Consider the following 57671-nt stretch of genomic DNA (forward strand, 5'->3'; position numbering starts at 1 on the left):
CCGTCGAGTATACTTTTTTGCCTTCGTGCCGAGGAATTTAGGGCGATTGAGTTACGGAGTTGACAGATACGTTCATATCAGGGAATGGCTGTGGGCTCCAGCCGCTATGAAAGCTTTACAACGATTAATAATACAAAAATTAAACTAAATATAATCAATTTAAAAAAAGCATTTACTACTGATATATCCATAAAATTAAAGATTGATTTGGTTATTATATTCGTATATAATTCAATAAATAAATTATAAACTCATATTACATTATAGGGAGATCTGATCTATCATGCAGAATCAGACATTACAAGCAGCATTTCGTAAAGTTAAGATTACACCAGAAGAACCAGCGCCTTTACAGGGCTATGATCCAAACGTGCATGTTGCCTATCCCGAGAAAGATATAATGGATAATTTATTCGCGCGTGTTCTAGTACTGGACGATGGAGAAAAGCGTCATGTCCTTGTTAGCGTGGACTCCTGTTTGACTAACGAAGTAACGTTTCAAGCTGCGGATCCTAATGGTGAGTTGTGGAAACACCGCCACATTCTTCAGACTTTTCCTGAGGGAACCCGTGCGAAGTGGGGGCAAACTGCAGGAGCGGCAGAGTCAGATGTTTCCGTACATGCAACCCATACACACAGTGCACCTGAGCATTTCAGTGAAAAATATACGCTTCGTATTGACCGTGCTATTCAAGAAGCTATAGAACATCTTCAACCGGTTCGAATTCGTGCCGCTTCTGGAGAATGCAGTATTTCCGTTAACCGCCGTCCTAGTCTGCAGCATAATGATAGGTTGCCGATCGACAACGCTTTGAAAATTATCGTATTTGAAACTTATGACGGCCAACCGGTTGGGGGAGTTGTGAACTGTGCGGTTCACCCCACTCTGCTGATGAATCCTCTGAATCGGGTTTCAACGGAGTTTGTCGGGCTTGCGATGAATGAATGGGAAGATGAAGTGGGAGCTGGCTTTGTATCGCTCTTCATTCAAGGATTCCTGGGTGATGTAGGTCCTATCCACCATTACCGGACAGAAACTTACGATACGTATCCATGGGTTAAGAAAATGGGCCATGAATTATATCTGGCAATCACGCAAGTTTCAGAGAACCTGCAGGACATTGCTGAGCTCCCGTTAATAAGCCTAGAGAAGAAGGTAAGTCTTCCTACGAAGCATGGGTATTTCAAACCTTTTATAGATGTAACTTTGCATGGCGTCCGAATAGGTGAGGTTCTTATTGTTTCCGTATCTGCAGAGGTGTTTAATGGGTATATTGGTTTAATTGAACCGCATTCTCAGGCTGCATTTACCTTGTTTTCAGGTGTTGCTAATGGGTACTCCGGTTATCTGCCGACCCCTGAAGCTTTTGAAGATGGGCTAGGTGGTTACGAAATGAACACTACCCCATTTAAGCTGGAATCCTGTGATTTGTTTATTCAATCTGCAGTTGAACTGGTACAAGGCTTAGACTTCAATACATCATCTTACCCAGCGGCCCATTTTCATCGATAATATCCTGAATGCTATATACCGATATCGGAAAATACGGAAATTGGTACACATAAGCCGTTATTTCATATACAGCAAAATAGATGACTAAAGCTTTGTCTGCGATGTAATAATCCTGATCCGGACGAATCCCGGTGAATGGGACAAGCAGCGGGATATCCCGCTCTTTAATTTGCGCCGCGACGATCTCCGATAACCGTTTGACATAATCAGCACCCGGCTTAAACAGGCCGGAAAGAGCATACGATTTGCCGGTCTGGGAATCAAACGTTAGCGATTTCTGCAAAACCAGCCCATGCGCTCCTCCCGAAAACGCATAATTATACAAGGATAAGCTGAGAATTTGCCGTTGGTTTGTCTTTAGCTCGTAGTAGCCGCTGGATTCGGTCTGCGGATTTTGCCCGTATCCCTGATCCTTGATCAATTGATGAACTTGTTCCACGATTACGCGATTGATATGGGATCCACCTGGTGGCATCGGGGCTTTGATAACCGGATACAGCACATTTAATTTGGGTGCAGTAATCCGGTAGGTAGCAATCGATAAAGGCAGTTGAATACCGTCCACTTGCGATCAACTCCGTTTTTTATCCACATCTTATGCCTTTTACTGGGCTTTTGTGCCGCCTCAGCTATTCCTAAGCTTGATGATTCGGTCATAGCCTTTGTCCATTTCCTCCGTAATGTGGTTGGACACAAGCACAATGCTTCCTCGTGCTACATCCACCAGCATTTCAAGCAACCTTCTACGCTGCCGAATATCCAGATTTTCAAATGGTTCATCTAAAAACAGAAAAGCAGGCGCTCCGAGTAAGGCCTGGGCAACCATCGCCAGGCGCTGCTGGCCGACCGACAGCTGCCCCAGCTTCTCATCAACAATCGCTTTTATATGAAAGACATCACCCATTTGCTGCAGAACGGCACTGATGGCGTCGTTGTCCAAACATTTCAAATCAGCGATATATTTCAAATAATCACGAACCGACAAGTGCTCGTAGATAGAAATTTGCTGTGGCACATAGCCTGTATGCTGCCTGGCCTCAAAGGAAGAGAGTGGGATGCCATGGATTTCATAGCGGATTTCCCCCGAGCTTGGCTGCCATACTTGGGAGAGCATTTGGATCAAAACACTTTTGCCTGAACCATTCGGTCCGATTAATCCAGTTAATCCAGGAAAAAGCTTGATGTCCATCGGGCCGAACTCTCGTCCAAGCATCCCCCTGCCCGCAGCTGTCCTTGCCTTCACCCCGTCCAAGGTTACCCTCATCTTAAGGTCATCCCCCCTGCTGCGTTCAGCTTACGTATTTTGTAACAGAGAATTGCCACAAGCACAGCAATCACAACAATTCCGCCAGTCTTGCTTTCCATCCAGTATACATTCGTTCTCCCGCTAAATATATACAAGTAACCAAGCTGCTCATTCATCCAAAGCTGGATGGACCAGACGGCAACCGATCCAAACACACCAACAAACAATCCAAAGTACAGCATGAGCACTAGTGCTAACAAGCATGTGAATCCTAGAGGAACCAGCCAGCTAATTACAAAACCGCCAATCTCAGCAGTAAAACCTGTGAGCAGCAAGGAAATTCCGATTCCCAAAAATGTGTTGTATGCAATGACCAACGTCAATCTCCCAAAAATCAGGATCATCGGCGTGACCGGAAATGACATCTCCAGAATAAACATCGAAGTGCCAAAGGAACGGAAAGCAAAGCAAACGCTTAAAGCAGCAAGCAGTGGCGCCGTAAAAATAAAAGGGCGAATCGCAGACTGATCAGCAGCAACCACTTCAAACAGCATTCCCAGCAAAACCACAGCTAAGGAAGCAAGCCAGAAAGCTCCTTTAAACAATGCCATTTGCGACCCAACCATCTGTAATACGAGCCGCAATCTCCCTGCTTTTTTTACCGGTGCCTGTATAGACGTGGACTCCCAGCGCTGAACCAATTCAGCTGAAAAGCTTGCCGTATCTTTTGTTGAAGGCACTTCAACCGTGTAAACGTCCAAAAAATGGAGCAGTTCCGTCTGTTCCGACTCTAACAGCTCTGCTTCTGACAACTCAACTCCCGGCCGCCCTTCCTCCAAGCCGATAGCCGGCATTGTCTGCGATTTTCCCTTCCCCTTTTCCTTTTCCTTTTTTTTGTCCTTCATTCCGATGCCCTCCTTTCTTCATCCTGTGCAATTTCATCTCTCCCGATGAAGCGGTTTAACTGCTTAATTCCGTCGTACAGCCTTGTTTTCACAGTGCTTAATGGAATATCAAGAACGCTTGATATTTCATCCAGCTTAAGTTCCTGGTAAAAGCGCAATATGATTAAATGCCTGCGTTCAGGAGTCAATTGATTCAATGCGTGGATAACCATTTCCCTGTCAGCTTGTTTTTCATAAATTTGAGACACATTATCCGCTGCATACATCTGGCTTAAATCCTCGTTACTTACCGGTTCTTCACGGTTTGAAGCTTTGCGCCAATAGTCGCGGCACAGATTCGTTGCAATTTTATATATCCATGGTTTAAAAGTTGTCGGAAGCCGCCCCTGCCGCACAGATTCCATAACACGTAAAAAGCATTCCTGAGTCAAATCATCCGCCAGAAGACGAGATTGAAGCATGCGGTATAAATAAGTGCGAATCGCCGCGTGATATCGGAAGGCCAGGGTTTCCAATGCGGATGTATGACCCCTGCTTAATTCCTGGATCAATTCCTCATCGTTCATCGAAATCCTCCCAAATAACTATTTTTTTATAAAATATGATCTTCTGGAAAACAGAAAACCGCCACCCAACAAAGCTAATAAAGAAAGTAAAAGCAGCATATTCCGGTTCCAAACGAGATCAGGATTGTCCGAAGCCATTCCCGCAAACAAATAGAGCTTACGGCTCAGTGCACCGTTCGATATCGTCTCTACAACCCAATAAAATAAGGGTACGCCAAGTCCTGCAGCAAAGCTTCTGCCAATTAAAGTGGCGAGCATCGCCAGGTTGCCCAGCCATAGCGCTGGAGGGAGCACATCATAGGTGAAGTCTAAGAACGGGATCGGTATTTGTCCCAAATGGATCAGGATAACTCCTGCCGCATATAAGAGCACCAACAGTCCCATCCCGAGCGACCATCTATAAAGCAGTAGTGACCAGCTTCGAAAGGGAAGCGCCATAACCCAGAGAGCAACGCCTGGTTCTAATTCTTCTGCAAATAGTTGTGACATAATGAAGATCGCGACGAGCGGAAAGCTATACTCGTATATGGCCTGAACATGAAACAGCTGTGTCTTTGTGACAATTTCCATATTTTCCATAAAATTAATCACAAGTACTTGAATTACTGCAATGCCTGCAGCTGCCCAGATAAGTGAAGAGTTGATCAATTTTAAATTCAATAGCATCCTGTTCATGGTTATTTCCCCTCATTCTGCAGGAATGCAGGGATATCGACGTCCGTTTCAGGAGCACTGCTTAAGTGATCATACAAACTTCTAAGTATCCGTTCAACATGTGCATTCTCATTTTCAGTAATAAACGTAAGTATGTTTCTCAGATTCAATTCCACTTTTTTCGCCTCCGTCTCTGCCTCCGCAGTTGCCACCTTTTCTAAAGGGCTGGCTTCCTCCGATAAGTGATAAGCATCTGTGTGCTCTTTCTTCAAAAAATAAGCGGATAAGGCCGTAGTAAACAAGCGATCATTGGCAGGGCTCAGTGGAGTCGAAAAGAGCTGTGCGGATTTAATCCAATAGGACATCATCATGTCCACCGTTTCTTGAGTATCATACAAGCCCCCAAATATATAAGCTGGAACGCTTATATATCCTCCTTTCGACATGTGGATACCGCGTTCGCCCGAGTTGATCCAGTCCTCGGGAATGAGTGGTTCGTCCGAGTTGGTCCGGGCTGGCGAAATTTGTGGCTGGTTCATCTTAATCCAGTCCAATGGAATGAGTGTGTTCGATTCAGCCAGATTTGGCATAGTAAACAGTTCATAAAACATCAGTTTGCTATGATGAAAAAATAAAACGATTTGACGCCCATGGACATCTTCAACCAGTTCATTAACAATGGCCTTGGTCCTCAGACCACCGGATTCCAGTGCTATCTCTTTCAGTGCTCCGCCCCATAAACTAAATCCAGCTGAATCAACAGATTCGAAATGTACAATCTGCTGCTTGCCTTCCGTAGACCTTTGCACCATTGCGAAATTACTAAACAGCTTGGCCGTTATTGGATAAGTCACGTTGACGCCTTTCGGTCCTATTCCCTCATCAGCTAGTATTGGATACCAGCCATAATCCGCAGGAAGATGAATATTGTAGCGGTCAGCGAAATGAACCGGAAGCATGATTCCATCGTCCGAGTTCCGATAATCCTGAACATTTCCTTCATATAATACTGTAATATTGGCTTGCTGTTCCCCATAAGGCACAAAATCAATAGCCAGTATCTCCCCATCCCGCTTGAAAGGCACAACTATTTCTCCAGCTTTAACAGCCTCCACTTCAAATAGCGGATTCAGTATCAGCCGTAAAGGCGCATCCTTGGAAACAAGTGTATTTGCAAATGAGATGCTTGCCTGGATCCGCAGTCTGCCATTACTTAATGGAGACATCTCTAAATTGTACAAAGTGCCAGGAACCGCCTCTTCAGCTAGATGGCTGTTCACAAGCTTGTTGGCTGGAGCTGATATAGCCGCAATGCTCATTGGCTTTACCTCACCGGCTTCCATCTGACCCGTTTTCAACATCAAATGGGATGAAAGAAAAATAATCGCTCCAAGTAAGCCTATACTAGCTGCCGCTGCATGCATTCGAAAGCCCGGCTCTTTTCTTTTAAACCCAGTCCAACAAATAAATAAAGCAAACAAAAAAATGGTAATGAACATATAAAAACCACGGTGCATCCAAAACGAAAGCTCGCGGGAAAATCCCCATAAATCATCGAAATAGCCCATAGACTTATAATCAAACAAAAGAAAATTGGGAACCAGCCTGATGGGCAGCGGCAAACTAGGTACAATAAGCAGCATGCCGCCATAAAAATGCAGGAAAAAAAGCAGAAATCCTACAAAATAACCAAACCGGTTCCTCAATATTCCCCCTAACAGCCAGCCGAGAGTCAAAGCATATAACATAGGAATCAGGGATGACAGTAAAAATATGGCGGGGTACATGCTAGCTTCAGAAAATCTTGCAACGCGTGCCCAACTGAACAGGAAGACAGGTACAAGAGAAAATACAGCAAAAGGTAAAGCTAAAACGATGAATTTGGCCGACCAGCGGCGCATAGACAAGTAGGGTAAGCTGCCCAGCCAGCGTTCCGCGCCCGATGCCTGATCTCTTCTTGCTCCATACACACCGGAGAGGACAGCAAGAATCGTCAATGCCCCCAAAAACATAAATTCGAACTGATGCAAATATAAGCTAAAATTTTCTGTCCATGTATTGACGGAATGGACCAGCCAGGCATGCGCAGCTCCTACTATGGAAAGAACCCAGATATACGCCCCTCGCACGGAGAGTCTCCATTCTGTATGTAAATGCCCAAGCCACTCACGCATGATCGTCACTCCCCGTAAGCAGGATATAAGCATCTTCCAAGCCAGGCTTAGCACTTACAAAGCCTGGATCGGGTCTGCTGTCGGATACCATACGAATTTCATACCCTGCGAATGTTTTTCGTCGGCTCACAATCCGGCTGCTGCCTGCAAACAGCCGGTATTCACCTGCTTCCATCATCCCGACCCATACTTTATCTTCGACCCTGCCCATTAATTCCTCTATAGAACCCTGAAATACGATCCTTCCACGATCCATGATAGCCAGCGCTCTGCAGCTCGTTTCGATATCCGCTACAATATGTGTGGATAACAGAATCGTCCGTTCCAGACCGAGCTCCTCGAGTAAATCACGAAAGCGGATTCGTTCTTCCGGATCAAGTCCGGCAGTAGGCTCATCCACAATCATGACCTTGGGATCGCCGATAAGTGCTTGAGCAATCCCGATCCGCTGTTTCATTCCGCCGGAATACGTTTTTATTCTTAGCTTTGCCTTATCAGCAAGGTTTACCTTGTCCAGCATTTCATGAACAACAAGGCGCCGCTTCTTGGAGTCCTTCACTCCTTTCAACAAAGCTATGTAATTCAGAAACTCCTCCCCCGTCAACTTGTCGTAAAGTCCCAAAGTCTGGGGCAAATACCCGATGATTTGCCGGATCTGATGATCATCTTTACCCAGGCGGTAATTATCATAGTCCACTTGTCCGCTGGTTGGGCCGAGCACCGTGGCCAGAATCTGCATCAAGGTACTTTTACCTGCTCCATTGGGACCAAGCAGCCCAAACATCCCCACTCCTATAGTAAGATTAATTTGATTTAGCGCAGTTTTTCCATCTCTATACTGCTTCTTTAATGCTTGAATGCTTATTTCCACTTCGATCACCGCCATCTTCATATTCATTTCTAATTATTACGACGGGCTGCCAGCCAAAAAGTTTGGTGTCCGGGAAAAAGAAAATTGGTTATTACAGAAGCATCATGCTTCTGTAATAACCAATTCATGAACGCGATGAAAGCTATTAAGCCTTCTTCCACTATGTGCCTGCCTCACTCGTTAAAATAATCATTTAAGCCCTGAGCAACAGACTTTGCTGCCTTTTGCTGATAGGACTTCGTCCTGATAATAGATTCATCAGCCGGGTTGGACAAGAAGCCCAGCTCCACCAAGACCGATGGCCTTGAGTTGTTTCTTAGAACATGATAATCACCAAAAGAGATGCCATTGCTTTTCAAATCGGACATTTTGCCCAATCGGCCTTCGATCTTACGGGCTAACCGCATGTCCTTTTCCTCAGAATAATAGAAGGTCAATGTTCCAGAGACGGGAACCGTCGCAGAATTGTAGTGCACGCTGACAAAAGCATCCGCTTTATTCATTTCGCTGATCTGAACACGATTCGCAAGAGAAACCGCCTTGCTTTTTTCATTCCGTGTTAATATCACTTTGGCTCCAAGAGCTCGCAGCTCCTCAGCCAGATAAAGCGATGTGGACATGTTGAGATTTCTTTCTTCCGTTTCGTGGCTGACGCCTACGGTGCCAGGATCGCCTTCACCATGCCCCGGATCAATCACAATCACTTTCCCTTTGATCCCAGAACCGGAATTGACGGCTTTCTCAGGGACATCTTTGGGCGCTTCCGCGATTTCTACCTTGTCATCACCGACTTCTATGTAGCTGCTATGTACCCAGCCCTGCTCTTCTGCTTTCGCGCGGACTTGAACCTGCAACCATTCCCCTTGCTTGTTTGCGATGTCGACTTTCGTTCCCATGGACAGCAAGGTGATCACCTTATGTTCCTGGCTCGGGCCTGTTCTCAAACGCAAAGCGTCTGCAGTAACCTTTCCGGTATTTGCCGATTTCTTCGATACCGTTTGAGACTTTGTAGAAGTATCTGTTGACTTTTTCGGTGAGGCTTCAGATGACTTGGATTTTGAGACGGTAAGATTGCTTGAACTGCTTTTTATCAAATATTGGCCAGCTACCCAGCCTTCCAATTTTCCAGAGCGGATCCGAATCCAGCCATAGGACTCTTCATAGGCCCGCACTGTCTCCCCTTTTTTCAGAAAACCGACCACCTTGCCCTGAACGGACCCATCATCACGAACACTTAGTGTGTCGGCCGATACTACAGCATTCTCATAGTCTGCGGCTTGTGCCACAAATCCATATAACAGGGTCACCAGCAATACAAATCCGCTTAGCATCCCTGCCCTAGAAAGAAACTTCAACATGTATTCACCTTCATTCCCTTAGTTATACTACCTTTAGTATAACTAGAATTATAGAATTCAAAAGGAGCTTTCTTCCTATTTTTGCATATCAAGCGACACTTTTTCGACAAGCTTTCGACAAAACAACCATCATCAATTGGATATTTCCAGTCCTCTTCAGAAAAAATTCAGAATAATCCCCACTTTATCTGCAGAATTTCCAGCTAAGATAAGAACCATGATAATAGGGAGGAAAACCAAATGATACTAAATATAAAATCACTGATTTCGGAAAAGTTCTTGTTTTTATCCCGTTTTTTCCATACTCCGGGACAAATCGGAAGTGTAACGCCCAGCTCAAGGTTTCTTGCCCGGAAAATGGTCGAATCCGTTCCATGGAACCAAGTGTACCACATTGCCGAGCTTGGTGCAGGAACAGGAGCTATAACCAAATACATTCAAACAGCTAAAAGAAGAAATACAAAGGTTCTGCTTTTTGAAAAAGATCCTATACTTCGAAATAAATTAGCAAATGAATATGCAAATCCAGACCTTGCATGTTACGAGGATTGCCGCGAGCTTTATGCTGCCCTGTGTCATGAAAACATCGAGCATCTGGATTGTATCATAAGCGGGTTGCCTTTTTTTAATTTCCCTCAAGTGATCAGAGATCAGTTGATCGAACAAATTATTATATCACTTAAGCCGGATGGATTATTTATCGCTTTTCAATATTCACAGCAGATGAGAAATCAGCTCAGCGAGCATTTTATTATTGAAAAAATCAAATTCGTTCCAATGAACCTTCCACCCGCATTCGTGTATGTGTGCCGAAAAAAAGCGGTACCTGTATGAATAGAAAGACGCTCACCCCCTATATACCCTTGTTATGGATACTTGTCATACCGGTCCTAAACATTTTTTATGGCATACTGAACCAAGGCGGCGATAATGTCAGTAATTTGGCAACCCCGCTGGATACGATCATTCCTTTTGCACCTGCTTTTATAATTCCATACTTGATGTGGTATCCCTTTATTTTTGGTATGCTTATTGTGATTTTCTTTAGAAATCGAAGCTCATATTACCGGGTGCTGCTTACATTGAACCTAGGCCTGATCGTATGCTATGTGATTTATTATTATTTTCAAACGACCGTCACTCGCCCGCCAATTACTGATCAAGGCCTTCTGCATTCGCTTGTGAATTTGGTCTACCAAACAGATGGTCCTTATAATTGCTTTCCCAGCATTCATGTTCTGACAAGTTATTTAATCGTAAAAGGAACCGCAAATGCCCCAAATTTATCGAAAGCAGCGCGATGGTTCATAGTCTTGATTTCTTGGTCCATCATTGTTTCAACAGTTTTTGTGAAGCAGCATGTATGGCTGGACGCTGCCGGTGCCATCGTGCTGACAGAAATCCTGTATTTCGCCTGCGGCCTGTGGTTTCGTTCGCAAGTTGATCATCGTTCTAGAATTCGGGGATCTGGTTTATAATTGCAGCATGTTATTTTATTGGGGAGGATTCAAGCAGATGAGTGTGACCATATTAGTTGCTGATGATGATAGAGAAATTCGCGATGTGATCCACATCTACCTCCGAAATGAGGGGTATCAGGTTGTGGAAGCGGAAGATGGACTACAAGCTCTGGACATTCTGCAGCACGAAAAAATTCATTTAATTATTTTGGATATAATGATGCCTAATTTGGATGGCATTCAGGCCTGCCTTAAAATCAGAGAGGAATCGAGCATCCCCATTATTATGCTTTCAGCCAAAGAGGAATATCTCGATAAAATCACAGGACTTTCCACGGGTGCCGATGATTATGTAACTAAACCGTTTAATTCGCTTGAGCTAATCGCCAGGGTGAAAGCGCAGCTCAGACGACAAAGCTTTAACAGCCACATTCCTGCTCCCAGCTCTACTGAAATATGCATTGACGATCTTGTAATTAATAAAGATAAGCATACGGTTACCGTGCGTGGCAAGGATGTGCCTCTTACCCCAATTGAATTTTCTATATTGGCATTGCTAGCGTCTCACCGTGGCCAAGTGTTTAGCATTGACCGAATTTATCAAGGTGTATGGAAGGACCAAACTGCCTATTACTCTGAAAATACAGTGATGGTTCATATCCGCAATATCCGTGAGAAAATTGAAATGATACCAAGAGAGCCACAATATTTGAAAACCGTGTGGGGAGTGGGATATAAGATTGAGAAATAGCATCTGGACCTTCCTGAAAGGCACCAAAAGCTTGCGCGGCCAAATGCTATGGGCCTTTGTGTTAAGTCTGATTATTACCATTGCCGTAACCAGTGTCTTGGGACCTTATCTCATAATAGCCCCTGATCTTCTTGTGCAAAAAATCTTTGCTCTCGGTTCGTTTGTGTTTTTGTTCATCTTATCCTTTTTCTTATTAACAAGACCTATTATCAGATATTTCAAAGCGATCACCGATGGGTTGAAATTAATTGCCGAAGGGAATTTGAAATTCCGGCTTCCGCTTTCACGGCAGGATGAGCTAGGAGTTGTCGCGCAAAACATCAATATCATGGCAGAACGACTACAGCAGCAGCTGGAGCGGGAACGTAAATTGGAAGAATCCAAAATGGAGTTAATTACTTATGTTTCTCATGATTTGAGAACTCCGTTAACCAGTATCATTGGCTATCTGGATTTACTTAAAACCCAAGCCTTTCAGAGCGAACAAGAGCAAACGCGCTACATCGACAATGCGTATAATAAAACCCAACAATTAAAAAAGCTCATTGATGATCTGTTCGAATATACCAGGCTGACAAATGGCGATGTTCGTTTATCCATTCAAGAAGTCGAGTTCAACAGCTTGCTGGAGCAAATGCTGACTGAATTCGAGCCCGTTGCTAAAGAGCAGGAAATCTCCATCCGCAAAAAACTGAATGCCAGACCCATCCTGCTTCACGTCGATATTGAAAAAATGGTCAGAGCCATTGATAACTTATTTATGAATGCGCTGAAATTTTCCAATAGGCCTGGGGAGATTACCGTACAGCTTACAGCCAAACAAAAGCAAGTTACCTTGTCTATCGAAAACCTGGGCAAACCCATTTCCAAAGAGCAGGAAGCACAATTATTTGAACGGTTTTATAAAATGGAGCCCTCCAGACACGATAAACATCTACCGTCCGGTTCCGGTCTAGGACTCTCCATCACCAAAAATATTGTTGAGCTGCACAATGGGCAAATTTGGCTTGAGCACAATGAAGGACATTATAAGTTCTACATTGAAATCCCTTTTTCAAAAAAGAAACCAGTACATTGAAAGACGCCTTTCTTGGGCTTCCTTTGAGGAGCGTGTTCGGGATTTTGGTGCGTTGCGGAGGGAAGGGATGTGGGCTCCAGCCGCTGTTAAAGATTTGTTCCCTTGAATGGAATGGATGTGGAGGTTGGAACAAATCTTTAAATGCAGACGCTAACGCTCTTCCTCCCACATCCCTTCCCTCTCTCAGCTACAAAGTTCAAAACAAGTCAATCTCAAACGGACATCCAGCAGGCGTCTGTTTGACCGAAAGGGATAGTGATGACAGGGCAAATCGTGGCTTCGATTCTGATTTCATGTTGGAAATCATGACATTATATCTTTCTACTCTCTATCATATTATCGCTGTAAAGCTGTGCTTTAAATCCGAAATTGAGGAATGAAAAAACTAGAAGGACTGGGGACGTTCAGACCATGACGGAGCCAACCCCAAGCAGCTTACGGACATGAGATGGGCTATTTATGATAAATAAGGTCCTTTTCGGATCGCTACGGACATCAGATCCTTTATTCGCCTTGGTTGGGGGCTTTTGGGCTCCTTTTGATCCAAATAGCGGATCTGAGGTCCGTAAGCTTCCCCAGATAGGGGGATTTGCCACAAATAACGGCCCTCAGGTCCGTAGCGATTTGATTCCGTACTTTGCCACTACTACACCACTACTTTCCCCCCTTACTTAAGGCTTTGTTGTGGACATAGGATCCGCCATTTGAGAAAAATCCCAGATTCGAGTGAAGTCCAAATAAAATAGCAGCTTTAGCAGCTTCCTCACAGAAGTTTTCTAAGTAAAACAAATCCAAAAGGAGCCTTTCATCGGATGAAAGGCTCCTTTTGGATTCTTTGGGTTTATATCCATTGCCAATTACAATCTTATTTTATTTCCTGGATCTTTATCTGAGCCTGAATTAGGATACGGCTTTGTTTCTTCTCTTGCAGTCGCTAATATTGCAGTTGCGGGGTGTCCCCATGAAATCAAGACGGTGATCTGTAACCTCAAAGCCGTATTCCAGCTCAAGCCGCTTCTCAAGTTCAGAGAGCCAATCATCCTTGATTTCTTTGACCGAGCCGCAGTGGCTGCAAATCAAGTGATGATGCATATGTTCATGATCGTCGTCTCGTAAATCGAACCGGGCGACGCCATCACCAAAATTCACCTTTTCCACAATATGAAGCTCATTCAGCAGTTCCAAAGTGCGGTAAACCGTAGCCAGACCGATGTCTGGGAACTTCCCTTTGACCAGCATAAAAACATCCTCGGCGCTCAAATGGTCCTTCTCATTCTCTAGCAGCACATGCAGGGTAATTTCTCTCTGACGGGTGAGTTTTAAGCCCTTTACCTTCAACTTCCGTGTGATTATATCGATTTGCTCTGTTATGGTCATGGTTAAGTGCAACCTCCTTGAAGAGCATTATTTAGAATGATTCTAAATTATAATATATCGCACTTTGAGGAAATAAGCAAACACTCGTTTCGTTTACCACTCGTACTTTAATGGAGATCAGTTGTTCACAAGCTCAGAGATAAACTCTATGTACACTTTCGTTGTTAATTCTAGTTCACTTATTTCAACGTATTCCACATCTCCATGTGCAGTCCGTTGGTCTGGACCGGAACACAATACAGGAATAGAGAGTGCATTGGCCAGAATGCCTGCGTCCGTGACGAGCTTTTTGCCTACGAGCGGAGCTTCGATCCCTCTTACTGTTTGGATAGCATTCGTCAGTGCTGTAACGCTGGCATCATTTTTATCAAGACGGTAACCGTCTCGCACTTTTTTCATATCGAGCTCGATCTGGATTTGATTCCGATCTGCAATCTCGCGTAAAGCAGCCTCCATCTCAGAAAGAACATCACTATACTGCGCCTCTGGGGCATAGCGCCTTACACCTTCCATAACAGCTACATTAGGGAATTGATTATAGAATTGTCCGCTATTCAAGGCTCCAACAAAATATGAAGCGAAGCCTATATCTTCAATATACTGCTGTTCCAACACCTTATTCATTTCATTCAGCTTGCTGACGATTTCGGCAGCAACACTTATCGGATGCGGCGTGCCTGGCGCTGTGTGCAATTGATGACTCGGTTCGCCGTCTCTTTTAATATGGATGACAAAGGTTGCCGAACCTAATTGCGCTATTGTGCAATCGTATGTCGCCCCTTCCATCACGACCGCAGCGTCTGCTTTAATCGCTACCTGTTCGGTCAAAGCAATCAAGTCTTCCCCCCTGCCGCCAGGACTCTCATGCAAGCTGTTGGCTATCATCATAATTTTTCCCGGAAAGCTGATGTTATTCTCCCGCAGTATTTGCAAAACCTCAATGATACAAGCGAGCGAGCCCTTCATATCGTTGGTTCCTCTGCCATATATGCGGCCATTCTCAATACGGGAAGGTGCGTGTGCCAATGGAACGACATCCATATGTCCGTTGAATAATATAGTTTTTCCCGGTTTACCACCGTCATAGGTCGCAACCAGTGTTGGATTATTAGGTATAAATTCGTAACGCTCTACGGTACAGCCGACATCCTCCAGCATTTCCTGATAAACAGCTGCCACCTGGACGGTATTTCCAGTTACACTTTCAACATCTACAAGCCTTAACGTATTGCGCACCAAACGATTTATATCCAATTTGTCTAAAAGTTCCCGCATCCTCTTAAAAAGCCTCCTTATTCTTTCTACTCTATTAAAAATGATGAAGATATGTGTATTATAGCATTCTCATTCAAATAATCACATGTTCAGATTCACATTTTCCGGTATAAAATCTGGACATATCGCCAGCGGATAAAAAGGAAATAAAACGTTTGTATCACAAAAAAAAACACATTAAAAAAACGTATTGACATAGTCATAGTATAACTAGTATGATGATCACTATGAAAAAAAACAAACCTATTCATCGTTCTCCGCTTGCCCTTGTTATCCTTGCTTTTCTTGCAGAAGAGCCCATGCACCCTTACCGCATGCAGCAGCTGATTAAAGAGCGGGGCAAGGATGAAGTCATCAATGTCCGGCAGCGGGCAAGTATTTATCAGTCCATCGAGCGCCTGCAGCGCGAGGGACTGATTACTGTTCGTGAAACCACGAAGGAATCCGGCCGGCCCGATCGGACCATTTATGAAGCAACCCCCGAGGGCCACCAGTTGATGCAGGATTGGATGCGCGAAATTCTGTCCACACCTAAGCTGGAATTTCCTGAGTTTCCAGTAGCGGTTGCTTGTCTTCCCCTTCTTACCCAAGAAGACGCGCTGCAGCAGCTAAAAAAGCGGGCAGCTGCCTACGAAGAAGAGCTGGCTCGAATGAAGTCACAATTAGAGGGAGTTGTCGAGGTGGTTCCCAGATTGTTCCTGCTGGAAATGGAGCTCAAGCAGGCAATACTCACAACAGAGTTAACGTGGGTACAATCCGTCATTGATGATTTAATAAGTGGCGCACTAAGCTGGGACAAAGAATGGCTGAGTAAAATCGGAACGCTTATCGCGGAATCGATGCAAATGAATAGCAAGAATGAGGAGGATTAAGTTAATGGCTTCAACAGTACCTATCAAAGGCAACAACAAAGTCGGCGTTATCGTAGCCGCGCTTCTCCTCAGCATTCTCATGGCTTCTATGGACAATACAATCGTAGCCACCGCAATGGGCACGATTGTGGGTGATCTTGGAGGACTCGACAAGTTTGTCTGGGTTACCTCCGCTTATATGGTAGCGGAGATGGCGGGAATGCCCATTTTCGGCAAGCTGTCCGATATGTATGGACGCAAGCGGTTTTTCATCTTTGGTATTATCGTCTTTATGATTGGTTCGGCACTTTGCGGAACGGCTAACTCCATCGTTGAGCTCAGCATCTACCGCGCGATTCAGGGTATTGGCGGCGGTGCACTTATACCGATTGCTTTTACGATCATGTTTGACTCCGTACCGCTCGAAAACCGCGGCAAATTGGGTGGACTGTTTGGTGCGGTTTTTGGAATGTCGAGCATTTTCGGTCCTTTGTTGGGCGCTTATATTACGGATTACATCAACTGGAAATGGATTTTTTACATTAACCTTCCACTTGGACTCGTAGCTTTATTGATGATTGCCTTTTCCTATAAAGAATCGCATGAGCATTCGAAGCAAAGAATCGATTGGGGCGGAGCTATTACCCTGGTCGGAGCCGTCATGTGCCTGATGTTCGCTTTGGAACTGGGCGGCAAAGAATATGCCTGGGATTCAACGTTCATTCTCGGCCTCTTTAGCGGATTTGTTGTTCTGGGGATTGCTTTCATTTTCGTGGAAAAACGCGTGGCAGAGCCTATTATATCATTCAATATGTTCAAGAAACGACTTTTCTTTTCCAGCACACTGGTCGCCATGTTCGGAGGAGCAGCATTTATTACTGCCTCGGTATATATTCCCATCTACATTCAAGGGGTATTAGGCGGTACTGCTACGAATTCAGGGCTCGTTCTGCTGCCCATGATGCTTGGTTCTGTAGTTACAGCAACGACCGGCGGCTTCCTGATGAATAAAATGAGCTTCCGTGCTATCATGATTCCGGCTACAGTCATTCTTGTAATCGGATCGGTGCTGCTTTCAACTTTACAAGTAGACTCCACCCGTATGCTGATCACTTTCTATATGATCCTGATCGGTCTTGGCATCGGTGCTTCCTTCTCAGTGCTAAGCAATGCAGTTATTCATATATTTGATATTAGACAGCGGGGATCGGCCACTGCCACCTTGAACTTCGTTCGTTCACTAGGTATGACACTGGGAATCACAGTGTTCGGCATTATTCAAAGCCATGTCTTTTCCAGAAAAATGGCTGCCGCTTTAGGTGACCAAGGCGATGCTGGCAAAAATCTTGCGGAGTTGGACCCACGAACACTGCTTTCCCCGGAAACCCGTGTAGATATTCCAACACCCGTACTCGAAAAAATCACAGCGGCGCTTTCCTCTTCCATCGCCTATACTTTTATGTGGGCTATCATTCCTGCCGCACTGGCTCTCCTGTTCACTTTCACCATGAGCAGCGAAAGAATGGATCCAAACGCAGAGAAGGACGCTTCTGCCGCAGGCCATTAATGAGCACAGAGTGATATTGGGAAACGCTAGCGGCGTCCTTTGACCTGCTTGTTCGTGACGCTAGTGCTTGAGAGAGGTAAGGTATATGGGCCAATGTTGTCAGAATAACGAGGGGCAGCGGACGCGAATGGGAAGCCAGTAACTGTAACGGACACCAGCGCACCTTAGCGCCCCCCAAAAGCCCAGCTGGAATTCTAACGGACATTAGCGCCTCTTACAGCCCTAACGGAGCGTATTTTTCCCTTGTTGAGCGGGCTAAGAGTCGCTCATGTCCGTTATATGGGCGACGGATGAAAAAAACGCGTCTAAGGTGCAACAATGTCCGTTAGAAATCCGGTAGATGTGAGAACAAATCTTTAAATGTGGACGCTATCGCTTTTCCACCCATACCCCTTATCTCTTGCAGCTACAATCGTACGAACACCAAGCTCAAACGGACAGCCAGCAAGAGTTTATCACTTGGTTAGTGGAGATTTCCTAGCAGGCGTAGACACTGGGAATGAAGTGCGCGCTCAGCTGAACAGGATCTGCTACTTTAACGATGAAAAACATCGTTAAAATCCCTTTTAACCACCGTGAGAGGCCATACGGCCTCTTTTAACGATGAAAATCATCATTAACGTGACGGATTGACCTGGAACACTTGTTTTAACGATGAAAAACATCGTTAAAGTCAGTTAAAGTGTGGTTCACGCTCATTTCGGCGGAGTGCGGGCCGCTACTAGGCTGATACTAGGCTGCAACCATATAAAAGGAGCTTGCCGGAAAAATACCGGTAAGCTCTTTTTTCTCCTTTTTATGCGTTTATGCGCAAGATTATATGCTCAAGGCATCTTCCGCCCATTTAACAGCCCATTCGTAAATTTCAAAGCTCCTTACTTTATGAATAATGAAAGGGTCCTGCTCGACCAGAAGCTTCACTTCCTCCAGCGAGTCTCCCTTATAGATGACTAGTCCACCCGGCCCGTCCAGCAGACGTCCATTTGCCGCCACCTTTCCTTCTGAACGCAGACGATCTAGATAAGCAATATGTGCCTCCAAATAAACGGGTCCAAGCTCCGGATTTAATGCCGGCAAAATTACAGCAAAATATGTCATAACGACCCCACCTCCTTGTTTCTATTTCTATTTGCTGCTTCAGCCTCTGCGAGTATTCTTCCTGGATGATCCTTGCTTAGATAAGGGCCTTCACCGAAAATTTTCTCCCGGTATGTGCCTTCACGATATTCGGTTTGTACCAGACCTCTGCTTTGCAATTCGGGAATAACCAGCTCCACAAATTCATTAAGCGTCCCAGGCTGGATGATATGGCCAATATTAAAGCCGTCTACTCCGGTTTCAGCCACAAAGCTTTCCATCACATCAGCAATTTGCCCAGGACTCCCAATCGTTAAAGAGCTGGTACCAAAAGCAAAGAAATTAGCCAATTGCTCGGAAGACCATTTCTTATTTGGATCCGAACGTCGGAAAGACTCAATAATTCCGTGATTATCGCGTTTTTCCACAAATTCCAGCAGCTTATCCGGACCATATTGAGAGAAATCAATGCCGGACCATGCGCCTAACAAAGCGAAAATGCCTTCTGGACTCGAATATTTCAAAAAGTCTTCGTAGCGGCTCTGCGCTTCTTGAACGGTACGGCCTACAATCGGCGTCAATTTAGGGAAAAAGAATATTTTCGAAGGATCACGTCCTTGTTTTTCTGCACGCTCACGAATATCATTGACGATAAATTTCGTGGCGGCTGCCGTCGGAGTATTCAAAAAGATACTTTCCGCATGCTTGGCGGCAAACTCCCTTCCTCTCGTAGAGTTGCCAGCCTGGAAAAGCAGCGGAGTCCGCTGCGGCGAAGGCTCTGTCAGATGAATGCCAGGGACTTGAAAATAAGCTCCCTTATGCCCGATATCATGAACCTTGGACGGATCTGTATACATCCGCTTCGCTGTGTCCTGCACAACAGCATCGTGCTCCCAGCTGGCTTCCCACAGCTTATACACAACATCCATATACTCGTCTCCGCGATCATAGCGGTCAATGAGTCCCATCTGCTGCTCCATGCCGTAATTTTTAGCCGCGCTATCAATATTGGAGGTAACGATGTTCCAGCCGATCCGGCCTTTGGTCAAGTGATCCAGCGTAGACATCTTGCGGGAAAGTGCATAAGGATGCTCATAGGTGGTAGAAAAGGTGGCGGCAAATCCCAAATGTTTCGTAACTGCAGCCATTGCCGGGATCAGATAGCTCGGATCGTTTAAAGGCACCTGTATCGTCTGCCGGATGGCAGTGTCCATACTGCCTTGGTACGTATCATAAACGCCTAGCATATCTGCAAAAAAGATCGCGTCAAACTTTCCGCGTTCCAATGTCTTGGCCAGCTCGATCCAATAGTTAAGATCGGTATATTCCTGTCCCCTGTCTTCCGGATGAGCCCACATTCCTGGTGACGCAGTAGGCCCGGCAATGGTTATTACATTTAAATAAATTCGTTTGCCCATAAGCTGGCTGCACCTCTTTTTGTGTTTTATTATTGGATAGCAATTATTTGCACTAATGTTTCAAAGCTTCATTAACACGAGTGACTATTTCACTAAACGCAGACGTTGTACGAAACCCTTCCTCCCGCGGGAATGGGACTGGTACGTCAATCTGTTGAGCAATTTTACCAGGACGCGGAGTCATTACCGCAATTCTGGTGGAGAGAAAAACCGCTTCAAAGACGTTGTGAGTGACGAACAGCACCGTCATTTTAGGATTCTTTTGCCAAATAGCCAGCAGCTCATGCTGCAGCGTTTGCCGCGTTATTTCATCCAAAGCTCCAAAAGGCTCATCCATCAGCAGCAGCCCAGGATGGGCAATGAGCGATCTGGCAATGGACACCCTCATCTTCATCCCGCCTGACAGCTGCCGGGGCAGCGACTTGTGGTAATCCTGGAGTCCGACTAGCTCAAGCACTCTGTGGGCTTCCTCCCGCTGCGTTTTTTTGGGAACTCCGCGCAGTTGGAGCGGAAGGGTCACGTTATCAATGACACTGCACCAAGGCATTAACGTGGCATCCTGAAAAACAAAGGATAATTGACTGCTTTTGCGCGCTGCCTCCGGAGTCCCTCCCATCACCTGCAGGCTGCCACCGCTCGGTTCGCTAAGACCGGCAATCAAACGGAATATGGTAGATTTGCCACAGCCCGAGGGCCCCACGAAGGAGACGAATTCACCCTCCTTAATGTGCAGATTGGCATCTTGAACAGCAACAGTGCCGCCAGGATATATTTTCTCAACTTGCTGCAGCTCGACTAACGTTTGCCGATCGGATAGCCTTGAAAAAGGCTGGGCTGAAGCTTCAATTAATTTTTCCTGTGAAATGGCCATCATGTCCGCCCTCCTGTAACTCTGCTTCCGGGATGCTGGGGTGCCAGATATGACGTTTTGCCAAACAATTTTTCGCGGAAGGTGCCCTTCTCATAAACTGACTGGACGCGCTCTCTGCGCTGCAGCTCGGGAACTGCAAGGTCGATAAAGGACTCGAACGTCCCCGGTCTGGTGATGTAGGCTATGTTGAAACCGTCCACCCCCGTCTCATCGACAAAAGCTTCCAGTTGATCGGCAATCTGCACGGGTGTCCCCACGATTAACGAGCCAACTCCGCCAAAGGCAAAATACTTCGCTAATTCATCCACGGACCAGGCTTGATCCGCATAATTCCGGCCAAAAAAATCGGCCAAATAAGTGCTGCTGTTACGTTCCTCACCTTTGCGGATAAATGCCAGCAGCTCCTCAGCTCCAAACTTGGAGAAATCCATGCCTACCCAGGCGGATAATAAGGAAAGGGCCCCCTCCGTGCTGGAATGCTCCAGAAAACTTCTCAGCTGATGCTGCGCTTCTTCTTCCGTCGCTGCCACAACAGGGTTCAATTTCGGAAAAAATAGTACATCCTCCGGATTCCTCCCATTTCGCTCGGCACGCTCCCGGATGTCCTGAACGAGAAATCGCGTTTCCTTCACCGTCATGGCGTTCAAAAAAATACATTCAGCATGCTTCGCTGCAAATTCTCTCCCGCGGTCGGATGAACCGGCCTGGAACAAAACTGGTGTCCGCTGCGGTGATGGCTCGCACAAATGAATGCCTGGCACCTTAAAGTACTTGCCTTCATGCCGAATGTCGTGCACCTTCGCGGGGTTCGTATACATCTTATTTGCCATATCCCGCACCACTGCGTCCTCTTCCCAGCTAGCCTGCCACAGCTTGTAGCACACCTCCAAATATTCGTCCCCCCGGTCATAACGCTCATCGTGTTGGATCTGTTTATCCAAACCATAATTCCGGGCAGCGCTCTCGAGATTCGATGTCACCATATTCCAGCCCATTCTTCCGCCCGTCAGATGATCCAGGGTTGACATTTTCCGTGCTAAGGAATAAGGATGCTCATACGTTAAAGACACAGTCACGGCAAAGCTCAAATGCTCAGTAACAGCAGCCATCGCCGGCACAGCATAAGTCGGATCATTAATCGGCAAATATAACCCTTCACGCACCGCAGTATCGCGGCTGTTCTGATAAACATCATAGACACCAAGAATATCAGCAAAAAATACAGCATCGAACTTTCCCCGTTCAAGCAACTGGGCAAGCTCCGTCCAATAATCCAAATCCTTGTAACGGTCCACCCGATTATCAGGATAAGTCCAAAGGCCCGCGTTATCCTGAACGGGATTTGCCATTTCCACCGCATTTAATCGTATTCTTTTCTTCAAAGCAAACACCTCATCTTCTTTCGTTTCAGCTTTTGTTTCAACTTCATTTCAACAAAAACAAGCAATACCTTACTTTTCCTATGAAATAACTCGGTTATATGGATACAAAAATACCTGGAAGTCCCGCTTTTATAAGCAGAACTGATCCAGGTATTATACCTGAAGTGAGGCGTTTGACAATTGCATCAATCACCGGCTTCAAAGCAGTGAAGCCCTTCCGTGTTGCGTTTATTTTACTATATAGAGCACATTTTTTCAATACCCAGTTTTTCTATGCTTTAACAAGGATTTAACTTGGATGTTAGTTGAAAATTAGATGCTTATGTTCAAAAGGTTTCGACCTCCTGGGCTTTACGTTTCTTCCATGCCATTTCATAAATAACCGGAACGACGATCAATGTCAATAGAGTTGAGGTGAAGAGACCCCCGATTACTGTAATAGCCAAACCACCGGATATGAGGCTCGTCGATGAGCCAGATAAGGCAAGTGGCACTAAGGCTAGCATCGTTGCACAAGCCGTCATCAGAATCGGTCTCAACCGGGTTCTCGACGCCTCCACAATCGCTTCTCTCAGCGGAATGCCTGATTTGCGGTTTTTCTCAACACGATCAAGCAGCACAACTGCATTGGTAACGACAATGCCCACCAACATCAACATACCGATCATCGCGCTCATGGATAAGGCTTGCCCTGTAATCAGCAGTGCCCCGAGAGCACCTACAGGAATGAACATCAGCGAAGACATAATAATGATTGGAGTCAGCAAACCGCCGAACGTAATGCTCATCACCAGAAAAACAAGTCCGACTGCGACAACCATGGCAATTCCCAGACCGGTGAAGCCCTCTATAATCATGTCCATACCTCCGCCGAACTTAACCTCGACTCCGTCAGGCAGCGCCAGACTTTTGACGTCCTTTTCCACCTGCTTTGTTACTGCTCCTGCATCTGAGCCTTTGATTTTCCCACTCACTTTAGCATACGTAAGCCCATCCTCGTGGTTCACCGTAATCAGGGCTTTCTGCTCCTTGAGGTCGGCAATATCTTTGAGCTTCATCATCCCTGCTGCTGTGGGGATATCTATATTCTCCAGCACATCCTTGGAAGTGACTTGCTGTTCGTAAGTCAATATAAGCTCTCTGTCTGTATCATCCAGTTTGTAGGTGCCCACACCCATAGGGTTCAGTTGCTCATTCACAATCGACATAACGGCAAAGGCGTTAACATTAGCATCGATTCCCTTCTGATTCAGCGATAATACCCATTTGGGAGTTACCTCGTTCATGTTGTTGCCAATATCCTTGAGCTCCGTGTTCTGCTTCATTAGATCTTCAACCTGCTTAGCCGCTGCTGCTAATTTGTCCACTTGATTGGAATACAAGCTGATTTCTATATTGTTGCCAGTCGGCAAGCCAGCTTGTTCTCCTTCTCTGATGACTACTGTTGTTTCAGCCACTTCTGCTGCTGCAATAGCTGGAAGCTCTGCGCTTGCTTTATCGACCATTTGCTCCATATCCGCGGATGAGGAGAATTGTGCTGTTATCGATGCCTGATTTTTGCCCCCTCCAGAGGTCAAGGAATCCGATACAGCACCGCCGATACTGACTTGATAGCTTTCTATTCCGTTCATCCCTTTGAGATAGCTTTCAATCTTTTGGCTGACTGCATCCGTTTGCCCTCTCTCACTCTTGGCAGGCAAGGTAATCTCGATTGTCGCTGTAGGGACTGAGCCTGCCGGCAGGAATGCGACACCTAGCAGCGGGATCGTGCTGAGAGAAGCGACCAGCAGGACAATGGATACACCAAGAACTGTTTTCTTCCGCTGTAAAGCTGCGCGAATCCATTTCTCAAACGTATCGGCCATTCGTCCGCCTTCTTTATGCGGCTTAACCCGCTGAAAAAATTTCGCACCCAACACTGGAATCAGCATGACGGCAACTAACAGCGAGCTCAAAATGGAAATAACGACGGCAAGTGAAAACGGCCGAAAAAACTCCCCAATAATGCCATGAACAAACGCCAGTGGTGCAAATACAACAACCGTTGCAATGGTGGAGGAAAATACAGCGCCGCTGACTTCCTTGGTCGCTTTATAGGCCAGCTCTTTTCCCTTCATCTCATTGCCCTTCTCATGCCGCCATCTGTAAATATTCTCAATAACGACGATGCTATCATCCACAATCCGCCCAATGGAGACCGCGATTCCCCCAAGCGTCATAATATTAAGTGAATAACCCATCTGGTTCATCAGTGCAATCGTAGCAAAAATCGATATGGGCAGCGACAGGATAGAAATGAGGGTTGCCCGAATATTGCGCAGGAAGAGAAAAATAATTAGAATACAGAACAAAGCTCCGAATAAGCCTTCTTTAATAAGGGTTGAAACAGATTCCTTAATTTCTTTACCTTGATCCATAATTACATGGACATTGAAATCGCCCTTTTCCTGATAAGAGGCAATTACCTGCTTAACCTCGTCGGCAACGTCGGCCGTATTGGCATCCTGATTTTTCATAACTTCGATAACGAAACTGGATTCACCATTAAATCTCGTAATTTCATTTTGGTTGGAGACTGTCGTGATGACAGCTATGTCTGAAAGCCTGACGATATTATCGCCTGCTGGTTGTAAGGCAGCTGCTCCCTCTACCTGGACGTTTGGAGCTGCTCCAAGAGGAAGCTGTTTAATTTGCTCTATGGACTGGAGCGTTCCGACCAGCCGGATCGGTATCGTCGTCTCTTCCTCGTTCACAGAACCGAGGGGCAAACCATAATCAAGTGCTTGTATGGCGCTTTGAATCGTGCTTAATGAAATCCCATTTTGCTGCGCCTTTATTTTATCTACAACAATGTTTAGCTGCTCGGATTTCGTTCCTTTCAAAACTGCAGAGCTGACACCCTCTAATTTCTTCATTTTGGGAAGAATCTCATTTTCCAGCTTGCTTGCCAGCCCATCCGCATCATCCTTGGATGAGAACACAGCCGCTTGATAAATCGGCGCCGCTCCAGCGGATAAGCGCTGTGTCGTGATTTTCACCTTGTCTGGTAAATTAATTTTATTCAGTGCGTTCTCGATTTCTCCGGAAAGCTTGTCCATATTGGAACCGAAGGGAAATTGGATAAATAAGTTAGACATATTTTCAGAGGATGTACTCATTAGGGAATCATAACCTTTGAAGTTTTTTAGACTGTCCTCAATCGGCTTTGTAACCCCGCTTTCCATTTCCTCCGTTGATGCCCCAGGACTTATGGCAATTACGGCTACTGCCGGAAATTCCAGGTCCGGGAAGGTCTGCTGCTTGATTTGTGTTGCGGCGTAAAACCCGTAGCCTAGTACCAGCATACACAAAAGAATAATAGCTGCCCCATTTTTTAAACTAAATTTACTTATGGTGTTCATTTGAAAATCTCCTCTCCTCTATCTGGAGACATTATAACCTTTGAATTTGTCCGCACTGTGAACGTCAGGTTACATTTTTTCTTCTAGAGGAGCTTCAGGGAGAGTAACTGTAAACTTCGTTCCCTCACCTACACGGCTGGAAACTTGTATGTCGCTTTGGTGCAGATCCGCAATACGCTTAACTATCGACAGGCCAATGCCGCTCCCGTGCACCGAACCATCTCTGGATTTGTCCACCTTGTAAAAGGCTTTGAAAATAGAGCTGAATTCAGCTTCCGGTATACCTTTGCCGCTATCCGTAAAGGCTACAACAATCTGGTCTTTCTTTTTAGCTGCGCTGATCTGGACCGTTCCGCCTTCACCCGTAAATTTGATACAATTACTGAGCAAGTTATTCCATAACTGATTCAGTCTGTCCTCATCCGCGCATATATCGATTTCATCTAATTCAAGCTCTACATTTAGTTTTTTAGCTGTCCATTGCGGCTCATAGGCGATAACGACTTTTCTTAGCTGCTCATCGAGCGGATAATGACGGGGATGCAGCTGAAGATGCTCACTTTCCAGGGAAGACAATTGAAGTAGTGACTCGCTCAAGCGGGAAAGCCGCATGCTTTCCTCTTCAATGATGCTCAGCAGGCGGATGCGGGCAGGTTCATCCATTTTTTTGTGCATAAGCGCTTGTGTGAAGCCTTTAATTGAAGTAAGCGGGGACTGGATTTCATGAGACACATTGGATACAAACTGCTGCCTGATCTGCTCCAGCATGCCTAATTCCTTGGCCATTTGATTGAAGCTTGCGGTCAGCTGTCCGATTTCATCCTTCCGTTTCGTCTGTAATTGAATGCTGAAATCGCCCTTTGCCATTCTGCGGGTCGCTCTTGTCAGACGCTGAAGCGGTGTCACGATATATCTGGCCGCAATCAGAATCAGCACACAGCCGAAAAAAAGGATAATAGAAAGCTGGGCTAAGCCTCCGAGCAGAAATTCTTCCCTAGGAGCAATAAATAAAGCGTGTGGTAATCCTTTCACTTGAAAAGGAAGTCCAATCATCACTTTGCCAGGACCGAAATCACTGCGGTACACGCCACCCTTAAGCACATATTCTAGCTGTTCAGTGCTGATTTGGATCTCTTCACTGTTCGGCAGGATGCTTTCAAACAGCAGCTTATCCTCCGTATAAATTTTGAGCGTATATACAGGAATCGCCATCAACCCTTGCATAATAGCCTCCAGGCTAGCCTGATCCGACTCTTCAATGGAGTGGATAATCGCTTTGCCACCCACAATTAAACTGTCTTGCTTTTCCAATTCTAATTTTTTGCCATAAAACCAATAATCCACGACGACAGTAAGCACAAGACTCATTAAAATAACACCCAGAAAAGTGAGAACCACTCGCACATAAAGCGATTTAATCATGGAGTACCTCTAACCGGTATCCGAGCCCGCGGTGCGTTACAATTCGGAAGTCATCCCCATATTCAACAAAACGTTCCCGCAAACGTTTGATGTGCGTATCAACGGTCCGCTGGTCTCCATCATACTCATACCCCCATAATTGCTGGATGAGCATATCACGTGTGAACAATTGACCCGGGTAGCTGGCTAATTTATAAAGCAGCTCAAATTCCTTAAGAGGAAGCGTCGCCGTTTGGCCCGTATGTTCGAAAATAACCGTATAACTCTGCTTATCCAGCACGACTTTTCCCAGTTTAATAATCTGCGAGGTTGATATCCGGTATCGCTTAAGCAAAGCCTTGACACGCATAACCAGCTCCATCGGCTCAAAAGGCTTGACCAAATAATCATCCGTTCCGAGCTGAAACCCTTTGATTTTATCCGTAGGCTCCCCCTTCGCAGTAATCATCAATAAAGGCTTGTCCCCCGAATCCCTAAGTCTGCGGCACAGCTCCCAGCCATCCATATGCGGCATCATCACATCCAACACGACCAAATCGACCGGAAACTGTGTTACATAATTCCACGCATCCTCTCCATTGGATTGCTCAACAACATCCATCCCCTCATCCTCCAAATAAAGCCTTACCAATTCACGGATATGTGCCTCATCATCTACTACCAAAACGGTTGTCATGATCGTGATCTCCCCTGTTCTGCCTCTAAACTCCATCAAAAAGTCATGTAAGTCATGTAAATCATGTAATATAAAATATTACACAAGAAAAGTGAACTCAATGTGTACGTCAGGTTACAAATGACGCCTTGCGGCGTCCTTAGATGAGCGTGTTCGTGACGTGAGTGCGTTGCGGAGGGAATGGCTGTGGGCTCCAGCCGCTGTTAAAGATTTGTTCCCTTGAATGGTATACATAAGGAGGTAGGAACAAATCTTTAAAGGCGGACGCTACCGCTCTTCCTCCCACAGCCCTTCCCTCTCTTTAGCTACACTTGCACTAATCGCATCAAATCGCATGAACAACAAGCTCAAACGGACAGCCAGCAAGGGTTTTTCTCTGGATTGAAGGAGATTTTCCGGCGGGCCAAGCCGCTGGGAGTGAAGATCGGCCGCGCCAGCGGGCACAACCGAGAGGATCTACTACTTTAACGATGATTTTCATCGCTAAAAGCACTGGTTACACATCCTTACTTTAACGATGAAAAACATCGTTAAGTGGCGTACGCTCACTGTGTATTCGGAAATTTCCACTCCAGGCATCACCCAAAAAACTTATACTTACTAAATAAGCTCACAAAATAAAAAGTCCGCGATTTATGCGGACTTTGCTTCCTGGTTATCGTGACAATTTTACCACTTGCGGGCAGTGCGTTGCAAACCAGAGTGTAATAAACACGCCTTGGTGCGTCTTTTGAGGAGCGTTTCCGAGACTTGAGTGCGTTGCGGAGGAGATGGATGTTGGTTCCAACCGCTGTTAAAGATGTGTTCGCTTGACTCGCCTAGCCAGCCTTTTTTTGCAGTTAACGATGTTTTTCATCGCTAACGTTGGCATCTACCGTAATTTGAGCTCGATAGCGATGTTTTTCATCATTAAAGTAGCCATTTTTTCCTCTTTCAGCTAACTTCCGATACTTTAACGATGTTTTTCATCGCTAAAGGAGATCTCTCGCGAGATTCTGGCTCGATAGTGATGTTTTTCATCGTTAAAGTAGTAACTACCTCCATAATAAAAAATACATTTCACTTTAAGCTAACTTTTGGACAAGTATCAATGTTTAACATCGCCAAGCGTCGCCAATAGTAGCCAAGAAAGTCCTCGAGCTGCAACAAAGATTCCCAGATAGGTTCGTCGCCATATTCTCTTTTCCGTAACCAGATATGATCCAGATATGATTGATACCAATTCTCAATTACATACATAATTATGAGAACATTCGAAGAACATTTTTTTCCGGAGTTAGTCTGCTAACAGCTCTTTAAGAGCCTTCTCATATTTGGCTATTCTCTCCATATCTTTGGCCGTAGTATTCATAATCCGGGTCAAATCCATGTTGTCCTGAATATCTGCGATTTTTACTTGGCGGGCAATCGGATTGCGCTTAGCTCTTAGAACAAAGTCGAAGTAATCTTCGTCGGCGTTCCGGCTCAGTGCAACCACAGCATCAACCACTTCAGCTGTAAAGCCTTCCAGCACCAATTGTTCTGCACTTACATTCGTATCCTCAAGTACATCATGAAGAACCGCAGCCATGCGTGCTTCTGGAGAAGCAACCCGCTGCATAACTCGAAGAGGGTGCAGGATGTAAGGATTCCCGCCTTTATCGATTTGCCCTTCATGTGCACGGGTGGCGAGAATAATGGCTTTCTCCAATGAACTCATCCTAGTCTCTCCCCCTTTTCCCCTGAAACCGCTCCTTATGGAGCGGGCGGCAACTCTACTTTCACTTCACCCTCTACATCTACTTTTACAGACCCAGTATCGATCAGCGCCAACAAAGCCGCCGGTAAAGAGAACTGCTGATCATTAATAATGATCCGTTTCAATTCCTCTTCAGCATCTTCCATTTGTTCTTCTTTGATTTCTTCTATTTCCCTGTGCAGACGTTCCATCTGTTGATCCAACAGAGATGCCGAATCTGCCGCTTCTTTCAATTCCTGCAGCAGCCGCGGAGGCACAGCCTGATTGTATTTATAGAAAATCTTATGCTCCAGACTCGCCCAAAAATCCATAGCTATCGTTCTGATTTGCACTTCAATACATACAAGCTCCTGTCGATCGGACATAAAAATAGGTATTTCGATCAACATATGAAGGCTTTGATAGCCGTTGGGCTTAGGGGTTTTAATGTAATCTTTCACTTCAAGGATTTTCAGGTCATGCTGATTTCTCAGCATCTCACTAATCCGGTATATGTCAGAAATGAAGGAACAAGTAATACGCAACCCTGCAATATCTTTAATATTGTTTTTAATGCTGGAGAAGGAAATGTCAAAGCCCTTTCTGTAGAGCTTTTTGATAATACTTTCAGGTGATTTCAACCGGGATTTCGTATTTTCAATAGGATTATAATCATGCAGAAAATGAAACTCCTCTTGTAATATTTCGATTTTGGTTTCCATCGCATCCAAAGCAAACTTGTATACCATCATAAAGCGGGTAATTTCATTCTTAAACTTTTTGAATTGATCGACTTGCAGCGGATTCATCATTTCATCCCGTCCTGACCTCTTACATTTTTTATTGTTGCAAATTGTAGTAATAAGCAAAGCTTAATATAAACCTTAGTGGAAAATCAAATTCAATTCAACCGATTATACAATTGGACAGCAAAAAGGTTAAAAAAGTTGAATAAAGCTGTCACAATCTACAACTAAGAAAAAGCCTTGCGACGTCCTTTGATGTGCGTGTTCGTGAATTTGGTACATTGCGGAGGGAATAGCTGTGGGCTCCAGCCGCTGTTAAAGATTTGTTACATTGAATGGATGGATGCAGAGGTGGGAACAAATCTTTAAAGGCGGACGCTTCCGCTCTTCCACCCACAGCCATTCCCTCTCATTAGCTACATTCGCACGAATCGCACGAACACCACGCTCAAACGGACTGCCAGCAAGGGTTTTTCTCTGGATCGGAGGGGATTTCCCAGCGGCTTGGCCAGCTGGCCAAGCCGCTGGGACTGAAGAACGGTCCCGCCAGCGCTCACAACCGAGAGGATCTGCTACTTTAACTATGAAAATGAGGCTGTCGATTAACTCGGCATAACTCAAACTCCCACTGAAATCGATCAAAACTCGCCTCTCAGCAGCCTTGGACTGTACCCAAAGTAAAGGCTGCAAAAGTGCAGGATTTTTCACCTCAAATCGGGTATTGGCCGAGAATTGCTGCAAAAGTGCAGGAAAATAGTCACTTGGAGCGCTCAAACGGACAAGAGACGCCTAAAATCCTGCAGATTCGCAGCAATTTCCTTTTAGGGGTGCATTCGGGTCCATAAATGATGTGATTATGCATCTTTTTGTCCGCCATGGTTGGTTCTTATTGGCATGTAGGCTATAGGTAGGGAAAAAGAGTAGTGGAAATAAACATGTATATTAATCAAGAAGGCTTGGCACGTCTATTTTTTGTTCACAGTTAATCGACAGCCACAAAATCATCGTTAAATGAAGCACACGCTCGTTTTCGACGGAGGGCGGACTGCTTCGGGGTATGCTCTTCTACCTTATATGCTTTATCACTGTAAAGCACTTAAACATTCTTATCTTGTAAGCATTTAAGCATTTAAGCAAAACGCCATGCGGCGTCCTTTGATGAGCGTGTTCGTGACGTTGCTGCATGGAGGGAGGGAATGGCTGTGGCTCCAGCCGCTGTTAACAAAGTGCTCCCTATCATAAAAATTGCGCAGCAAAAAGGAGGAGACTTTAGACCTCCCCCGAAAACTTATACTTATTTTCAACAAAATATCCTATGCCTGCGGCCTTTGTTTTGCCTATACTTGTGCACCAGGATGACTCCGGGGCAAGCCTGCTTGGTGAGCAAAAAGCTTCTCCCGGTAAGTGCCCTCACGGTATTCAGATTGTACGAGTCCTCTGCGCTGCAGCACGGGTATGACTTGATGGACAAAGTCGGTCACACTTTCAGAACGGGTAATGTAACCAAGATTAAACCCGTCCGCTCCCGTTTGCTGTATAAACGACTCCATATGATCAGCGATTCGCCCGGGTGAGCCGACAATTACATTGCCAAGGCCGCCGAAGGCGTATAGTCGGGCTAACTCCTCCATGGTCCACTGTTTATCCTGCTGGGCACGACGCAAATAGTCAGTAATATAGCCATTTCCACCCGATTTTCCGGCAATAAGCTCGTACAATCTCTCAGGCGTGTAGCCATATAAATCGATTCCAGTCCATGAGGACAGCAGTGCTAATGTACCTTCCGTGCTCAGATGCTGTAAATAACGGTCAATTTTTTGCTGAGCCTCTTCATCAGTAGCACCTACTACAGGTACAATTCTTGGGAAAAAGAGAATATCGCCTGCTTCCCGGCCATATTTTTCTGCCTTAGCCCGCACATCACGGATCAGATAACGGGTTTCTTCCACGGTAACAGCGTTAAGAAAATTACACTCGGCATGCTTGGCCGCGAATTCCCTGCCCCGATGTGAAGATCCGGCCTGGAACAAGACCGGCGTTCGCTGCGGCGAAGGCTCACACAAATGAATGCCTGGCACCTGAAAATAAGTACCTTTATGAGCAATATCGTGAACCTTGGCCGGATTCGTATACATCCGGTTCGGGATATCCCGGACTACGGCTCCGTCTTCCCAGCTTTTCTCCCACAGCTTGTAGCAAACCTCAAGAAACTCATCGCCGCGATCATACCTGCTGTCATGCTCTATTTGCTGGTCATAGCCAAAGTTTCTTGCGGCACTGTCCAAATTGGAGGTCACGATATTCCAGCCGATTCTCCCTTTCGTGAGATGATCGAGCGTGGACATTTTCCTCGCCAGCGCATAAGGGTGATCGTATGTCAGCGAGCAAGTAACCGCGAGGCCTAGATGACGGGTCACCGAGGCCATAGCAGGGATTAAATACGTTGGATCGTGGATCGGCATACTGATCCCTTCGAGAATAGCAGTATCCCTGCCCCCTTTATAAGTATCAAAGGTGCCCAACGCATCCCCAAGAAAGATCCCGTCGAACTTAGCTTGCTCCAACAGCACCGCCAGCTCCATCCAATAGCTTAAATCGCCATGCCGGTGCGCTTCGCTTTCCGGATATGTCCAGAGTCCCGGGTTGTCGAGGATCGGGCAGTTTTTTTCCACAAAATTGAGCTTTATCCGCTTGGTCATCAGGCTCACCTATACGCATAGGAAAAAGCTTTTCCGGGATGCCCTTCCGGTATATAGCCAGAGCTGCCTTTGCCAAACAGCTTTTGACGGAAGGTACCTTCCTCGTACTCGGTTTGTACTCGGCCGCGGCGCTGAAGCTCTGGAACGACCATGTCGACAAAATCCCGAATGCTGCCCGGGCGGGTGATATAAGAAATGCTGAAGCCATCTACACCGGTTTCATCGGCAAACTGTTCCAATTGATCAGCGATCTGCTCAGGAGCGCCGACCAAGAGCGTTGTAGCCCCATACGTATAAAGATTCGCTAATTCGTCTGCTGTCCATTTTTTGTCCGGATTATTGTTCAGGAACTCGACGATCGATCGGCTGTCACCACTTTTGACGAATTCGAGCAGCTTATCGGGACCGTACTTGGAGAAATCGATCCCCGACCAGCCTGCCAGCATCGTAAGCAGTCCTTCCGAGCTGGAATACTGCAAGCCATCCTGGTATTTCCGCTTGGCTTCTGCTTCCGTGGCTCCGACGATTACTGTGATCTTGGGGAGGAATAGAAAGCTGTCCGGGTCCCTCCCGGCTTTTCTCGCCCGGCTCTGAACATCCAGCACCACATCTCTGGTCCCCTCAGTCGTCGGGTTATTCAAAAATACACACTCCGCATGACGCGCGGCAAAACTTCTGCCAGCATTGGAGGATCCTGCCTGGAACAATACCGGTGTACGCTGCGCTGACGGTTCGCAAAGATGAATACCCGGCACCTTGAAATGCTTGCCATGATGCTCGATCTTGTGAACCTTAGAGGGGTCAGTGTATATGTTCCGCTCAATATCACGAACTACCGCGTCTTGCTCCCAGCTCGTTTCCCAAAGCTTATAAACTACTTCCATATATTCTTCACAGCGCTCATAACGCTCTTCGCTGCTCATTTGCTCATCCAACCCGAAGTTTTTCGCCGCTGTAGTGAGAAACGATGTGACAATATTCCAACCCACACGTCCCTTAGTCAAATGATCCAATGTGGAAATTCTTCGTGCCAGTGAATACGGATGATCATAGGTCGTCGAGATCGTCACTGTAAATCCAAGATGCTCGGTGACTTGAGACATAATCGGAATCAGATAGGTAGGATCATTGATTGGTGCCTGAATGGCATGCTGCAAAGCAGGGGTCACACTATTATGATAAACATCATATTGACCTAGCACATCAGCCAGCAGAACGGAATCAAAGCGTCCGCGTTCCAGCAGTTGCGCCAGCTCCACCCAATAATCCGCATCCTTGTACCGGTGCCCTTCATCCTCAGGATGCCGCCAAAATCCCGGCGTATCCGTTGGATTAAACATTTCGATAGCGTTCAATCTTAATCTTTTTTTCATCGGTTAGCTCCTCTACTGCTTCGGCAAAAATTCGGTAGTAAACACTTCGGAAGCATCAACCTTTTTCTTCAATACACCTGTATCGGCCAGCTGACCAATTAATTTATTCCAGCGCTCAGCTGTCATGTAGCCAACGCCATGCTCCTTCGCATCGCCGCCATATACGAAATCCGTCTGTGCTACGGCTTCTATATTCAGACTTTCAACCGTTTGACTTGAATTGGCCGCAACGATGGCCGGATGGATTTCCGGGGCGCTGTCCTTATAGTAATTCCAGCCTTTTATTGTTGCTTCGACATAAGCTTTAACCGTTTCCGGGTGCTCCTTAGCAAATTTTTCTGTTGTAAAAATCACGCTCATATATGGTGCATAACCTGAGCTTGATACTTGCAAATAGTCAAACTCAACCCCCTGCGCTTTCAAATATTCCGGGGTGTTCGTAATATAGCCTTGAATAACCGAGGATTTATCCGCAATGAAATTGGCATACTGGCCGGTAAAATTAATTTCCTCGACCTTATCCAGCTTAAATGCGCTTTTTACATACTGCCAATAGGCGGCGAAAAGCAGGGCTTGAACCTTGCGGCCATTCAAATCTTCGAAGGTTTTGATATTCTCTCCCTTATGAAAAAAGAGCGCGGCCGGGCTATCCTGCAGCAGGGCAGCAACCGCAATAATCGGAACGCCTTCCTCACGGGCCTGGAGTACTACGTCTCCACCTGTGATGCCAAACTCTGCTTTGCCGGAGGCGACAATTTGCGTCGCTGAAACCTGCGGTCCACCCGGCTCAAGCGTAACGTCTAACCCAGCATCCTTATAAAAGTTTTTTTGCAAGGCTGCATATAGGCCGCCATGCGTAGGCTGGGGAAACCAGTCGAGAATTTGTTTCAATTTTACCTGCTCAGTTGGAGCACTAGGTACGGGAGTTTCTGTGGGCTTGACCGTTGCCGCGGCAGCAGAGCTCTTAGGGGTTGGAGCTGGAGAAGTCGCTGCTTCTTTTTTATTGCCGCAAGCGGACAAGAAGGCCGATAATATAAGGATGATAGATAGGATAGCAAGCACATTTTTTGTTTTCATGTTGTATTTCCCTCCGATGTTCGTTTCATATTCCTTTTTCATATCCCTATTTTATTCTCTGTTTTTAATACTCTTGTTTCATTTCCGATTCGTGCCAGGAGCTAAGCAATAGCTTCGATAAAGCATTAATAAGCAGAAAGAAAGCAATGCCTAGCGCTGATGCTGCCAGCCCGCAAGCAAATAAATAAGGGATCTGCAGCCGCAAAGCGGCATTGGTGATTGAAAATCCAAGCCCTCCTTTTCCTCCACCGATTCCGGCGATATATTCACCTACGATAGCTCCGATGACGGCCAGTGTGCAGGATATTTTCAATCCGGCTACGACATACGGCAGTGCCGCCGGAATCCGTAGTCTCCACATCGTTTGCCAGCGTGACGCGGAATACAGCTGAAATAAATTTTTTAAGTTTTGCTCTGTCGAATTTAACCCGATAAGTGAATTGGACAGCATCGGGAAAAATCCGATCAAGAATGTAATCGCAACAATGGCATTCAAGCCCGAGCCGAGCCAAATCACGATAATCGGAGCGATCGCTACGATCGGAATCGTTTGGAGGATGACCGCATAGGGGTAGATGCCTCTTTCTATCGTTTTGGAAGCAGCCAGGAGAATGGCTCCGGATACACCGAGGACGACACTGAGCACAAATCCGAGAATGGACTCCATAGCTGTCGTCATTACAGCACTTAAGAGCAGGCTCCTGTTTTCAACCGCCGCTTTCATGATGTCGGTCGGCTTCGGCAGCAAATACGGGGGAAGGTTCAATAGGCTGACACCAAATTGCCAAATGCCAACAAACACGACAAAAGCAATCAACGGGGGAAGAACTCCCGTCCGCAGACGGGAGCGTAGAGCTTGCTTGCTGGCCACCTTCATACCTCCTCTTGTTGTATAATCTTGCTGATTGATTACCTGATCACCTTATTGCTGCGCAGCCTCCAGAGCCTGCTCCAGATCGTAGATAATATCTCCGATTGCTTCTGTACCGACCGATATTCGGATCAGCCCGCTCGATACTCCGGCGGCTTGCTGCTCTTCCTCGGATAGCTGCTGATGGGTTGTGCTTGCCGGATGGATAATCAACGATTTAGAGTCTCCCACATTCGCCAGATGAGAGAACAGCTTGACGGCATGAATTAATTTCTTGCCAGCCTCCAAGCCACCTTTGATGCCAAAGGTTAATATCGCACCCTGCCCTTTAGGCAAATACTTTTGAGCCAATGAATGGGAAGCGTGGCTTTTCAGACCCGAATAGTTGACCCACTCTACCAAATCATGAGCTTCGAGAAACTCCGCGACTTTAAGTGCATTCTCACTATGGCGCTCAACCCGCAAATGCAGAGTTTCCAGGCCTTGAATTAGCAAAAATGAATTGAATGGCGATATGGCTGCCCCAAGATCACGCAGCAGTTGGACACGTGCCTTGATAATATAGGCAATAGGTCCGACGGCTTCGGTGTAGACCACACCATTGTAGCTAGGGTCCGGTTCGGTTAAGCCGGGAAATCTGTCACTCGTTTTCCAGTCGAATTTCCCTCCGTCTACGATAATGCCACCAATGGAAGTACCATGGCCGCCGATAAATTTGGTAGCCGAGTGTACGACAATATCAGCACCATAATCAATAGGCCGAAGCAGATAAGGCGTTGCAAACGTATTGTCTACGATAAGCGGGATGCCATACTCATGAGCAATCTCAGCTACCCGTTCAATGTCCAGGATATCCCCTTTCGGATTGCCTATCGTTTCCGCAAATATGGCCTTCGTCTTGTCATTGATGGCTGCACGGAAATTTTCCGGATCAGAGGGATCGACGAAATTCACTTTAATGCCTAGTTTAGGAAGCGAGGTTGAAAACAAGTTGTACGTGCCGCCATAGAGGCTAGTCGCAGATACAATTTCATCACCCGCTCCTGCAATATTTAAGATGGAATAAGTGATGGCTGCCTGCCCTGATGCTACTGCCAATGCAGCTGCGCCGCCTTCCAAAGCAGCAACCCTTTTCTCAAAAACATCAGTGGTTGGATTTGTGATTCGCGTGTAAATATTGCCAAATTCTTTTAATGCAAATAAATTAGCGGCATGCTCCGTATCTTTAAATCCATAAGAGGTAGTCTGGTATAGAGGCACAGCCCTTGAAAATGTAGTCGGGTCAATTTCCTGACCAGCATGAACAGCTAAAGTTTCGGGTTGATATGAATGTTGACCTTGATCTTGATTGGACATAGTAACACTCCTTTGAGTTAGTTAGTAAAAAAGCAAAAAGCACCTCACAAATAAGTGAAGTGCCTTCAGTTGACTGATCAGCAATATATGCGGTCTGCGATATGAAATTAATACTTATTATTCCTATGCATTTAGTATGAATAAATGCATGATATCACATCGCTGAACTCCCTGCAAGCTATTTTTTAATGTGTTACAATATTACTCTAGCAGTAAAATTATTAAGCTAATAGGCATTTATGTGCTAGTTGATTTCGAACAGGAGGATGCGATTTGACTGCAGTACCACTAGTAACCTTAGCTGATATTACAAAAAAATATTCCAGCAGGCTTGTACTCTCTTCGGTTTCACTAACGATCCATAGTGGACAAACCTTAATCTTGCAAGGGAGTAATGGATCGGGAAAAAGTACGCTCATTAAAATAATAGGCGGTTTTATTGACCCCACATCAGGACAACGCATAGTTAGCGGGTTGCATACACCTTTCATAAGTTACATGCCGGACCGCTTTCCTAAACATAGATTTAGTTCTATGGAATATTTAATGCATATGGGATCCATTCAGAGGATCGAAAAGAATGCCCTTAAGCAGCGTATTTTGGAATTGCATTCCCTTTTTCGTTTGAAGCTGGATGATCAGCCTATGCGATATTTTTCAAAAGGTATGCTCCAGAAAGTAAATATGATGCAAGCTGCTTTATCGAAGCCTGATTTGCTTCTGCTTGACGAGCCCTTCTCCGGGTTAGACGCTGCAACTATGATAGAAATGGTAAATGTACTAGAACACTTAAAAAAGCAGCATGTTACAATAGTAATTTCCACACATGAACTCCATTTACTTGAACAGTTAGCCGATAGAATGATTACCGTAAAGGACGCTTCTCTCTTTGAGAGTAATCATCTAAGTGCTGCGGAGGCTACCATGCTGATTGTATGTAAGTTTCCAGAATTACAGCAAGCTCATCATCTTTTTCAGCATCCTAGTATTTTGTCTAGTTATCATGAGCATGGAGCTACCTATTATCGTGTGAATGCTCTTGAAGCTGATACTTTACTTTTAGCGATACTTCAGGCTGGCGGATCTATTATTGAGGTAACTAAGAAAGGATAAGTACTATGCTGCCTATGTTGTATTATTATCATCAATACTATCATCGCTCGTTCCGTTATGTCGCGCCGCTTGCGATCTATTTCATTATTATTCTGTTCATCTATTGGGTTGTCCCTACTCCAGTTATGGATAGCTATGCTATCACCTCTACGCTGCTTTTTATTATTTCAGCCTGGCTTTGTTATGGATTTATAGATCATGAAGATGAAACACAACAGATCGTAACCTTTCTGCATGCCCGAAGCCTCACACTCTTATATACATGTAAACTGTTATACATATGGTTATTTACACTTCCAGTATCCATAATCGCCATGACTTACCCCATACTTTTCAACAAATTTGACCATCAGCCTTCCTTTCAAGAAATTGGCGTGGCATTTGCAAGCCATGAACTAGCAGCACTGCTTGGAATTTCGCTGGCAGCATGGTTTAACCAAAAATTGTTCAAAACAGGACTAATGTCATTTCTCGGTCTCGGTCTAGTTATAACTATTTCATTAGCTGGACAAGGGATTGTTACTATCATGCCAGCTTTCCTTTCCTGGTTGATCCCACCTTTAAGAATGATTATTTCTCTGCTTAGTAATTATACCAACGTATCTAATACTTCCTTGCTTACATCCCTGCTTTCACCTCTGCTATACGCCATTATGTTGAACGTATTTTTTCTTGTCGTAATGAAACGGAGAAAATTTGAGTCTAGAGGGAAGTAAACACGGTTCATCGTAAAAAATAGTTCTTGCTCCCAAAAGGCTACTCAAAAAATACTTCCCATTCGTTCCCGTCCGGATCATACGCCCAAACCTTATGCTTCTCCGCTACGCTCTTCCCGAATACAGGAGAAAGCTGGGCACGCTCCAAACGCTCCCCAAAAGCCTGCACCTCTTCTGCATTGTTAACTTGAAAGCCGGCATGATTTAGCGTACCCTTGCCTTTTTCAAAGGGAATGACATTAAGCGCCAGGTTCAAATTAGGTACATCCAGCTCAAATTTTGCAAAATCCTCTGTCTCTTTAGTTGGTTCTGCATCCAGAAAAAGACGGTAAAAAGCTAAAGCATTGTGCAGATTCGTTACATTGATGGAGATGTGAATTCTTTTAGCCATTGGAAACTCCTCCTTGTATCCGGTGCTTGCCGCCTGGGTGGTGCTGCGGCAGCCGGGCATTTTGCTCAAATAGTACTTCTCGAAAAGTGCCTTCTCCATACTCCTTCTGTACCCTGCCGCGGCGCTGCAGCTCCGGGACAACTAAATCGATAAAATCCTTCAAGCTTTGAGGCTTAGTAATATAGGCAATATTAAAGCCATCCACACCCAGCTCATCGACGAAATACTCCATTTTATCGGCAATCTGCTGTGGCGTTCCAATTGTTAGTGCTCCAAGCCCGCCAAAAGCGAAAAACTTAGACAGTTTGCGTACCGACCAATTTTTTTCCTTTTCAAAATGATCCAGCAAATACGTGCGGCCCTCTTTACTTTTCTCAATAAAAGCCAGCAATTCGTCCTGATCGAAGGTTGAGAAATCAATCCCGGTCCATGCAGAAAGCAAGGCCAATGTCCCTTCTGTTCTTGTATACTGTAAGTAACAGCGGTATTTGGCGTAAGCCTCCTCTTCCGTCTCCGCAACAATTGGCGTCAGCTTAGGAAAAAAAAGCACGCTGTTCGGATCACGTCCTTCCTTAGCTGTCCGGCCACGCGTATCCTCAACTACAAAGCGTGACTCCTCAGGCGACAAAGGATTCAAAAAGATGCATTCCGCATGCCTGGCTGCAAATGCACGCCCGCGTTCGGAAGTTCCCGCCTGGAATAATACAGGGGTCCGCTGCGGAGAAGGCTCGCTCAGATGAATACCAGGAACCTTGAAATATTTGCCTTCATGTTGGATATCATGCACTTTATCCGGATCGGTGTAGATGCGCTTTTCGGGATCGCGAAGGACCGCGTCGTCCTCCCAGCTTTTTTCCCACAGCTTATAGCAAACCTCCAGAAACTCGTCCCCACGATCATACCGCTCGTCATGTCCAAGCTGTTCGTCCAAGCCAAAATTGCGGGCAGCACTATTCAAATAAGAGGCTACCATATTCCAGCCAACCCGGCCGTTCGTTAAATGATCCAGAGAAGTCATCTTGCGGGCCAGCGTATAAGGATGCTCATAAGTAATAGAGAAGGTGATGGCAAAATTCAAATGCTTCGTCACATTAGCCATAACCGGAATCAGAAAGCTGGGATCGAAGTTAGGGAAAAACAGCGCGTCGCGTATAGCAATATCCCGTTTTTGCTGATAAACATCAAACACACCGAGCATATCCCCTATAAAGACTGCATCAAATCGCCCACGCTCCAGCAAATGTGCCAGCTCCGTCCAGTAATTCATATCCTTGTAGCGCTCCGCCTCGTTGCCCGGGTAAGCCCACAAGCCTGGATTGTCCTGCATCGGACAGGCTACTTCCACTGCGTTTAATTTTATTCTTTTGCCCATCGTAATTCCCCTTTTCCTGATGTGAACGCAAAGAAGACATCCTCCTCTTGAGAATGTCTCCGTTGATACGGTCGACAAGCCTATGGCTGCAGCTGCAGCCTAAATAGCCAAAGATTAATTCACACTTAATTCATAGGAATAATTATGATTAGAATATAAAATATCAAACATAACATGGATTGTCAACATGAAAAATAGAAGAACATATAGAAAATGAAACATAAATGGAATGAACGTAGAAGTGCTTCACTCCTGCAATCTAAACGGATGTCCATCAATCAGAACTGCCTCTACATTCTCCAAGGGTAAGATGCCCGCATATACGTATTTCAAAGTGTTATCAGGGTTCATATCCTTGATATTAAAAGGCTCCAGATCAATTACATAGCTCCTTTAACGATGAAAAACATCACTATCGAGGCTAAATGTCTGAAGATGCCTACTTTAGTGATGAAAATCATCGTTAACTGAAATGAAAACAAGTATGAAGTCAAAGCGTACTAATATTTGGTGGTTGTCTGGGTTGCCTGGAGTGTTCTTTCGATTTGATTTGTAGCAGATAGTGAGTAGAGGTGGGGGAGCAACATGTTGTCAGGTTAAGCCGGCCAAACGTGCGCGGTCTTCCGTCCACATTCGTCCGGCTCCTGCCCCGCGCATAAACATATTGTGCCTGGTTTTCCGCCTACATTTGCCGCTTCGGCTCGCGCATGCACATTGTGGTCGGTTTTTCATCTACAGTCCGCTGTTTCAGGCGATCCCTTAAATCGGCGCCGAAGGCGTCTTCAAAGCAAAGCTCTCCGCACAGCCCTGAATCAAGGTGCAGAAGGAACGATTATGATTAATAAAAAAAGAAGAAAGATCATACCGGTTTCTCTCAGGCTCATATGTAACCAGTAAGCGTTGCTTCATTCGGTGCATCGCATGATGCACAAATCGTTCTGTTTGCTCAGCCGTATTTTCAGTGGTAAGAATAGTTATGTAAGCATACAGTGAATGGTCTATTGGCTCATCCAATATACTTACACCTGCGCAGGAAAATTCAGTCCGTATTTGCAATTGTTTAAGCAGCAGCAGAGCTGTATACAGCTCTGCATCCACAGCAATGTCATCTAGCAGCAAAGTTTGCTTCGGGCGGATGGCTGGTGGCATGCTGCGTTTCACCCAAGCCTCAACCTCCAGTTCCCTGCGTACCCACAATTCCCTCGTCTGATGGCTTAACAATATTTCTTCCTCGTTATTCACACTAACAGTTTCCATTTTTTTCACTCCCCGCAGCACATTTCCTTAGAACTTCGGCAGCGGATCCGTCAAGGAACTCCAATTGCTATCCATTTCTTCATCGGTCAATAAGGCCTCATCCAATGAACGGATAATCGCCTCCCGGTCCATCTCAACTCCAATAAAAACAAGCTTTGTTACCCGATCCCCCCAAACATCATCCCAATCCGCCGACTTTGGAAAGTCGCTGCCGAAGTAAGCAAGCCGCTCATCGTCCGATAAGGCCGCCACCCATAAGCCTGCTGGACTTAGCTGCCTGGAAATACCGGCTTGACTGAAGGAAACCGCCATTTTATTGCGGGTAGCAATCCAGAGCAGTCCCTTGGAACGGACGACGGACTTGGGCCATTTACCGATCCATTGAAGCAGGCGTTCGGGGTGAAAAGGGAGTTTGCGGCTATATACAAATGAAGCAATGCCGTATTCTTCTGTCTCAGGTGTATGATCATCCCGCTGAAGCTCTTGAATCCAGCCGGCAGATTGACTTGCTTCCTCAAAGTCGAACAGATGTGTGTTGAGTATTTCCTTGTGATCAATTTGGCCATGAACTGTACGAACGATTTTCGCTCTTGGCTGCAATCCGCGCAATGCGGTTTCCAGCTTTTCGAGCTGCTCCTCACTAACCATATCACATTTATTCATAATAAGAACATCACAAAATTCAACCTGGTTCACAAGAAGATGGACAATATTCCTTGTGTCGTCCTCGCCCACTTCCTGCCCGCGGTCCTTTAAGGTTTCCCGTGTATGGTAATCATCCCAAAAGTGATAGGCATCAACCACAGTGACCATCGTGTCCAGGCGTGTCAGTTGGCTTAAATCAATCTGCTGGTCTTCATCAACGTATGTAAAAGTCTGTGCAACTGGCAGAGGCTCTCCGATACCCGTAGATTCAATTAAAATATAATCAAAGCGTTTTTCCCTAGCCAACCTCTCCACTTCCTGAAGCAAGTCATCACGCAGCGTGCAGCAGATGCAGCCATTTGACATTTCCACGAGCTTTTCTTCTGTGCGGCTGAGTCCGCCTCCATCACGCACCAAATCCGCATCAATATTGATTTCACTTAAATCATTAACAATCACTGCAACCTTTAAGCCATCGCGATTATTAAGCACATGATTCAAAATCGTCGTTTTTCCTGCTCCTAAATACCCGCTTAGAACAGTTACAGGAATCTTATCTTCTACAATTTGCACACTCATAACAATAGCACCTCTTCTTCTATTAGTCATTATCCACTGGATTCCACTACAACAAATGATTTTAATTGTAATATTTACGATTATAAATATAACAGAATTATTTTAATTTGAAAAGAGGCCCACCATCCGTAATTTTCTTACATTGACAGTGAGCCCGAATCCCGGTTCATTATTTGATTTTATTCTTTAATAATAAGCCCGAACATATTTACAAAGACGGAAGCTTGCTCGCGCGCAATTGTGCATCCTTTCAAACCTGCAATATCCACACCTAATTCGGTAAATTCGCAATCACTTAAATCAATGCCTTCGAGCTTCACACTTGAAAATTGTGCCCGGTCAATGCTGCATCGCTGAAAATCAACCTTCACAAAAACGGAGCCATAAAAATCCGCACTGCACAAAGAACACTCTTTGAAAACAAGCTGCTTGAAGTTGGCAAAACGAAACGAGGCATAATCTCCAAAACAGTTAGTAAACTTTATATTTCTAAGCGTGGCATTCGTGAAATCAATTCCGATCATCTTACAATTTTTAAATTCAGTCCTATGTATATTGGATCCGATAAAATTCATATTGGATAAATCACATTTTTCAAAAATGACATCCGTCAGCTCAAGCTCAGTCCAAGCTATTTCTGTAAAAACTACATTACGAAAAATGATTCTTTCAAACGATACCTTATGAGCCGCCTGTTGATCGATCGTGCAGTCGCTTATAACCCCCATGCTCATACAATCTTCGCTTTCTATCGTAAATTCTGATGGTGTTATGTCAGGCAGACCTGCTGGGATTTTGGGCGATTCAATTTTTATAGTCATCTAATTCCCTCCATAATTTTGCATCAAAAATAAATTTTGTTCGGATCACATATGGTATAATGAAAGAAATTCCAATTGAAGGGCGGTGCTGCTAAAAGCATGGCGAAAAGCATGGCGAAAATTTTCTCCGTTTGTATGAACAAAGGCGGTGTTGGTAAAACAAGTCTGGTTACACATTTGGCAGCAGTCGTTGCCTCCATGTTTCCCAAGAAAAAAATCCTTATTCTGGATACCGATGCTCAAGGAAATGCCGCGGTCGTATTTGGCACCGATCCGGAAAAAGCGGAATACACCATGTATGACGTGTTCCTGGGCGACAAACAAATAGATGAAATCATCATTCCTATTACAGCTAATTTGGATTTAGCTCCTGCATCTGACAAGCTGAATATGCTGGAGTTTCATATTTTATCACAAATAGACGCTTACAAAAACCCCTTCCTACTCCTTAAGCAGCAAGTGGACAAAATAAAGTCGCAATATGATTATATCTTCATTGATTGCCCGCCTTCGCTCGGACTGGTTGCAGGCAATGTGTTAAAAGCCTCGACCGGGGTACTGATCCCTTTTGTGCCAGAAGCTTTCTCCGTAAAAGGATTACAGCGTGTCATTCAAGCGATTGATGCATTTGGTACCGAGGATGAGCCAGCCCCAAGTATAATCGGTATTGTTGCGATGATGGTGGACCGGCGTTCCAGGCTGCACCAGGAATTGCTCAGCAGCGCGAGTGAATTCTGCCAGAAGAAAAATATCAGGCTATTTGATACCGTTATCCCTCGCTCTATAAGCTTTGCAAACTCTGCAGCTTATGAAGGCACACCTATTGTGTGGTCAGGGCGCTCAAGTATAGCTGCCGACGCTTACATTTCACTAACCAAGGAGGTTCTTGATTATGCCAAGAAGAAAAAAAGAACTGCTCGTTAGCTTTGAGGAAATTCCTCAGCCATCCTCTCCCCTTCCACAGGAAGAAGCGGCCGCCCCTCCAGAGGTTATCTCACGCCCCAAAAGAAAGCCCGCTGCTTCTAAGTTAAAGGCAAAGCCACAAACAGAAGCTAATAGTGAGGTTATAGCTGATAGTGTGGTTATAGCCGATAGTGAACCTTTAGCTGATACTTCATCCGATACTTCAGCTATAATAGAAACCCCAGCCGTAAGCGCACCTGAAGCCGCGACTTCTTCTGAAGTAGAAGCCATAGTTACAGATGTGGATGATTCACCAGCTGAGTCTAGAGAAGTTATCTTGCAAGAAGAGAAAATAGATAAGAAACAACGTAAAGAAACTCATACCAAGCATCCATTTTTTATTCGCAATGACCTTTTGGAACGACTAGACTCATTATCCAAATTAAAGGGTAAGGGCTTTAAAACTAACTTAATCAACTATGCGCTGGAAAAATCATTAGACGAACTTGAAGTTAAGTGAACCACACGCTCCATTCAGTGGTATCGGACTGGTACGGACTGTGGCTACTAAGATAAAAATAAACGCCTTGCGGCATCCTTTGATGTGCGTGTTCGTGACGTTGGTGCATGGAGGGAGGGAATCGCTGTGGGCTCCAGCCGCTGTTAAAGATTTGTTCCCTTGAATGGTATACATGAGGAGGTAGGAACAAATCTTTAAAGGCGGACGCTACCGCTCTTCCACCCACAGCCATTCCCTCTCTTTAGCTACAATCGCACGAACACCAAGCTCAAACGGACTGCAATCTAAGTTTACAAAAAAAGGCAATGCAGACTGTGATCCTTCGATCACGTGCTGCACTGCCCTTTTTTGATTAAGTTTTATTATGGCAAAGCAATATGCTGTCCAGGGTAGATCAAATTCGCATTACGAATATGATTCAGCTTCTGCAGTAGCTGCCATGTCGTATGATAATTTCTGGCGATAGCGGATAAAGTATCACCATATTTAACGATATATTTCTTTTCTGCTTGCTCGGGTTTTATTGGCTCCTTGCTGCCGTCCACCAGCGCTTCCACGACGATTCTGCCTTCCACCCCAGAAGTCATTTCCATTTTTTCTTGAATATAGTCTATAACTGCTTCCTCCAGGGAGGAAAAATCGTTCATAATCGGCTGCGATTTGAACATCACATATTCATCTCCACCTGCAGCCATAAAATCATTCGTAGCCAGAACGTACGTTCTATTCAAGTCGAGTGCCTGTCCTTTTATGAGGACGGTATGGACACGCTGACCAGCCGGTTGATTGGCATCGAACTTGAATCTAATACCAGCTACGTGTGGAAATGCACCTAGTGATTCTGGATAGGAGCCCACGCCATGCTCAAGTGCCGCCTTCAGATCTGCGCCAGTCACTTGCTTAGTTTGGATGTAATTGCCAAAGGGAAGAACGCTAATGACATCCCCTTTCGTAATTTCCCCTGCAGGAATTGAAGCCCGGATCCCCCCGCCGTTCGTAATCGCTACGTCCGCTCCAGTTTCGTTCAGCATCGCATCTGTGATTAAATTTCCAAGATTCGTTTCACTAACGCGAACCTTTTCCCGTTCTCCGCTCAAGTTAAATTGCGTCATACCAATCACTTTGGAGAGAACGTCCTCCTGTGAAGCTTTGACTGTAGTGATCAGTTCAAGAACCGCAGGATCCGCAGTCATATTTTCCGCTTCTGCTCGTGTAATTAAATGCGCTTTTTTTTCCGTCACTTGTTTATTTGCTATTGTGAGCTCCACAACGCCTACATTTTTTCCATATTCCCCAGTTTGGGCAATTAAAGTCGTTCCTGATGTAAGTCCGCTCTCAAGAACGGTATGGCTGTGTCCATCGATCATCACATCGATGCCTTTCACCTGCTGGGCAACCTTCAAGCTCGTATCCTTGCTGGAAGCATCCAGGCCCAGGTGAGACAATGCAAGGATGATATCGGCTTGACCCGACAGCTCGTCGACCATTTTCTTCGCTTCTGCGACGGGATCTGCAAAAGTCAAGCCTTCTACATTTTTCGGGTGTGTTTTGTATAAGGTTTCTGGTGTAGCCAATCCGAATACAGCCACTTTCAGTCCGCCTACATTCTCTATAACATAAGGCTTAAGAAGGCGTGTTCCATCTGCTTTGTATACATTGGCCGCGAGCACCGGGAAGTTGGCCATTCCAGCTAATTCTTGCAGACGAGTACTGCCATAGTTATAGTCATGATTGCCAGTAGTCATTGCATCAAAGCCAATTTCATTCATGAAGCTTACGATGCTTTCTCCGCTTACTAGGTTAGCAATCGTTTGACCGTGGAACGTGTCACCTGCATCCAGAACGAGTGTGTTCGGATTTTCTGCTTTGATCTGTTTGATCAGTGTGGCCAGCTTGGCATATCCGATGTTGTCTGCTGTTTCCTCAGCACGGGCATGCATATCATTGACATGAACAATGGTAATCTTATCCGAATCAGCCCCAGTACTGATACTATCCAGTTCCTGGACCTGCCGTTCTCCGCTTCCGAATCCTGTACTCTGAGGCGCAGCTGTCTCTGCGCTTGCCGCACCGCCGGACAATTGCCCAAGAAGCGCCAAAGCTGCCAGCGCTCTTGCTAACTTCATTCTCCATCGTCTCATTCCATAACCTCCATAGCTATAATGAATGCTTCATTTAGACTAATGGAGTTGTGTTAACGGAGTTCGAATTTTATTTAAAGAAATTGTTAAACATGCTTTATTTAAGCGAAGCCAGCCAGCCTGCCAATGTTTCTATGTCCTCTTTCGAAAGGCTTGCATTGTAGGCTGGCATCTTCCCGCCCCCATCCCTGATTTGCCCGGCAATTTGCGATTTAGTTTTCCTCTCCCCTACCTTACGCAAATCAGGGCCTACCTTGCCTTCCAGATCAACACCATGGCAGGCGATACAATTTGCCTTATACAGCTCCATTCCCTGTTCGGATACAACTTTGATGTCCGTGACAGGTGTTTGGGATGTTTGATCTCCAGTTGCAGAATTCGCGCCGCACCCCGCCGTACCCAATGCGGTGATAAGAAAACAACTAGCAACTATTACACGGATACGCTTCAACCTCTAGAACCCCTCTCACCATAAATCTGCTAATTAAGCCGTTACCAGCAAGGCAGTAGCATACATCACAACAATGCCCAGCGCCACACTGCTGAAATTTCTCCATGAGAACAGAGAATACTGATGCTTAACCGATTCCTTCATGATCATCCTGGCAATGACATAGATAACCTGAGCGATGGCCCCGGCACCGATACCAAAGCACAGCGCAGCAAGCGTATTATTGAGGATTAAGCCTCCAGACCAGACGCCCAGAATAGCAGGTCCGCCGCCTATTAACGCCAGCCAAGCGAATGTTTTCCAGGTTGGTGTTGCCTTGGTCAAAGGTGCTGCGATGCCGATCCCTTCCGTGATGTTATGCAGTGTAAACCCGATTATCAAAAAGGTTCCAAGTGCCGCTTCACCAACAGCAAATGCGGTACCTATCGCCAAGCCCTCTCCAAAATTGTGCAGCCCAATGCCCGTAGCCAATTTATAAGCAAGTGATCTCCCCTCCGCATCACTGTTCCTTGCCTTACGGCGGTTTGACTGATCAATGGCTGCCAGCAATAAAAAGCTGAGCAAGGCACCAAACCAGACGAGTCCCGTTCCATGAAAAATGGAAGGAGCCGCAGCAGCAAATTCAAAGCCTTCCTGAAACGTATCCACGACAAGGAAGATCAGAAGTCCTGCGGTAAATGCAAGAACAGCATGCATGCCCCTGACTGAGAACCTACGCATAAAAGGAAACCACATCAATCCCAGCACAATGGGGACAACCCCGACATAAAGCCCAATCAATGCATATTTTCCGAATCGTTCCCCGCTCATTTCAGGCGTTTTGAACGCGACTTCAATGGTTTGATTGAATATGGTGCTTTCGGATGAAATCATCCGGATTTCATGGGCATCACCCTCTATCCAAGGATAAGGGATCGTAATCGTCGCCCGGCCCATACGGGGGATCGCTGATTGCGGCACGATATTGAAATTCCAATATGCATCATCCACCATTACTTGGGCGATGGCCAGCTCCTGCGGACCCGAATTCAGTACATTTAATGTGATGCCGCTGTCTGTCAGCACTGTTTTTTCAACATCCAGACTTTCAATTGGAACTGGCGATTTTTCGTCAATTCCCGTACCCATGATCATAATAGCAGTAATTATGCCTATCAGAAGAAGAACCGGGAGGATTCCCCATAACAGCATTCTGGCTTTTCCCGATGGAATTTGCGGACTTTGTGGACTTTGCGGACTTTGACCTGTTTGCACCTGACTCATCTTTACACCCTCCCCCTTCTATTCCGCTTCAAAGAAGCCCACCCAACCGAGCTCCGTAAATTCGCTCACATGGGCATGAAACATATACTTCCCAGGCGCCGGAAAGGTAGTTTCCACAAGTCCCCGCTCACCCTGCCCAAGCATCACCGTATCGGTGTAGAGAGGTCTCGCCTCCGGATCTGCACCAATCGCGTAATAATGAAAGAAATTTGCATGCAGGTGAAAGGAATTGATCAAATCGAATTCCAGAAAATTGCTTAAATAAATACGAATCGGTTCACCAACCTTCACCTTGATCGGCTCCTGCATAAACGCAAAAGCATAACCGTTAACGGTATACACTTCATTCGCTCCGTCAAAATCGAGATCGTAACCATTCATAACCATAGAAAATTCCTTGGCAGGAGTTCGGGGTTTCTTCGGATCGATAATGAAGTTCCCGTACATACCTTTGTGAATGTGATGTCTGAAAGGCTGCACATGACAATGATAAACCATCATGCCTGCGGGCTTCGCTTCAAATTCGTAAGTAAAGGTTCCACCAGGAGGAACCTCTTCCAAACCGTCCATATTCGTTGGATGAATCCCATGAAAATGAATCGAGTGAGGATGTGTAGCCGCATTGTTAAACTTGATTCTCAGCAAATCTCCTTCCGTACAGCGGATCGTCGGTCCAGGTATCGTCCCGTTATAGGTCCAACCAGGAAACTTCACCCCTTTCATAATTTCGATCTCCTGTTCCAGCGCAGTGATTTCATAATCACGAATCGTTCTGCCGTCAGCGGAGCGGCTTACCTTACCGTAATCGAAGGCTGTCAGCGCTTCCTTCGCCATCTTGAAGCCTTCCGTAATCTCTGTTCCGGGATCATACCCATGGCTCATACCGCTCATACTCTGTGAGCCTTCACCTGATCCGCCGTGAGAGCCGTGAGATTCAGCGCTGGCCACACTCTGCAGCATCGAGCCTGGATTCAATAGTGCGCCTCCGATCAGTGCAGCCGTACCTGCTGCTCCCGCCTTCAAAAAATTTCGTCGTGAGACCTGTTTGTTACGATCCTTCATTGTCTTCCCTCCACAAATTTTGTACAAGACAAATTATTTTTACCTAGGGCAAGAAATATCCCAAAAAAAAGAAACGCTTTTCTGATCTAAATTATACGCCCAGCTATTTTAAGTGTAAAGAAATATTTTTGTCCCTGTCCATCTTTCTTTCGCAAGGGAAACTTTCATTAAATATCTCCTTGGATATAAGCTCATGTTATGCGAATAGCTTGCCATGCTTGCGCTAGCCTCCCGACTCCTGAACGAATATCGGATTCGGACAATCCGCCAAAGCCGAGAAGAACTGTCGAGGCTTCATGCTGCCCCTTCTCAGCCATTTGCGCAGCAAGCATATACGCAGAAATCGGGTACACGGCCACTCCCTCACGGCTGGCAGCCTCCACAAGCTCCGTTTCACTCATTCGGCTCTGGACACGCAGCAGGACATGCAGTCCGGAATCTGCGCCAATGATGTCCACATGCTCAGGAAAAGCCTGGCGCAGCGCGCTTAATAGCACATCGCGTTTCTTGTGATACACACTGCGCATTTTGCGCATATGGCGCTCGAAATCTCCAGTTTGCATAAACATCTGCAGCGTCATTTGAAAAATTGGCGAAGCTAATTGATCATAGCTATGTTTACGTTCGCGGAACCTCTCGAGTAGTGGGAGCGGCAGCACAAGATAGCTCAGACGAAATGATGGAGTCAGTGACCGGGAGAAAGTACCCACATAAATAACCCGTCCCTCCTCGTCGAAGCTTTGCAGTGAGGGAATCGGCCTTCCGCTGTAGCGAAACTCGCCATCATAATCGTTTTCAACAATATATGCGTTCTGTTCTGTCGCCCATTGGAGCAGCTTGATTCTTTTACCTGCTGACATCGTCATCCCGTATGGAAATTGGTGTGAAGGTGTAACATATACAGCTTGTGCCGCGCATGAATACAATTGTTCAACACGAACGCCATCACTCTCAAGCTGCAAAGGCTGACAGTCGAAACGGAACTGCTCGAACAGTGCTTTCACCCCATCGTTGACCGCTTCTTCCGCTGCCATGCAGGTTACATCTTCTTGAAGAAGCTGAAATAGCAGATCCAGCGAATGATAAGTGCCAGCGCCGACAACGATTTGCTCCGGTAAACAGTGCACCCCGCGCATCTGACGTAAATAAACGGCAATTTCTGCGCGCAGCTCCGGCTCGCCCTGCAAATCACCATACAGCAGCAGCCTGCTGTTTGCCGGCTGCAAGCAGCGGTTCATCAATCTCCGCCATTTGGCAAGGGGAAAGCTGGCTACGTCCACGCTGCCATAGCCGAAATCATAGAGTACCTCTTCCCTTTGGGAGGCATGATAAGCTCGTTTAGGGGATGGCAGCGCGGCTGGTGCGGATGCGGAATCAGTTCCTGATGCAGTTACAGCCCGGCTCTTCAAGCCAAGCCGCTGCTCTGCCGAGAAACCAGCTGTATCCAGCTTAGCTGCGAAAAGCCCGCTCCGCGGCTTGCTTCTCACATACCCCTCTGCCAGCAGCTGCTCATAAGCAAGCGCCACAGGCGATCTGCTGACACCTAGGTGAGCGGAAAGTCTGCGGATCGATGGCAGCTTGACATTCGCAGCAATATGACCTAATACGATTTCATCACGAATATGACGATAGAGCTGCATATATAGTGCCTCATCCGAGGTTTCGTCCAGCTTAAACATAAATTCAATCATGATATCTTCTCCTTCTTACCTAACCATTTGCCACTTTAATTGTGCTACTTTACTTGTGCCACTTCACAATCTGTCACTCTAACTATTATCAATCTGTCCATTTTAAAAATGCCAATTTCAAGTTATGCTCATCTTATCATCCCTTTGCGCAAAACGGAAGACAACAAGCTCAATTAAGAAAATACGCTTTGCGGGACTGTTGACAAAAGCCGATTTTGCGAAAAATGACTTTTATATACCCAGTGTTTATGCGGGTTCTCAAATGTCAATTTCGTCAAAAAGGTATTTTGTCAACAGTCCCTTGCGGCGTCCTTTGATGAGCGTGTTCGTAACGTGGGAGCTTTGCGGAGGTAAGGGGAGGGAGTGGCTCCAGCCGCTGTTAAAGATTTGTTCCCTTGAATGGTATCGATGAGGATGTAGGAACAAATCTTTAAAGGCGGACGCTATCGCTCTTCCTCCCACACCCCTTACCTCTCTTTAGCTACAATCGCACGAGCACCAAGCTCAAACGGACAGCCAGCAAGGGTTTTTCCTTGGATGGAAGGAGATTTCCCCGCGGGCCAAGCCGCTGGGACTGAAGATCGGTCCCGCCAACAGGCACAACAGAGAGGAGCTACTACTTTAACGAACTTTAACGATGATTTTCATCGTTAAAAGCATAAAGTCCCTGGATGAAGAGTTACACCGTCTACTTTCCCACTGTAAAGCTACACTGTGTAGTCGGGAATTTTTCACTCCAGGCTTCACCCAGAAAACTTATACTTTCTGGCGTTCATTAAGAAAACCCGCTAGGCGAAAATAAAGGAGGAAAAACTAACTATGACATTTATTTTGCCACATATTGAACAGTTATCCACATACGTACTGGGAGAGCATCCTCCAGATGGAAGCAGCGTGCTCAAGCTTAATCAAAATGAAAGTCCGTATCCCCCTGCACAGCTAGTCCTTGAGACTCTTCGTACAATTGGCGAGGAATCCATTCGCCGTTACCCGGACACTGCGTGCGGAGAACTGCGTGCAGCCCTGTCACATCGTCATAACGTTAAGGAGGAGCAGGTGTTTTGCGGGAACGGATCAAGTGAAATCATTTCATTAATCATCAAAGTGTTTGTCGGACCAGGCAGATGCATCGCTATTCCAGACCCTTCCTTCTCGCTCTATCATTCGGTAGCCGCATCCTATCAAGCAGCAAGCATCCGCATTCCGCTGCGAGATGACTACACCATCGATACGGATTTGCTAATCCGCAGTGAAGCAGATGTACTTGTGCTGGTAAATCCAAATGCTCCCACCGGACGATTGCTGCCACTTGTAGAGGTAGAGCAAATTGTCAGCCAGTTTCGCGGACTTGTCGTCATCGACGAAGCTTATATGGACTTCGCCACTCCTGGATCGTCAGCTCTTCCACTTGCTCAGCGTTATGAGAATGTGCTCATTCTACGGACATTTTCCAAAGCGTATGCCCTATGCGGAGCGCGTGTAGGCTACTGCATCGCCAGAAAGCAGCTCATTTCGGCACTGGAAAAAGGTAAGGACATTTACAATATTAATGCAATCAGCCAGAGGCTTGCAGAAGCTGCCTTGCGGGCCCAAACCTACACAGATCGTACCATAGCCGCTACTAAACTGACCCGTGACGCTTTTAGTGCAGAGCTGGAGCAGCTTGAATTTGAGGTTCTGCCCTCGCATACAAATTTTGTACTGTGCACACCTCCTTCTGGCCCGGAGAAGTATACAGCCCGTGAATTGTACCAGGAGCTCATCAAACGAAATATATACGTTCGCCACTTTGAGCATCCCCGTCTCAGCGACAAGCTCCGCATTTCGATCGGCACTGATGAAGAAATGCGGCTTGTTACTACTGCTCTAAGCGAATTATTGAATTAAAGGATAAGTTCCTCAGGAACTTTCACCCGGGTATAGGCGTCTAATAGCTATACCCAGTATTCCCCTTTATTTTTTCTTGTTTTCCTTTATTCCCCTTTATTTTCTGGGGTTTCTGGGGTTTCTGAGGTTTCTGGGGTTTCTGAATTTTTCTGAATTTTTCTGAAAGGTGGAGTTGTTTCTGAGATCTGTATGCCTGCTTGCTTTGATCCTCATGTTAGTGTCGGTGTCAGGATGTAAAGAATCAAAACCAACCCAGTCCGGCGTGAGTGCGCTATCCAAAGAAGATGCCCTTCAAATTGCTAAACAGCATGTTCAAGACCGGGAAGCTGAATGGAGTGCAAGGTTTGCGGAAAGTGAGGAGCTTGAAATCAATAACGTGAAGCAGCAATATGCGGTCTGGATCGTGGAAGCGGTTTTTCCTGGCGGCAATAAAGAAACCTACCGGATTGATGCTGATAGCGGGAAGCTTCTGATTCTGACAGAGACCGAAGCTCCCTCGCAAGAAAAATAAGATACACATCAGAAAAAGAAAATAGCCTTGACCAAACCGGTCTAAGGCCATTTTCTACTTACTGTTTAATTAGAACAGCTCAATCATCACGCCACCGGCAGCACCAGTAACAACAATGACCCACGGCGGCAGTTTCCAGAACACCAGCATAATAAACAAAATCAGTACTAGCGCAAAATCGGCAGGAGCGAGAACAGCCGTTGTCCAAAGAGGGTTGTACAGGGCAGCCAGCAAAACACCGACAACAGCAGCATTAATGCCAATCATAGCCCCTTGAATTCTGGGACTTTTGCGCAAGATGCTCCAAAAGGGCAGCGCTCCAACAATAAGCAGATAAGCCGGTAAAAAGATAGCCATCGTTGCAATCACAGCCCCTACGGCTCCACCAGCCATAGCACCCAAATATCCGGCAAAGGTGAATAGTGGTCCTGGTATTGCTTGGGCAGCACCATAACCTGCGAGAAAGTTTTCCTGGCTAACCCAACCGGTGGGGACAACTTCTCTCTCAAGCAGCGGAAGAATAACGTGTCCTCCACCAAATACCAGAGAACCTGTACGGTAGAAGCTATCAAACATCGGAAGCCAGCCCGCAATCCCAGCATGACGAAGTAACGGTAATACAAGCAAGAGTGCGAAGAAGAGTATCAGGCAAATAATAGCTACCTTGCGGCTGACTGGCACATGCAGATCAGGCAGCTCTGAAGCTGGCATTTTCCGATACATCCATAATCCGACCAAACCTGCAGCAATCATGATGACTACCTGACTGAGCACAGATTGCCAAATGAGGGTTACAGTTGCTGCAGCAATGGCTAACGTCATCCGATTACGATCCGGTGTCAGCTTTTGTCCCATACCCAGAACAGCATGCGCAACAATCGCGACCGCTACAATCTTGAGCCCATGAATCCAGCCGGCGCTGCCAATGTCCAGTCCCTGCATCAAAAAGGCGAACAGCACCAATGCAATAAAGGATGGCATCGTAAAGCCGATCCAGGCCATCAGTCCACCAAGCAAGCCGCCGCGGATAATACCTATGCCCATTCCCACTTTGCTGCTTGCCGGTCCTGGAAGAAAGTGACAGAGGGCTACCAGATCAGCATAGCTGCGCTCATCCAGCCATTTACGCCTGCGTATATACTCTTCGTGAAAATAACCGAGATGTGCCACCGGTCCCCCAAATGAAGTCAGACCAAGCTTGGTGGATACCGCTAACACTTCTATAAGCGCTTTTAATTTACTTTCATGCTTATCTCCCACTGACTATCCTTTCTCAAGCGCTCGAAACCGCCTCTATCGTAATATGAGTTTATGCTATTATGATACATTGCTTTAGCAAACAGGTCACCTATAATTTCTCAATACCTGGCATATTTACAAAAATAAAAAACAGCCTTGCGGCGTCCTTTGAGGAGCGTGCGGCGCTACAGCTCTTCCTCCCACAGCCATTCCCTTCTCAGCTACAATCGCACGAATCAGACAAACACCAAGCTCTAACGGACAGCCAGCAATGTTTTTTCTCTTGGTTAGAGAATGTTTCTAAGCGGCCGTAGGCACTGGAGATGAAGAGCCCGTGCAGTTGAGGAGGATATTCTACTTTAACGATGTTTTTCATCGTTAAAAGCACTAGCTCCCTCCACATTCTTACTTTAACAATGAAAAACATCATTAAAATCCCCTTTACCTGGCCAGAAAGGCCATCCGTCCTCTTTTAACGATGAAAATCATCATTAAAGTGGCTGATGACCTGGAAACACGTGCTTTAACGATCAAAAACATCGTTAAAGTCAAGCACATGCTCATTTAGGGGAGGCTGGCTGCCGGGGGATTACACTTACCCAAAAAATCAATGATAGGGAAGAAAATAAGTGGACTCGACCTCGTTGGCAGGCAGAGGACGGCTAAAGTAATAGCCCTGGATTTCCTGACAGGAATTATCCAATAGAAAATCGAGCTGCTCCTTAGTTTCTATGCCCTCTGCAATAACCTCCATCTTAAGGTGCCGAGCCATAGAAATGATTGTCGCTACAATAGCTCTGTCGCTTTCACTCAACGTCAGGTCCGTAATAAACGAGCGGTCGATTTTCAGCTTATTGATCGGAAGATGTTTTAGATAGCTGAGTGAGCTGTAGCCCGTTCCGAAATCATCGAGGTTTACCTTTACTCCATATGTACTGAGCTCCGTTAGAATGGCTGTCGAGGCAGCTGCGTCCATCATCATGCTCTCTGTAATTTCCAGTTCCAGATATTGTGGCTCAAGTCCTGTTTCCTCAAGAATTTTGCGTATGTACTCGACCAGATTGGATTGATGAAATTGCATCGTTGACAAGTTGACGGAAACGGGAATACGCGGGCCTCCGGCATCATGCCATTGCCGCATCTGGCGGCAGGCTTCACGTAATATCCAGGTGCCCATATCGTAGATTAAGCCTGATTCTTCGGCGATTGGAATAAACGTGTTGGGCGGAAGAAGCCCTTTCGTAGGATGGTTCCAGCGCACCAATGCCTCCACACCAATGATCCGTTGATCCAGTGCGAGCATTTGGGGCTGATAATGCAGGAGCAGCTCATTAAGCTTCATTGCCTTTCGCAGCTCGCCTTCAAGTTCGATTTTTT

Annotated in this window: 51 protein-coding genes (1 of these 51 running past the window's edge); 13 read left to right on the top strand and 38 right to left on the bottom strand. The window is 45.9% G+C overall.

Going from position 1 to position 57671, the window contains the following annotated elements:
* Positions 1 to 283: 283 nt before the first annotated feature.
* Complete coding sequence (locus J2Z66_RS38405; protein ID WP_209978660.1) at positions 284 to 1513, top strand: neutral/alkaline ceramidase family protein; 1230 nt, start codon at positions 284 to 286, stop codon at positions 1511 to 1513.
* Here the strand turns inward: J2Z66_RS38405 and J2Z66_RS38410 are convergent.
* The 8 genes from J2Z66_RS38410 to J2Z66_RS38445 form a co-directional block, all read right to left on the bottom strand.
* On the bottom strand, positions 1473 to 2078 hold the full coding sequence (locus tag J2Z66_RS38410) for a PdaC/RsiV family protein (RefSeq protein WP_209978662.1): 606 nt from the start codon (positions 2076 to 2078) through the stop codon (positions 1473 to 1475). The genes J2Z66_RS38405 and J2Z66_RS38410 overlap by 41 nt on opposite strands.
* Positions 2079 to 2138: 60 nt before the next feature.
* Positions 2139 to 2777 (bottom strand): ATP-binding cassette domain-containing protein, encoded by a 639-nt coding sequence (locus J2Z66_RS38415; protein WP_209978665.1) that lies wholly within the window; start codon positions 2775 to 2777, stop codon positions 2139 to 2141.
* Positions 2774 to 3664 carry a hypothetical protein gene (locus J2Z66_RS38420; RefSeq protein WP_209978666.1) on the bottom strand — a complete coding sequence of 297 codons (891 nt, stop codon included), beginning with the start codon at positions 3662 to 3664 and terminating at the stop codon, positions 2774 to 2776. The genes J2Z66_RS38415 and J2Z66_RS38420 overlap by 4 nt, the downstream gene beginning before the upstream one ends.
* The gene (locus tag J2Z66_RS38425) at positions 3661 to 4230 is read right to left on the bottom strand and encodes an RNA polymerase sigma factor (protein WP_209978668.1); all 570 of its coding nucleotides are present in this window, start codon (positions 4228 to 4230) and stop codon (positions 3661 to 3663) included. The genes J2Z66_RS38420 and J2Z66_RS38425 overlap by 4 nt, the downstream gene beginning before the upstream one ends.
* Positions 4231 to 4248: 18 nt before the next feature.
* Entirely contained in the window at positions 4249 to 4905 is a 657-nt protein-coding gene (locus J2Z66_RS38430) for a hypothetical protein (protein ID WP_209978670.1), read from the bottom strand.
* A gap of 2 nt (positions 4906 to 4907) precedes the next feature.
* Complete coding sequence (locus J2Z66_RS38435; RefSeq protein ID WP_209978672.1) at positions 4908 to 7058, bottom strand: hypothetical protein; 2151 nt, start codon at positions 7056 to 7058, stop codon at positions 4908 to 4910.
* Entirely contained in the window at positions 7051 to 7929 is an 879-nt protein-coding gene (locus J2Z66_RS38440; RefSeq protein WP_312894996.1) for an ABC transporter ATP-binding protein, read from the bottom strand. The genes J2Z66_RS38435 and J2Z66_RS38440 overlap by 8 nt, the downstream gene beginning before the upstream one ends.
* A gap of 173 nt (positions 7930 to 8102) precedes the next feature.
* Entirely contained in the window at positions 8103 to 9287 is a 1185-nt protein-coding gene (locus J2Z66_RS38445) for an N-acetylmuramoyl-L-alanine amidase family protein (RefSeq protein WP_209978676.1), read from the bottom strand.
* Between the two features lie 243 nt (positions 9288 to 9530).
* On the opposite strand from J2Z66_RS38445, the gene J2Z66_RS38450 reads away from it, so the two are divergent.
* From J2Z66_RS38450 to J2Z66_RS38465, 4 genes are read left to right on the top strand one after another with little or no spacing between them, the layout of a single operon-like run.
* Complete coding sequence (locus tag J2Z66_RS38450) at positions 9531 to 10121, top strand: class I SAM-dependent methyltransferase (protein WP_209978752.1); 591 nt, start codon at positions 9531 to 9533, stop codon at positions 10119 to 10121.
* The gene (locus J2Z66_RS38455; protein ID WP_209978678.1) at positions 10118 to 10765 is read left to right on the top strand and encodes a phosphatase PAP2 family protein; all 648 of its coding nucleotides are present in this window, start codon (positions 10118 to 10120) and stop codon (positions 10763 to 10765) included. Before J2Z66_RS38450 ends, J2Z66_RS38455 begins: the two co-directional genes overlap by 4 nt.
* 37 nt (positions 10766 to 10802) lie before the next feature.
* A complete protein-coding gene (locus tag J2Z66_RS38460; RefSeq protein ID WP_209978680.1) occupies positions 10803 to 11498 on the top strand; it encodes a response regulator transcription factor in 696 nt (231 codons plus the stop codon).
* Positions 11488 to 12576 (top strand): HAMP domain-containing sensor histidine kinase, encoded by a 1089-nt coding sequence (locus J2Z66_RS38465; RefSeq protein ID WP_245376163.1) that lies wholly within the window; start codon positions 11488 to 11490, stop codon positions 12574 to 12576. Before J2Z66_RS38460 ends, J2Z66_RS38465 begins: the two co-directional genes overlap by 11 nt.
* A gap of 900 nt (positions 12577 to 13476) precedes the next feature.
* Here J2Z66_RS38465 and fur read toward each other — a convergent pair.
* Positions 13477 to 13953, bottom strand: a complete 477-nt coding sequence (gene fur, locus J2Z66_RS38470; protein ID WP_209978682.1) for a ferric iron uptake transcriptional regulator — start codon at positions 13951 to 13953, stop codon at positions 13477 to 13479.
* 117 nt (positions 13954 to 14070) lie between these two features.
* Positions 14071 to 15228 carry a M20 family metallopeptidase gene (locus J2Z66_RS38475; protein ID WP_209978684.1) on the bottom strand — a complete coding sequence of 386 codons (1158 nt, stop codon included), beginning with the start codon at positions 15226 to 15228 and terminating at the stop codon, positions 14071 to 14073.
* 227 nt (positions 15229 to 15455) lie between these two features.
* Here J2Z66_RS38475 and J2Z66_RS38480 point away from each other — a divergent pair, with 227 nt between their 5' ends.
* Together J2Z66_RS38480 and J2Z66_RS38485 are read left to right on the top strand one after the other, a co-directional pair.
* Positions 15456 to 16100, top strand: coding sequence for a PadR family transcriptional regulator (locus J2Z66_RS38480; protein ID WP_209978687.1), 645 nt, complete (start codon positions 15456 to 15458; stop codon positions 16098 to 16100).
* A gap of 4 nt (positions 16101 to 16104) precedes the next feature.
* Positions 16105 to 17646, top strand: coding sequence for an MDR family MFS transporter (locus J2Z66_RS38485; RefSeq protein ID WP_209978689.1), 1542 nt, complete (start codon positions 16105 to 16107; stop codon positions 17644 to 17646).
* Positions 17647 to 18462: 816 nt separating this feature from the next.
* Here the strand turns inward: J2Z66_RS38485 and J2Z66_RS38490 are convergent.
* The 15 genes from J2Z66_RS38490 to J2Z66_RS38560 form a co-directional block, all read right to left on the bottom strand.
* Complete coding sequence (locus tag J2Z66_RS38490; protein WP_209978691.1) at positions 18463 to 18744, bottom strand: YciI family protein; 282 nt, start codon at positions 18742 to 18744, stop codon at positions 18463 to 18465.
* A complete protein-coding gene (locus J2Z66_RS38495; protein WP_209978694.1) occupies positions 18741 to 20141 on the bottom strand; it encodes an LLM class flavin-dependent oxidoreductase in 1401 nt (466 codons plus the stop codon). The genes J2Z66_RS38490 and J2Z66_RS38495 overlap by 4 nt, the downstream gene beginning before the upstream one ends.
* Positions 20142 to 20193: 52 nt before the next feature.
* Positions 20194 to 21012 carry an ABC transporter ATP-binding protein gene (locus J2Z66_RS38500; RefSeq protein ID WP_209978757.1) on the bottom strand — a complete coding sequence of 273 codons (819 nt, stop codon included), beginning with the start codon at positions 21010 to 21012 and terminating at the stop codon, positions 20194 to 20196.
* Complete coding sequence (locus tag J2Z66_RS38505; protein ID WP_376774551.1) at positions 21012 to 22403, bottom strand: LLM class flavin-dependent oxidoreductase; 1392 nt, start codon at positions 22401 to 22403, stop codon at positions 21012 to 21014. The genes J2Z66_RS38500 and J2Z66_RS38505 overlap by 1 nt, the downstream gene beginning before the upstream one ends.
* A gap of 317 nt (positions 22404 to 22720) precedes the next feature.
* Positions 22721 to 25795: an efflux RND transporter permease subunit gene (locus tag J2Z66_RS38510; RefSeq protein WP_209978696.1), complete on the bottom strand. Its 3075-nt coding sequence runs from the start codon at positions 25793 to 25795 to the stop codon at positions 22721 to 22723.
* A gap of 69 nt (positions 25796 to 25864) precedes the next feature.
* A complete protein-coding gene (locus J2Z66_RS38515; protein ID WP_245376166.1) occupies positions 25865 to 27217 on the bottom strand; it encodes a sensor histidine kinase in 1353 nt (450 codons plus the stop codon).
* The gene (locus J2Z66_RS38520) at positions 27210 to 27893 is read right to left on the bottom strand and encodes a response regulator transcription factor (RefSeq protein WP_209978698.1); all 684 of its coding nucleotides are present in this window, start codon (positions 27891 to 27893) and stop codon (positions 27210 to 27212) included. The genes J2Z66_RS38515 and J2Z66_RS38520 overlap by 8 nt, the downstream gene beginning before the upstream one ends.
* A gap of 1276 nt (positions 27894 to 29169) precedes the next feature.
* Complete coding sequence (locus J2Z66_RS38525) at positions 29170 to 29592, bottom strand: HD domain-containing protein (protein WP_209978700.1); 423 nt, start codon at positions 29590 to 29592, stop codon at positions 29170 to 29172.
* 35 nt (positions 29593 to 29627) lie between these two features.
* Positions 29628 to 30419, bottom strand: a complete 792-nt coding sequence (locus tag J2Z66_RS38530; protein WP_209978763.1) for a GTP pyrophosphokinase — start codon at positions 30417 to 30419, stop codon at positions 29628 to 29630.
* A gap of 252 nt (positions 30420 to 30671) precedes the next feature.
* The gene (locus J2Z66_RS38535) at positions 30672 to 31130 is read right to left on the bottom strand and encodes a hypothetical protein (RefSeq protein ID WP_209978702.1); all 459 of its coding nucleotides are present in this window, start codon (positions 31128 to 31130) and stop codon (positions 30672 to 30674) included.
* 563 nt (positions 31131 to 31693) lie between these two features.
* On the bottom strand, positions 31694 to 33055 hold the full coding sequence (locus J2Z66_RS38540; protein WP_209978704.1) for an LLM class flavin-dependent oxidoreductase: 1362 nt from the start codon (positions 33053 to 33055) through the stop codon (positions 31694 to 31696).
* A gap of 5 nt (positions 33056 to 33060) precedes the next feature.
* Entirely contained in the window at positions 33061 to 34428 is a 1368-nt protein-coding gene (locus tag J2Z66_RS38545; RefSeq protein ID WP_209978706.1) for an LLM class flavin-dependent oxidoreductase, read from the bottom strand.
* 12 nt (positions 34429 to 34440) lie between these two features.
* Complete coding sequence (locus J2Z66_RS38550) at positions 34441 to 35505, bottom strand: ABC transporter substrate-binding protein (RefSeq protein ID WP_209978708.1); 1065 nt, start codon at positions 35503 to 35505, stop codon at positions 34441 to 34443.
* 64 nt (positions 35506 to 35569) lie between these two features.
* Entirely contained in the window at positions 35570 to 36382 is an 813-nt protein-coding gene (locus J2Z66_RS38555) for an ABC transporter permease (RefSeq protein ID WP_209978709.1), read from the bottom strand.
* A gap of 45 nt (positions 36383 to 36427) precedes the next feature.
* Positions 36428 to 37732 (bottom strand): homocysteine synthase, encoded by a 1305-nt coding sequence (locus J2Z66_RS38560; protein WP_209978710.1) that lies wholly within the window; start codon positions 37730 to 37732, stop codon positions 36428 to 36430.
* A gap of 273 nt (positions 37733 to 38005) precedes the next feature.
* Here J2Z66_RS38560 and J2Z66_RS38565 point away from each other — a divergent pair, with 273 nt between their 5' ends.
* Both J2Z66_RS38565 and J2Z66_RS38570 read left to right on the top strand, forming a co-directional pair.
* Entirely contained in the window at positions 38006 to 38845 is an 840-nt protein-coding gene (locus tag J2Z66_RS38565) for an ATP-binding cassette domain-containing protein (RefSeq protein WP_209978712.1), read from the top strand.
* 5 nt (positions 38846 to 38850) lie between these two features.
* Positions 38851 to 39561 carry a hypothetical protein gene (locus J2Z66_RS38570; RefSeq protein ID WP_209978714.1) on the top strand — a complete coding sequence of 237 codons (711 nt, stop codon included), beginning with the start codon at positions 38851 to 38853 and terminating at the stop codon, positions 39559 to 39561.
* 40 nt (positions 39562 to 39601) lie between these two features.
* Here the strand turns inward: J2Z66_RS38570 and J2Z66_RS38575 are convergent, their stop codons facing one another.
* The 5 genes from J2Z66_RS38575 to J2Z66_RS38595 all read right to left on the bottom strand — a co-directional run bounded on the left by J2Z66_RS38575 (position 39602) and on the right by J2Z66_RS38595 (position 44626).
* Positions 39602 to 39952, bottom strand: a complete 351-nt coding sequence (locus tag J2Z66_RS38575; RefSeq protein ID WP_209978716.1) for a VOC family protein — start codon at positions 39950 to 39952, stop codon at positions 39602 to 39604.
* Entirely contained in the window at positions 39945 to 41324 is a 1380-nt protein-coding gene (locus tag J2Z66_RS38580) for an LLM class flavin-dependent oxidoreductase (protein WP_209978719.1), read from the bottom strand. The genes J2Z66_RS38575 and J2Z66_RS38580 overlap by 8 nt, the downstream gene beginning before the upstream one ends.
* Before the next feature lie 759 nt (positions 41325 to 42083).
* Positions 42084 to 42581, bottom strand: a complete 498-nt coding sequence (locus J2Z66_RS38585) for a hypothetical protein (protein WP_209978721.1) — start codon at positions 42579 to 42581, stop codon at positions 42084 to 42086.
* Between the two features lie 27 nt (positions 42582 to 42608).
* On the bottom strand, positions 42609 to 43805 hold the full coding sequence (locus J2Z66_RS38590) for a GTP-binding protein (protein ID WP_209978724.1): 1197 nt from the start codon (positions 43803 to 43805) through the stop codon (positions 42609 to 42611).
* Between the two features lie 179 nt (positions 43806 to 43984).
* Positions 43985 to 44626, bottom strand: a complete 642-nt coding sequence (locus J2Z66_RS38595) for a pentapeptide repeat-containing protein (protein ID WP_209978726.1) — start codon at positions 44624 to 44626, stop codon at positions 43985 to 43987.
* Positions 44627 to 44725: 99 nt separating this feature from the next.
* Between J2Z66_RS38595 and J2Z66_RS38600 the strand changes: the two genes are divergently transcribed.
* Positions 44726 to 45550 (top strand): ParA family protein, encoded by an 825-nt coding sequence (locus J2Z66_RS38600; protein ID WP_245376167.1) that lies wholly within the window; start codon positions 44726 to 44728, stop codon positions 45548 to 45550.
* Complete coding sequence (locus J2Z66_RS38605; RefSeq protein WP_209978728.1) at positions 45519 to 46049, top strand: hypothetical protein; 531 nt, start codon at positions 45519 to 45521, stop codon at positions 46047 to 46049. Before J2Z66_RS38600 ends, J2Z66_RS38605 begins: the two co-directional genes overlap by 32 nt.
* A 207-nt stretch (positions 46050 to 46256) precedes the next feature.
* Here J2Z66_RS38605 and J2Z66_RS43655 read toward each other — a convergent pair whose 3' ends face one another.
* The 6 genes from J2Z66_RS43655 to pdxR all read right to left on the bottom strand — a co-directional run bounded on the left by J2Z66_RS43655 (position 46257) and on the right by pdxR (position 52657).
* Positions 46257 to 46379: a hypothetical protein gene (locus J2Z66_RS43655; RefSeq protein ID WP_281068941.1), complete on the bottom strand. Its 123-nt coding sequence runs from the start codon at positions 46377 to 46379 to the stop codon at positions 46257 to 46259.
* A gap of 32 nt (positions 46380 to 46411) precedes the next feature.
* A complete protein-coding gene (locus J2Z66_RS38610; RefSeq protein WP_209978730.1) occupies positions 46412 to 48190 on the bottom strand; it encodes a 5'-nucleotidase C-terminal domain-containing protein in 1779 nt (592 codons plus the stop codon).
* Positions 48191 to 48287: 97 nt separating this feature from the next.
* Positions 48288 to 48641 (bottom strand): c-type cytochrome, encoded by a 354-nt coding sequence (locus tag J2Z66_RS38615; protein ID WP_209978732.1) that lies wholly within the window; start codon positions 48639 to 48641, stop codon positions 48288 to 48290.
* 33 nt (positions 48642 to 48674) lie between these two features.
* On the bottom strand, positions 48675 to 49904 hold the full coding sequence (locus J2Z66_RS38620) for a ZIP family metal transporter (RefSeq protein WP_245376168.1): 1230 nt from the start codon (positions 49902 to 49904) through the stop codon (positions 48675 to 48677).
* 18 nt (positions 49905 to 49922) lie between these two features.
* Positions 49923 to 50966, bottom strand: a complete 1044-nt coding sequence (locus J2Z66_RS38625) for a multicopper oxidase domain-containing protein (protein WP_209978735.1) — start codon at positions 50964 to 50966, stop codon at positions 49923 to 49925.
* A gap of 191 nt (positions 50967 to 51157) precedes the next feature.
* Positions 51158 to 52657: a MocR-like pyridoxine biosynthesis transcription factor PdxR gene (pdxR, locus tag J2Z66_RS38630; protein WP_209978737.1), complete on the bottom strand. Its 1500-nt coding sequence runs from the start codon at positions 52655 to 52657 to the stop codon at positions 51158 to 51160.
* A gap of 819 nt (positions 52658 to 53476) precedes the next feature.
* On the opposite strand from pdxR, the gene hisC reads away from it, so the two are divergent.
* Together hisC and J2Z66_RS38640 are read left to right on the top strand one after the other, a co-directional pair.
* Complete coding sequence (gene hisC, locus J2Z66_RS38635; protein ID WP_209978740.1) at positions 53477 to 54544, top strand: histidinol-phosphate transaminase; 1068 nt, start codon at positions 53477 to 53479, stop codon at positions 54542 to 54544.
* A 172-nt stretch (positions 54545 to 54716) separates the two neighbouring features.
* Positions 54717 to 55055, top strand: coding sequence for a PepSY domain-containing protein (locus tag J2Z66_RS38640; protein WP_209978742.1), 339 nt, complete (start codon positions 54717 to 54719; stop codon positions 55053 to 55055).
* 69 nt (positions 55056 to 55124) lie between these two features.
* Here the strand turns inward: J2Z66_RS38640 and chrA are convergent, their stop codons facing one another.
* Both chrA and J2Z66_RS38650 read right to left on the bottom strand, forming a co-directional pair.
* Positions 55125 to 56315, bottom strand: coding sequence for a chromate efflux transporter (chrA, locus tag J2Z66_RS38645; RefSeq protein ID WP_209978743.1), 1191 nt, complete (start codon positions 56313 to 56315; stop codon positions 55125 to 55127).
* 586 nt (positions 56316 to 56901) lie between these two features.
* Positions 56902 to 57671, bottom strand: the 3' portion of a protein-coding gene (locus J2Z66_RS38650) for a putative bifunctional diguanylate cyclase/phosphodiesterase (protein ID WP_209978745.1). It continues 1285 nt past the right edge of the window; 770 of the gene's 2055 nt are visible here — the last part of the coding sequence; the start codon falls outside the window, past its right edge; the stop codon is at positions 56902 to 56904.

This window comes from Paenibacillus eucommiae (genome assembly GCF_017874215.1).
Classification (GTDB): Bacteria; Bacillota; Bacilli; order Paenibacillales; family NBRC-103111; genus Paenibacillus_AI; species Paenibacillus_AI eucommiae.

What these genes read in the sequence shown, in the direction of transcription:
- J2Z66_RS38405 (WP_209978660.1), top strand. Translation starts at nt 284, where the DNA reads ATGCAGAATCAGACATTACAAGCAGCATTTCGTAAAGTTAAGATTACA.
- J2Z66_RS38415 (WP_209978665.1), bottom strand. Translation starts at nt 2,777, where the DNA reads ATGAGGGTAACCTTGGACGGGGTGAAGGCAAGGACAGCTGCGGGCAGG.
- J2Z66_RS38420 (WP_209978666.1), bottom strand. Translation starts at nt 3,664, where the DNA reads ATGAAGGACAAAAAAAAGGAAAAGGAAAAGGGGAAGGGAAAATCGCAG.
- J2Z66_RS38425 (WP_209978668.1), bottom strand. Translation starts at nt 4,230, where the DNA reads ATGAACGATGAGGAATTGATCCAGGAATTAAGCAGGGGTCATACATCC.
- J2Z66_RS38430 (WP_209978670.1), bottom strand. Translation starts at nt 4,905, where the DNA reads ATGAACAGGATGCTATTGAATTTAAAATTGATCAACTCTTCACTTATC.
- J2Z66_RS38435 (WP_209978672.1), bottom strand. Translation starts at nt 7,058, where the DNA reads ATGCGTGAGTGGCTTGGGCATTTACATACAGAATGGAGACTCTCCGTG.
- J2Z66_RS38445 (WP_209978676.1), bottom strand. Translation starts at nt 9,287, where the DNA reads ATGTTGAAGTTTCTTTCTAGGGCAGGGATGCTAAGCGGATTTGTATTG.
- J2Z66_RS38455 (WP_209978678.1), top strand. Translation starts at nt 10,118, where the DNA reads ATGAATAGAAAGACGCTCACCCCCTATATACCCTTGTTATGGATACTT.
- J2Z66_RS38460 (WP_209978680.1), top strand. Translation starts at nt 10,803, where the DNA reads ATGAGTGTGACCATATTAGTTGCTGATGATGATAGAGAAATTCGCGAT.
- fur (WP_209978682.1), bottom strand. Translation starts at nt 13,953, where the DNA reads ATGACCATAACAGAGCAAATCGATATAATCACACGGAAGTTGAAGGTA.
- J2Z66_RS38475 (WP_209978684.1), bottom strand. Translation starts at nt 15,228, where the DNA reads ATGCGGGAACTTTTAGACAAATTGGATATAAATCGTTTGGTGCGCAAT.
- J2Z66_RS38480 (WP_209978687.1), top strand. Translation starts at nt 15,456, where the DNA reads ATGAAAAAAAACAAACCTATTCATCGTTCTCCGCTTGCCCTTGTTATC.
- J2Z66_RS38485 (WP_209978689.1), top strand. Translation starts at nt 16,105, where the DNA reads ATGGCTTCAACAGTACCTATCAAAGGCAACAACAAAGTCGGCGTTATC.
- J2Z66_RS38490 (WP_209978691.1), bottom strand. Translation starts at nt 18,744, where the DNA reads ATGACATATTTTGCTGTAATTTTGCCGGCATTAAATCCGGAGCTTGGA.
- J2Z66_RS38495 (WP_209978694.1), bottom strand. Translation starts at nt 20,141, where the DNA reads ATGGGCAAACGAATTTATTTAAATGTAATAACCATTGCCGGGCCTACT.
- J2Z66_RS38500 (WP_209978757.1), bottom strand. Translation starts at nt 21,012, where the DNA reads ATGGCCATTTCACAGGAAAAATTAATTGAAGCTTCAGCCCAGCCTTTT.
- J2Z66_RS38510 (WP_209978696.1), bottom strand. Translation starts at nt 25,795, where the DNA reads ATGAACACCATAAGTAAATTTAGTTTAAAAAATGGGGCAGCTATTATT.
- J2Z66_RS38515 (WP_245376166.1), bottom strand. Translation starts at nt 27,217, where the DNA reads ATGATTAAATCGCTTTATGTGCGAGTGGTTCTCACTTTTCTGGGTGTT.
- J2Z66_RS38520 (WP_209978698.1), bottom strand. Translation starts at nt 27,893, where the DNA reads ATGACAACCGTTTTGGTAGTAGATGATGAGGCACATATCCGTGAATTG.
- J2Z66_RS38525 (WP_209978700.1), bottom strand. Translation starts at nt 29,592, where the DNA reads ATGAGTTCATTGGAGAAAGCCATTATTCTCGCCACCCGTGCACATGAA.
- J2Z66_RS38530 (WP_209978763.1), bottom strand. Translation starts at nt 30,419, where the DNA reads ATGAATCCGCTGCAAGTCGATCAATTCAAAAAGTTTAAGAATGAAATT.
- J2Z66_RS38540 (WP_209978704.1), bottom strand. Translation starts at nt 33,055, where the DNA reads ATGACCAAGCGGATAAAGCTCAATTTTGTGGAAAAAAACTGCCCGATC.
- J2Z66_RS38545 (WP_209978706.1), bottom strand. Translation starts at nt 34,428, where the DNA reads ATGAAAAAAAGATTAAGATTGAACGCTATCGAAATGTTTAATCCAACG.
- J2Z66_RS38550 (WP_209978708.1), bottom strand. Translation starts at nt 35,505, where the DNA reads ATGAAAACAAAAAATGTGCTTGCTATCCTATCTATCATCCTTATATTA.
- J2Z66_RS38555 (WP_209978709.1), bottom strand. Translation starts at nt 36,382, where the DNA reads ATGAAGGTGGCCAGCAAGCAAGCTCTACGCTCCCGTCTGCGGACGGGA.
- J2Z66_RS38560 (WP_209978710.1), bottom strand. Translation starts at nt 37,732, where the DNA reads ATGTCCAATCAAGATCAAGGTCAACATTCATATCAACCCGAAACTTTA.
- J2Z66_RS38570 (WP_209978714.1), top strand. Translation starts at nt 38,851, where the DNA reads ATGCTGCCTATGTTGTATTATTATCATCAATACTATCATCGCTCGTTC.
- J2Z66_RS38575 (WP_209978716.1), bottom strand. Translation starts at nt 39,952, where the DNA reads ATGGCTAAAAGAATTCACATCTCCATCAATGTAACGAATCTGCACAAT.
- J2Z66_RS38580 (WP_209978719.1), bottom strand. Translation starts at nt 41,324, where the DNA reads ATGGGCAAAAGAATAAAATTAAACGCAGTGGAAGTAGCCTGTCCGATG.
- J2Z66_RS38585 (WP_209978721.1), bottom strand. Translation starts at nt 42,581, where the DNA reads ATGGAAACTGTTAGTGTGAATAACGAGGAAGAAATATTGTTAAGCCAT.
- J2Z66_RS38590 (WP_209978724.1), bottom strand. Translation starts at nt 43,805, where the DNA reads ATGAGTGTGCAAATTGTAGAAGATAAGATTCCTGTAACTGTTCTAAGC.
- J2Z66_RS38595 (WP_209978726.1), bottom strand. Translation starts at nt 44,626, where the DNA reads ATGACTATAAAAATTGAATCGCCCAAAATCCCAGCAGGTCTGCCTGAC.
- J2Z66_RS38600 (WP_245376167.1), top strand. Translation starts at nt 44,726, where the DNA reads ATGGCGAAAAGCATGGCGAAAATTTTCTCCGTTTGTATGAACAAAGGC.
- J2Z66_RS38605 (WP_209978728.1), top strand. Translation starts at nt 45,519, where the DNA reads ATGCCAAGAAGAAAAAAAGAACTGCTCGTTAGCTTTGAGGAAATTCCT.
- J2Z66_RS38610 (WP_209978730.1), bottom strand. Translation starts at nt 48,190, where the DNA reads ATGAGACGATGGAGAATGAAGTTAGCAAGAGCGCTGGCAGCTTTGGCG.
- J2Z66_RS38620 (WP_245376168.1), bottom strand. Translation starts at nt 49,904, where the DNA reads ATGAGTCAGGTGCAAACAGGTCAAAGTCCGCAAAGTCCACAAAGTCCG.
- J2Z66_RS38625 (WP_209978735.1), bottom strand. Translation starts at nt 50,966, where the DNA reads ATGAAGGATCGTAACAAACAGGTCTCACGACGAAATTTTTTGAAGGCG.
- pdxR (WP_209978737.1), bottom strand. Translation starts at nt 52,657, where the DNA reads ATGATTGAATTTATGTTTAAGCTGGACGAAACCTCGGATGAGGCACTA.
- hisC (WP_209978740.1), top strand. Translation starts at nt 53,477, where the DNA reads ATGACATTTATTTTGCCACATATTGAACAGTTATCCACATACGTACTG.